The organism is Priestia sp. JSM ZJ58, from assembly GCF_044383985.1.
Lineage (GTDB): Bacteria > Bacillota > Bacilli > Bacillales > Bacillaceae_H > Priestia > Priestia zanthoxyli.
The window spans coordinates 1-49,437 of the sequence record NZ_JBISEM010000008.1 but is presented as its reverse complement, the minus strand read 5'-3'; the positions used below and the strand labels follow the sequence as shown (position 1 = coordinate 49,437).

At 37.8% G+C, this 49,437-nt stretch carries 51 protein-coding genes, 2 tRNA genes and 2 rRNA genes; 52 read left to right on the top strand and 3 right to left on the bottom strand.

The window, feature by feature from the left end; translation table 11 throughout:
* Positions 1–10: 10 nt before the first annotated feature.
* From rrf to rsmI, 11 genes are all read left to right on the top strand, one after another.
* A 5S ribosomal RNA gene (gene rrf, locus ACH6EI_RS26545) occupies positions 11–126 on the top strand.
* A gap of 138 nt (positions 127–264) precedes the next feature.
* Entirely contained in the window at positions 265–447 is a 183-nt protein-coding gene (locus ACH6EI_RS26540) for a sigma factor G inhibitor Gin (protein ID WP_013081329.1), read from the top strand.
* Between the two features lie 153 nt (positions 448–600).
* Entirely contained in the window at positions 601–2,025 is a 1,425-nt protein-coding gene (locus ACH6EI_RS26535; protein ID WP_028412631.1) for an aminotransferase class I/II-fold pyridoxal phosphate-dependent enzyme, read from the top strand.
* Positions 2,026–2,041: 16 nt separating this feature from the next.
* The gene (tmk, locus tag ACH6EI_RS26530) at positions 2,042–2,668 is read left to right on the top strand and encodes a dTMP kinase (protein WP_028412632.1); all 627 of its coding nucleotides are present in this window, start codon (positions 2,042–2,044) and stop codon (positions 2,666–2,668) included.
* Positions 2,669–2,731: 63 nt separating this feature from the next.
* A complete protein-coding gene (locus ACH6EI_RS26525; protein ID WP_013054845.1) occupies positions 2,732–3,061 on the top strand; it encodes a cyclic-di-AMP receptor in 330 nt (109 codons plus the stop codon).
* A gap of 33 nt (positions 3,062–3,094) precedes the next feature.
* Positions 3,095–4,087: a DNA polymerase III subunit delta' gene (gene holB, locus ACH6EI_RS26520; protein ID WP_013054846.1), complete on the top strand. Its 993-nt coding sequence runs from the start codon at positions 3,095–3,097 to the stop codon at positions 4,085–4,087.
* A gap of 4 nt (positions 4,088–4,091) precedes the next feature.
* A complete protein-coding gene (locus tag ACH6EI_RS26515; protein ID WP_013054847.1) occupies positions 4,092–4,919 on the top strand; it encodes a PSP1 domain-containing protein in 828 nt (275 codons plus the stop codon).
* A gap of 14 nt (positions 4,920–4,933) precedes the next feature.
* The gene (yabA, locus tag ACH6EI_RS26510; protein ID WP_013054848.1) at positions 4,934–5,299 is read left to right on the top strand and encodes a DNA replication initiation control protein YabA; all 366 of its coding nucleotides are present in this window, start codon (positions 4,934–4,936) and stop codon (positions 5,297–5,299) included.
* A 78-nt stretch (positions 5,300–5,377) separates the two neighbouring features.
* Positions 5,378–6,124 (top strand): tRNA1(Val) (adenine(37)-N6)-methyltransferase, encoded by a 747-nt coding sequence (locus ACH6EI_RS26505; protein WP_028412633.1) that lies wholly within the window; start codon positions 5,378–5,380, stop codon positions 6,122–6,124.
* Positions 6,111–6,398 (top strand): GIY-YIG nuclease family protein, encoded by a 288-nt coding sequence (locus tag ACH6EI_RS26500; RefSeq protein WP_013054850.1) that lies wholly within the window; start codon positions 6,111–6,113, stop codon positions 6,396–6,398. The genes ACH6EI_RS26505 and ACH6EI_RS26500 overlap by 14 nt, the downstream gene beginning before the upstream one ends.
* Positions 6,376–7,248, top strand: coding sequence for a 16S rRNA (cytidine(1402)-2'-O)-methyltransferase (gene rsmI / locus ACH6EI_RS26495; RefSeq protein ID WP_016762698.1), 873 nt, complete (start codon positions 6,376–6,378; stop codon positions 7,246–7,248). Before ACH6EI_RS26500 ends, rsmI begins: the two co-directional genes overlap by 23 nt.
* Positions 7,249–7,280: 32 nt before the next feature.
* Here the strand turns inward: rsmI and ACH6EI_RS26490 are convergent, their stop codons facing one another.
* The gene (locus ACH6EI_RS26490) at positions 7,281–7,571 is read right to left on the bottom strand and encodes a transition state genes transcriptional regulator AbrB (RefSeq protein WP_170836841.1); all 291 of its coding nucleotides are present in this window, start codon (positions 7,569–7,571) and stop codon (positions 7,281–7,283) included.
* 566 nt (positions 7,572–8,137) lie between these two features.
* Here ACH6EI_RS26490 and metG point away from each other — a divergent pair.
* The 25 genes from metG (at position 8,138) to ACH6EI_RS26365 (ending at position 31,515) form a co-directional block, all read left to right on the top strand.
* The gene (gene metG / locus ACH6EI_RS26485) at positions 8,138–10,120 is read left to right on the top strand and encodes a methionine--tRNA ligase (RefSeq protein WP_028412634.1); all 1,983 of its coding nucleotides are present in this window, start codon (positions 8,138–8,140) and stop codon (positions 10,118–10,120) included.
* A gap of 71 nt (positions 10,121–10,191) precedes the next feature.
* A complete protein-coding gene (locus ACH6EI_RS26480; RefSeq protein ID WP_028412635.1) occupies positions 10,192–10,962 on the top strand; it encodes a TatD family hydrolase in 771 nt (256 codons plus the stop codon).
* 223 nt (positions 10,963–11,185) lie between these two features.
* Complete coding sequence (rnmV, locus tag ACH6EI_RS26475) at positions 11,186–11,749, top strand: ribonuclease M5 (protein ID WP_028412636.1); 564 nt, start codon at positions 11,186–11,188, stop codon at positions 11,747–11,749.
* Positions 11,743–12,621: a 16S rRNA (adenine(1518)-N(6)/adenine(1519)-N(6))-dimethyltransferase RsmA gene (gene rsmA, locus ACH6EI_RS26470; RefSeq protein WP_028412637.1), complete on the top strand. Its 879-nt coding sequence runs from the start codon at positions 11,743–11,745 to the stop codon at positions 12,619–12,621. Before rnmV ends, rsmA begins: the two co-directional genes overlap by 7 nt.
* 77 nt (positions 12,622–12,698) lie before the next feature.
* Positions 12,699–13,571: a sporulation peptidase YabG gene (yabG, locus tag ACH6EI_RS26465; protein ID WP_028412638.1), complete on the top strand. Its 873-nt coding sequence runs from the start codon at positions 12,699–12,701 to the stop codon at positions 13,569–13,571.
* A gap of 273 nt (positions 13,572–13,844) precedes the next feature.
* Positions 13,845–14,078 carry a biofilm formation stimulator Veg gene (gene veg / locus ACH6EI_RS26460; protein WP_013054859.1) on the top strand — a complete coding sequence of 78 codons (234 nt, stop codon included), beginning with the start codon at positions 13,845–13,847 and terminating at the stop codon, positions 14,076–14,078.
* A gap of 194 nt (positions 14,079–14,272) precedes the next feature.
* Positions 14,273–14,443 carry a small, acid-soluble spore protein, alpha/beta type gene (locus tag ACH6EI_RS26455; RefSeq protein ID WP_016762700.1) on the top strand — a complete coding sequence of 57 codons (171 nt, stop codon included), beginning with the start codon at positions 14,273–14,275 and terminating at the stop codon, positions 14,441–14,443.
* A 193-nt stretch (positions 14,444–14,636) separates the two neighbouring features.
* Positions 14,637–15,506, top strand: a complete 870-nt coding sequence (ispE, locus tag ACH6EI_RS26450; protein WP_013054861.1) for a 4-(cytidine 5'-diphospho)-2-C-methyl-D-erythritol kinase — start codon at positions 14,637–14,639, stop codon at positions 15,504–15,506.
* Positions 15,507–15,562: 56 nt separating this feature from the next.
* Positions 15,563–16,384 (top strand): pur operon repressor, encoded by an 822-nt coding sequence (purR, locus tag ACH6EI_RS26445; RefSeq protein WP_013054862.1) that lies wholly within the window; start codon positions 15,563–15,565, stop codon positions 16,382–16,384.
* 21 nt (positions 16,385–16,405) lie between these two features.
* Positions 16,406–16,783 carry a RidA family protein gene (locus ACH6EI_RS26440; protein WP_013054863.1) on the top strand — a complete coding sequence of 126 codons (378 nt, stop codon included), beginning with the start codon at positions 16,406–16,408 and terminating at the stop codon, positions 16,781–16,783.
* Between the two features lie 155 nt (positions 16,784–16,938).
* Positions 16,939–17,229 carry a septation regulator SpoVG gene (spoVG, locus tag ACH6EI_RS26435; protein ID WP_013054864.1) on the top strand — a complete coding sequence of 97 codons (291 nt, stop codon included), beginning with the start codon at positions 16,939–16,941 and terminating at the stop codon, positions 17,227–17,229.
* Between the two features lie 194 nt (positions 17,230–17,423).
* Entirely contained in the window at positions 17,424–18,803 is a 1,380-nt protein-coding gene (gene glmU / locus ACH6EI_RS26430; RefSeq protein WP_028412639.1) for a bifunctional UDP-N-acetylglucosamine diphosphorylase/glucosamine-1-phosphate N-acetyltransferase GlmU, read from the top strand.
* Between the two features lie 18 nt (positions 18,804–18,821).
* On the top strand, positions 18,822–19,775 hold the full coding sequence (locus ACH6EI_RS26425) for a ribose-phosphate diphosphokinase (RefSeq protein ID WP_014462059.1): 954 nt from the start codon (positions 18,822–18,824) through the stop codon (positions 19,773–19,775).
* 186 nt (positions 19,776–19,961) lie between these two features.
* Complete coding sequence (locus tag ACH6EI_RS26420; RefSeq protein ID WP_099330563.1) at positions 19,962–20,591, top strand: 50S ribosomal protein L25/general stress protein Ctc; 630 nt, start codon at positions 19,962–19,964, stop codon at positions 20,589–20,591.
* A 139-nt stretch (positions 20,592–20,730) separates the two neighbouring features.
* Positions 20,731–21,288, top strand: a complete 558-nt coding sequence (gene pth / locus ACH6EI_RS26415; protein WP_028412641.1) for an aminoacyl-tRNA hydrolase — start codon at positions 20,731–20,733, stop codon at positions 21,286–21,288.
* Positions 21,289–21,347: 59 nt separating this feature from the next.
* Positions 21,348–21,578 carry an anti-sigma-F factor Fin gene (fin, locus tag ACH6EI_RS26410; protein ID WP_013054869.1) on the top strand — a complete coding sequence of 77 codons (231 nt, stop codon included), beginning with the start codon at positions 21,348–21,350 and terminating at the stop codon, positions 21,576–21,578.
* Between the two features lie 69 nt (positions 21,579–21,647).
* Positions 21,648–25,178 (top strand): transcription-repair coupling factor, encoded by a 3,531-nt coding sequence (gene mfd / locus ACH6EI_RS26405; protein ID WP_028412642.1) that lies wholly within the window; start codon positions 21,648–21,650, stop codon positions 25,176–25,178.
* Positions 25,179–25,427: 249 nt separating this feature from the next.
* On the top strand, positions 25,428–25,964 hold the full coding sequence (gene spoVT, locus ACH6EI_RS26400; protein ID WP_028412643.1) for a stage V sporulation protein T: 537 nt from the start codon (positions 25,428–25,430) through the stop codon (positions 25,962–25,964).
* A 229-nt stretch (positions 25,965–26,193) separates the two neighbouring features.
* Entirely contained in the window at positions 26,194–27,798 is a 1,605-nt protein-coding gene (locus ACH6EI_RS26395; RefSeq protein ID WP_028412644.1) for a putative polysaccharide biosynthesis protein, read from the top strand.
* A 12-nt stretch (positions 27,799–27,810) separates the two neighbouring features.
* On the top strand, positions 27,811–29,271 hold the full coding sequence (gene yabN / locus ACH6EI_RS26390; RefSeq protein ID WP_028412645.1) for a bifunctional methyltransferase/pyrophosphohydrolase YabN: 1,461 nt from the start codon (positions 27,811–27,813) through the stop codon (positions 29,269–29,271).
* A 20-nt stretch (positions 29,272–29,291) separates the two neighbouring features.
* On the top strand, positions 29,292–29,558 hold the full coding sequence (locus tag ACH6EI_RS26385; protein WP_013054875.1) for an RNA-binding S4 domain-containing protein: 267 nt from the start codon (positions 29,292–29,294) through the stop codon (positions 29,556–29,558).
* Between the two features lie 99 nt (positions 29,559–29,657).
* A complete protein-coding gene (gene yabP, locus ACH6EI_RS26380; RefSeq protein WP_013054876.1) occupies positions 29,658–29,963 on the top strand; it encodes a sporulation protein YabP in 306 nt (101 codons plus the stop codon).
* On the top strand, positions 29,960–30,583 hold the full coding sequence (gene yabQ, locus ACH6EI_RS26375) for a spore cortex biosynthesis protein YabQ (RefSeq protein WP_028412646.1): 624 nt from the start codon (positions 29,960–29,962) through the stop codon (positions 30,581–30,583). Before yabP ends, yabQ begins: the two co-directional genes overlap by 4 nt.
* Positions 30,584–30,587: 4 nt before the next feature.
* Positions 30,588–30,959: an FtsB family cell division protein gene (locus ACH6EI_RS26370; protein ID WP_013054878.1), complete on the top strand. Its 372-nt coding sequence runs from the start codon at positions 30,588–30,590 to the stop codon at positions 30,957–30,959.
* Between the two features lie 88 nt (positions 30,960–31,047).
* A complete protein-coding gene (locus ACH6EI_RS26365; RefSeq protein ID WP_013054879.1) occupies positions 31,048–31,515 on the top strand; it encodes a S1 domain-containing RNA-binding protein in 468 nt (155 codons plus the stop codon).
* A gap of 121 nt (positions 31,516–31,636) precedes the next feature.
* Here the strand turns inward: ACH6EI_RS26365 and ACH6EI_RS26360 are convergent.
* Both ACH6EI_RS26360 and ACH6EI_RS26355 read right to left on the bottom strand, forming a co-directional pair.
* Positions 31,637–31,708, bottom strand: a tRNA-Glu gene (locus ACH6EI_RS26360).
* A 10-nt stretch (positions 31,709–31,718) separates the two neighbouring features.
* Positions 31,719–31,792 (bottom strand) — tRNA-Met (locus ACH6EI_RS26355).
* Positions 31,793–32,104: 312 nt separating this feature from the next.
* Between ACH6EI_RS26355 and spoIIE the strand changes: the two genes are divergently transcribed.
* From spoIIE to ACH6EI_RS26275, 16 genes are all read left to right on the top strand, one after another.
* Positions 32,105–34,582 (top strand): stage II sporulation protein E, encoded by a 2,478-nt coding sequence (gene spoIIE / locus ACH6EI_RS26350; RefSeq protein ID WP_099330564.1) that lies wholly within the window; start codon positions 32,105–32,107, stop codon positions 34,580–34,582.
* A 71-nt stretch (positions 34,583–34,653) separates the two neighbouring features.
* Positions 34,654–35,394 carry a VWA domain-containing protein gene (locus tag ACH6EI_RS26345; protein WP_013054881.1) on the top strand — a complete coding sequence of 247 codons (741 nt, stop codon included), beginning with the start codon at positions 34,654–34,656 and terminating at the stop codon, positions 35,392–35,394.
* A complete protein-coding gene (locus tag ACH6EI_RS26340) occupies positions 35,363–36,328 on the top strand; it encodes a protein kinase domain-containing protein (RefSeq protein WP_034263697.1) in 966 nt (321 codons plus the stop codon). The genes ACH6EI_RS26345 and ACH6EI_RS26340 overlap by 32 nt, the downstream gene beginning before the upstream one ends.
* A 96-nt stretch (positions 36,329–36,424) precedes the next feature.
* Complete coding sequence (gene tilS / locus ACH6EI_RS26335; RefSeq protein ID WP_028412648.1) at positions 36,425–37,801, top strand: tRNA lysidine(34) synthetase TilS; 1,377 nt, start codon at positions 36,425–36,427, stop codon at positions 37,799–37,801.
* Positions 37,802–37,828: 27 nt separating this feature from the next.
* Entirely contained in the window at positions 37,829–38,368 is a 540-nt protein-coding gene (hpt, locus tag ACH6EI_RS26330; RefSeq protein WP_028412649.1) for a hypoxanthine phosphoribosyltransferase, read from the top strand.
* A gap of 93 nt (positions 38,369–38,461) precedes the next feature.
* Positions 38,462–40,372 (top strand): ATP-dependent zinc metalloprotease FtsH, encoded by a 1,911-nt coding sequence (gene ftsH / locus ACH6EI_RS26325; RefSeq protein ID WP_013054885.1) that lies wholly within the window; start codon positions 38,462–38,464, stop codon positions 40,370–40,372.
* 221 nt (positions 40,373–40,593) lie between these two features.
* A complete protein-coding gene (locus ACH6EI_RS26320) occupies positions 40,594–41,361 on the top strand; it encodes a type III pantothenate kinase (RefSeq protein WP_013054886.1) in 768 nt (255 codons plus the stop codon).
* 12 nt (positions 41,362–41,373) lie between these two features.
* On the top strand, positions 41,374–42,252 hold the full coding sequence (hslO, locus tag ACH6EI_RS26315; RefSeq protein ID WP_028412650.1) for an Hsp33 family molecular chaperone HslO: 879 nt from the start codon (positions 41,374–41,376) through the stop codon (positions 42,250–42,252).
* A gap of 201 nt (positions 42,253–42,453) precedes the next feature.
* A complete protein-coding gene (gene cysK, locus ACH6EI_RS26310) occupies positions 42,454–43,392 on the top strand; it encodes a cysteine synthase A (RefSeq protein ID WP_013054888.1) in 939 nt (312 codons plus the stop codon).
* Between the two features lie 97 nt (positions 43,393–43,489).
* Complete coding sequence (gene pabB, locus ACH6EI_RS26305; protein WP_028412651.1) at positions 43,490–44,905, top strand: aminodeoxychorismate synthase component I; 1,416 nt, start codon at positions 43,490–43,492, stop codon at positions 44,903–44,905.
* A gap of 2 nt (positions 44,906–44,907) precedes the next feature.
* Complete coding sequence (gene pabA / locus ACH6EI_RS26300; protein WP_028412652.1) at positions 44,908–45,489, top strand: aminodeoxychorismate/anthranilate synthase component II; 582 nt, start codon at positions 44,908–44,910, stop codon at positions 45,487–45,489.
* 4 nt (positions 45,490–45,493) lie between these two features.
* A complete protein-coding gene (pabC, locus tag ACH6EI_RS26295; protein WP_028412653.1) occupies positions 45,494–46,357 on the top strand; it encodes an aminodeoxychorismate lyase in 864 nt (287 codons plus the stop codon).
* Between the two features lie 21 nt (positions 46,358–46,378).
* Positions 46,379–46,738 (top strand): dihydroneopterin aldolase, encoded by a 360-nt coding sequence (folB, locus tag ACH6EI_RS26290; protein ID WP_028412654.1) that lies wholly within the window; start codon positions 46,379–46,381, stop codon positions 46,736–46,738.
* Positions 46,739–47,284, top strand: coding sequence for a 2-amino-4-hydroxy-6-hydroxymethyldihydropteridine diphosphokinase (gene folK / locus ACH6EI_RS26285; RefSeq protein ID WP_397378432.1), 546 nt, complete (start codon positions 46,739–46,741; stop codon positions 47,282–47,284).
* A gap of 272 nt (positions 47,285–47,556) precedes the next feature.
* A complete protein-coding gene (gene lysS, locus ACH6EI_RS26280; RefSeq protein ID WP_013054894.1) occupies positions 47,557–49,041 on the top strand; it encodes a lysine--tRNA ligase in 1,485 nt (494 codons plus the stop codon).
* Between the two features lie 285 nt (positions 49,042–49,326).
* Positions 49,327–49,437 (top strand): 16S ribosomal RNA (locus tag ACH6EI_RS26275); the annotation flags it as partial.

Genomic DNA, 49,437 nt, shown 5'->3' with positions numbered 1-49,437 from the left:
CAATCTCTTGTCTGGTGGCGATAGCGAAGAGGTCACACCCGTTCCCATACCGAACACGGAAGTTAAGCTCTTTAGCGCCAATGGTAGTTGGGACTTTGTCCCTGTGAGAGTAGGACGTTGCCAGGCACTTGAAAAAAGACTAGCTATTTTAGCTAGTCTTTTTTTATTATTCACAAAGTATAAGCTATCTACATAAAATGGGGTAAATGAACTGCATAAAGAAGTTACATCTTGTCGATACTTATTTAGTGGAGGTGGAGAGTAATGGAAAAACAAATTAAAACATGTTCCGTTTGTCATGAACAGCATACAAAGGGTATTGAGGTGTTTTCCAGCTTTATATGCCAACACTGCGAGGTAGAGATTGTAGAGGTGGATTCATCTCATTTTCGTTATCAATTGTTAGTAAATCAATTAAAGAGAATATCAGGAGCGTTTTCTTACTAAAAGCCCTTTTTTATAAGGGCTTCTTTATATGGCTCAAAAAAATCATCTAAGTTTGTTATAATGAAAGAAAAATGAATTTTGATAGGAAAAATGCTTACATATTCTTTTATCAAGTTAACAATGTTATATTTACAAAAAGTAAGGAATGGATGTATGGATACATATTTACCTTTATATAACCGTTTAGTAAGGCATAGCGAAAAGAGGTCACTCTCTTACCACGTGCCCGGCCATAAAAATGGTCAAATTCTACCTTCACATATTCAGTCTTCTTACGCAGATTTTTTGCAATACGATCTAACGGAAATTAGCGGATTAGATGATTTACATGAAGCAGAATCTGTTATTAAAGAAGCACAAGAGTTAACGGCAAAGTTGTATGGAGTAGATGAAAGCTTTTTTTTAGTTAATGGTTCTACTGTAGGCAACCTCTCAGCAATTTTATCTCTTTGTCAAGAAGGAGATAAAATTGCTGTTCAAAGAGATTCTCATAAATCTATTTTTAATGCTATTACTTTATCAAAGGCATCACCTATTTTTTTAGCTCCTGAAATAGATTCAAAAACACATCTTAGTACAGGTGTATCCATTAAAACAATTAAAGCGGCTTTAGAGCGTTCTGAGGATATAAAAGCATTTGTATTAACAAATCCTACTTACTACGGGGTGGCACGAGATTTAAAGGAGACCATTGACTTTATTCATAGCTACAATATTCCTATAGTTATTGATGAAGCTCATGGAGCCCATTTTATTTTAGGCAATCCTTTTCCGTCGTCAGCTGTTACGTATGGAGCTGACCTTGTCGTTCAGTCAGCACATAAAACGCTACCAGCTATGACAATGGGTTCTTATTTACATATGCAGGGAACATTAGTGAATAAGCAAGCGGTGCGCCATTACCTACAAGTACTTCAGTCAAGCAGTCCTTCATACCCTATTATGGCTTCTCTCGATTTGGCACGGTATTATCTGCAGCAGTTTACACAGCATGATATCGATAGAATGACTGACAATATTCATTCGTTTGTTGAAAAGATTAATAAGATTGATACACTTTCAACTATTAATGTGGAAACAGATCAAACTGCTACCGACCTTTTGAAAATGACATTGACTTGTTCGGCGGCAACAGGATATGATTTGCAAAAGGAACTGGAAAAACAAGATATTTATACAGAACTAGCTGACGTTAACTATGTATTGTTTGTTCTACCGTTAAGCAGCAGTTGGGACTTTAATGATACAATTAAGCGGGTTAGACAAGCAGTAGCAAATATACAGCGTAAGTCGTATGAAAAACCACTAATCAAACCATTTCGTTTTTCAAGGGCAACGGTTCTCCTGTCTATGGAAGAAAGAAAATTAAGGACAAAGCATATGTGTTCGTTTGAAGAAGCGATTGGGTGTGTAAGCGCACAATCTATTATTCCATATCCTCCTGGAATTCCTATTTTAATGGAGGGAGAAACGATTACGAGCAATCATATTGACTATATTTTGCATATTCAAAGGTTAAATGGTCATATTCAAGGCGGCTCTTGTATGGAAGAAGGAAAGATAGAAGTATTTAAATAGAGAAAGGAATTTATACATGTCAGGAACGTTTATTACATTCGAAGGGCCAGAGGGTGCTGGTAAGACGACCATCATCCATATGGTTCAACAAAAATTAATACAAGATGGCTATAACATTGTATTAACAAGAGAGCCTGGAGGCATACGAATTGCTGAACAAATTCGTGAAATCATCTTAAATCCATCTAACACGGAAATGGATGCCAGAACAGAAGCACTTCTTTACGCTGCGGCTAGGAGACAACATCTTGTAGAAAAAGTGATTCCTGAGCTAAATAAAGGGAATATAGTATTATGTGACCGTTTTATTGATAGCTCACTTGCTTATCAAGGAAATGCGCGGGGGATAGGTGTAGAAGATATTTTTGCTATCAATCAATTTGCTATTGAGCAAACGATGCCACAGGCCACTTTATATTTTGATATTGAGCCTGAGGTAGGATTAGAAAGAATTAATAAAGGTCGAAAAGATGAGATTAATCGATTAGATTTAGAATCCTTAGACTTTCATTACAAAGTACGAGATGGATATCTATCTCTTTTGAGTCAATTTCCAGAGCGTATTCGCCGAATTGATGCAAATCAATCCATTGAAAAGGTCTGTGAAGAAGCTTATAAACAGATACAATTGATTTTAAAATAAATACAGATGATTGTTATTCTTGCTATACTATTCTTAACAATAAAGTAAAATGAGGTGTTATTCATGAAATTAGTAATGGCCGTTATTCAAGATTCAGATAGCTCAAAGCTTTTAAATGCACTTGTAGAAAGAGGATTTCGTTCAACCAAATTATCAAGTACGGGCGGATTTTTAAAATCAGGGAATACAACAATTATGATTGGTACAGATGATCATAAAGTAGATGAAGTACTTGATATTATTAAGGGCCAATGTGAAAACCGCAGACAGATGATTTCTCCTGTGGCACCGATGGGTGGTAATGCAGATTCATACATTCCGTATCCTGTTGAAGTTGAAGTGGGCGGAGCTACAGTATTCGTACTACCAGTAGATCAATTTCATCAATTTTAAGAGAGAAGATTTTAAATAGAAAGTGATGATTGAATGGGAAATACATGGGAACAGCTTGAAGCTCTTCAGCCGAACGTATTAAAGATTTTGCAAAACAGCTTACTTAAAGAGCGAGTTGCTCATGCTTATTTATTTGAAGGAAGCAAAGGAACAGGTAAAAAACAAATTAGTTTTTTGTTTGCTAAAGCACTGTTTTGCCAAAATCCAGTTAATCATAGGCCATGCCATGAGTGCAGTAACTGCCGGCGAATTGATTCAGGTAATCATCCAGATATTCACTTGATTGAGCCAGCTGGTTTATCGATTAAAAAAGAGCAAATTCAATTCTTGCAATCAGAATTCACAAAAACCGGTGTTGAATCTAATAAAAAGTTATATATTGTGAATCATGTTGATAAAATGACAGTAAGCGCAGCAAATAGTTTACTGAAATTTTTAGAAGAGCCTGGCAACGGAACTTATGCAATTTTATTAACAGAAAATATACAGCGCTTATTAGATACGATTATCTCACGTTGCCAAGTAATATCATTTCGATCTCTTACACCAGAACAGTTAGCTGAAAAACTAGTAGAAAATGGCCTTTCCGCAGTAGATGCGTCCATCTTGTCTAATTTAACAAACAGCATTGATGAAGCAATTGAATTAAGTAAAGATGAATGGTTTGGACTTGCAATAAAGTTAGTGATACAATTATATGAAGTGTTAACAACGAGACCTCAACAAGCTCTTCTTTTTATTCATGAAAAGTGGGTAACACATTTTAAAGAAAAAGAACAAGCTCATATTGGTTTAACTTTATTGATGCTTCTTTACCGTGATTTGTTGACGCTGCAAGTTGGACAAGAGTCTAAAATCGTCTATCGTCATAAAATAGAAGAATTAAAACAGCAAGCTCTTCAGACAACGCAGGAAAAAGCGATTTATCGCTTAGAGGTTATCTTGAAGGCCAAAAATAAATTAAATTCAAATATGAATCTACAGTTATTAATGGAACAGCTGGTGTTGGATTTGCAGGAGGGATAAAAGCTTGTATGATGTAGTAGGCGTTCGCTTTAAAAAAGCGGGAAAAATATATTATTTTGACCCTGGAGAACTTACAATTCCAGATGGTGAGTTTGTTATTGTAGAAACAGTTCGTGGTGTTGAATTTGGCAGAGTGGTTATTAACAAAAAGCAAGTAAGTGAACATGATGTCGTGCTTCCTTTGAAAAAAGTAATCCGCATTGCTGAACAAAAAGACAGGCTGATTGTGGATGAAAATAAACAAGCTGCTAGAGAAGCGTATGACGTATGCGTGCAAAAAATTCAATCACACGATTTAGATATGAAGTTAGTAGATGTAGAATATACGTTTGATCGTAATAAAGTCATTTTTTATTTTACAGCAGACGGCCGTATTGATTTTAGAGAGCTAGTTAAAGATTTAGCTGCTATTTTCCGTACGCGAATTGAGCTTCGTCAAATTGGTGTACGAGACGAGGCAAAACTGTTGGGTGGGATAGGTCCTTGTGGACGTATGCTATGTTGCTCAACGTTTTTAGGTGATTTTGAGCCGGTTTCTATTAAGATGGCCAAAGACCAAAACCTATCGCTTAATCCAACGAAAATTTCTGGTTTATGCGGACGTTTGATGTGTTGTTTAAAATATGAAAATGATGAGTATGAAACGGCAAAAGAACAGCTTCCTGATATAGGCTCAACAATTAAAACTTCAGATGGTTCAGGACGTGTAGTAGGTTTGAATATTTTGGAAAGAATTATTCAAGTGGAACTGTCAGATCACGAACAAATTTTAGAGTATACTCTGGATGAGATCAATAATGAAGGTGCTGTTTCGTTTCAAGCCACAGATTAACGAGGTGGGCAAAGGTGGATAAAAAAGAGATTTTTGATTCGGTGACAAACATGGAGGAACAAATTGGTCATTTATATAAGCAGTTAGGTGAGTTGAAAGAGCATCTTGCTGAGCTAATTGAAGAAAATCATCATCTGCAAATAGAAAATGATCATTTGCGCCGTCGCCTTGACCAGACAAACTTCGAAACGAAGCTGAAAAATAGACATTCAAAAGCAAGCGCTCAAACAAAAGAGCAAAAACAAATTGATATCGGAGAAGGATATGACAATTTGGCTCGCCTTTACCAAGAGGGTTTTCATATTTGTAACATTCATTATGGAAGTGTGCGTAAAGATGGAGACTGTTTGTTTTGCTTGTCATTTTTAAATAAAAAGTAACAACACCTCTCCCTTTTGGAGAGGTTCTTTTTATGAGTAAAAGATGTAAATAATAGATGTACAAGGAGAAGAACGATTATGGTTGAGTTATATGGAGATGAACGTTTAGATTATCTATTAGCCGATGAGGAAATGCGCATTATTCAAAGTCCATCTGTCTTTTCCTTTTCATTGGATGCTGTGCTTTTATCTCACTTTGCTTATGTCCCAATTCGTAAAGGCAACTTGGTTGATTTATGTTCAGGAAACGGTGTAATCCCACTGTTTTTATCTAAACGAACAAAGGGAAAAATCATTGGTGTAGAAATTCAAGAGCGGCTACATAGTATGGCACAAAGAAGTATTGCGTATAATCAGCTGGATGGGCAGATTAAAATGATACATGGTGATTTAAAAAATGCACCTCAAGAACTGGGTTATGGAAAATATGATGTTGTAACATGTAATCCTCCTTATTTCACCACATCCAATAAAGAAGAAATAAATGAAAACGAACACTTTGCAATCGCTCGCCACGAAATTCATTGTTCGTTGGAAGATGTGATTAGAGCCAGTAGTCAACTAGTTAAGCAAGGCGGAAAAGTAGCATTGGTTCACCGTCCAGGGAGACTATTAGATATCGTTACGTTAATGAGGCAATACCGTTTAGAGCCAAAGAGACTTCAGTTTGTCTATCCTAAAGATGGGAAAGAAGCAAATACACTTTTAATTGAAGGTACGAAGGATGGAAGTCCAGATTTAAAGATTCTTCCTCCGCTGGTGGTCTACCAAGATAATGATGAATACACGGACGAATTAAAAAGGATTTTATATGGAACAGAATAATCATTATTTTTATGTAGTTGAATGCAAGGACTGTACGTATTACGCTGGTTACACGAATAATTTGCAAAAACGTATTTCTGTCCATAATGAAGGGAAAGGGGCAAAATATACGAGAGCAAGAAGGCCTGTTTCATTAATTTGGCATGAGGTGTTTACTTCTAAAACAGAAGCTATGCAAAAAGAGTATTGGTTCAAACAGTTAAGCAGAGTGCAAAAACAGGCTTACATTCGAAGGGAGCAAGAAAAGCAGAATGAAATCACAAAAAAGTTATGATGTATCGAATGAACGAGGCGTTTTATATTTAGTTCCCACTCCTATTGGAAACTTAGAGGATATGACATTTCGTGCGATTCGAATTTTAAAAGAAGTTGATTATATTGCCGCAGAAGATACGAGACAAACGAAAAAACTATGTAACCACTTTGAAATCGATACGCCTATTACAAGTTATCATGAACATAATAAACATACAAAAAGTGAACAGCTGTTAAGCGACTTGGACAGTGAAAAAAATATTGCTTTAGTAAGCGACGCGGGTATGCCCTGTATTTCAGATCCTGGTTATGAGTTAGTGGTAGCTGCCGTTAAAGAAGGATATACGGTTGTTCCGCTGCCGGGGCCTAACGCAGCATTAACAGCTTTAATTGCTTCTGGTCTACCTACAGGGCAGTTTTATTTCTATGGATTTTTAAACAGAAATAAAAAACAGCGTAAAGAACAGCTTCAAGAGCTTCAGTATATTAAAGAAAGCATGATATTTTATGAAGCCCCTCATCGATTAAAAGAAACGCTAAAGAGTATAGAAGAAATTTTAGGGAACCGATCTATTGTGTTATGTAGAGAGTTAACCAAACGCTATGAAGAATTTTTAAGAGGAAGCGTATTAGAAGCAATTGAATGGACAAATGCCACAGATATTAGAGGGGAATTCTGCTTAATTCTTGAAGGGACAAATGAAGAAGCGCCAGATGAAAGTAATCTATGGTGGGAACAGCTCACCATTATCGAGCACGTTGATCACTATGTAGAAGAAGGACTTTCAAACAAAGAAGCGATTAAGCAAGTGGCAAAAGACCGAGATGTATCAAAACGAGACATTTATAGTGAATATCACGTACATTAAAAAAAGCTGTCTATCATAGACAGCTTTTCGTTTTATTTAGAAGCTTGTAAAGAATCTTGAAGTTCTTTCATGATTTGTTCTGCACCTTCACGGCTTAGAATTAATTTGCCGCTAGCAAGTTGAATGTTATCATCAGATACTTCACCTGTTACTTGGCAAGTCATGTTTGGTTTATATTTTTTTAAGATGATGCGCTCTTCATCTACATAGATTTCTAGAGCATCTTTCTCTGCAATTCCTAATGTACGACGTAATTCAATTGGAATTACTACGCGTCCTAATTCATCAACTTTACGAACAATACCTGTAGATTTCATGTTAATCGTTCTCCTCTCAATGATCATTTTTCTATGTTATTACTTTCGTCATTATTCGACAATTTCAACGTACTTTCATAATACCAGCGTTTCCAAAACTAGTCAATCATTTTATATGTAAAAAAATGTAGCTGGGAAAAAATTTTTTCCCCGACTCGTTTAGAAGCTAATTGTGACCGTCAGTCAAGGAATGACAAGGGGTTTCATTGGAAAAAAGATTAATCGCCTAAATAGCTTGATATTAACTATTTTGAAGATAGGGTAAATATAATTCGACATAAAACGACAAAATTAGACCTATTTGTCGTTTTTATCAAAGTGACTTTTTGAATGGGGGTATATTTTTTATAAAAATAGGGCGAAGCTGATACAATTAACAGGATTATTTTTTGGGAAAATAACGATTATTTAAAAATGAAGTGAATCCGTCATATTCCCGTGTATATAGGAAGAGAATGTTTTGAAATTATCATGTAAAATAGTATGATAGATAGTAGAATAAGAAGACAGGGTTTATATGATTACATCCATATAAATCAAAATGTTGAAATGGAATGTTGGAGGTTATGAACATGGCAGATGGAAATAATACATTTTACATTACTACGCCGATTTATTATCCGAGTGGTAAATTACATATAGGGCACGCATACACGACGGTAGCGGGAGATGCAATGGCTCGTTATAAACGTTTGAGAGGGTTTGACGTACGTTATTTAACAGGTACGGATGAACATGGTCAAAAAATTCAGCGAAAAGCAGAAGAGAAAAACGTGACACCTCAGCAATACGTAGATGATATTGTCTCTGGAATCAAAGAGCTGTGGGATAAGATGGATATTTCGTATGACGATTTTATCCGTACAACAGAACCAAGACATAAAGAAATCGTGGAAAAGATTTTCGCGCGCCTTTTAGAACAGGGTGATATTTATCTTGATGAGTATGAAGGTTGGTATTCAGTTCCCGATGAGACGTACTATACAGAGCATCAACTAGTAGATCCAATCGTTGAAAATGGAAAAGTTGTAGGTGGGAAAAGCCCGGATAGCGGACACCCTGTAGAGCTCGTTCGAGAAGAGTCCTATTTCTTTAAAATGGGGAAATACGTAGATCGTTTACTAGCTTTTTATGAAGAGAACCCTTCATTTATTCAACCGGAGTCTCGTAAAAACGAAATGATCAATAATTTTATTAAGCCGGGTCTTGAAGACTTAGCTGTTTCTCGTACGACGTTTGATTGGGGGGTAAAAGTTCCAGGTAACCCAAAACACGTTATTTACGTATGGATTGATGCGCTTTCTAACTATATCACCTCTCTTGGGTATGATACTGAAAATGATGAAAACTATCGAAAATACTGGCCGGCTAACGTACATTTAGTAGGAAAAGAAATCGTACGTTTCCATACCATTTATTGGCCAATCATGTTGATGGCACTTGATTTGCCACTTCCTAAGAAAGTATTTGCTCACGGCTGGTTATTAATGAAAGATGGAAAGATGTCGAAGTCAAAAGGGAATGTAGTAGACCCAGTGACATTGATTGACCGCTATGGGTTAGATGCCCTTCGTTACTACTTGCTTCGTGAAGTTCCATTCGGTTCAGACGGTGTATTCACACCAGAAGCGTTTGTTGAACGTATTAACTTTGACTTAGCAAATGACCTTGGCAACCTAGTTAACCGTACAGTGGCGATGATTAATAAGTATTTTGATGGTGTTATTCCGACTTATGAAGGAAATGTAACCGAGTTTGATGCACTTATCGTACAAGCTCAAAAAGATACAGTGAATAAATATGAAGAAGCGATGGAGGATATGGAGTTTTCAGTGGCTCTTGCTTCTATCTGGCAATATGTAAGCCGCACGAATAAATACATTGATGAAACGCAGCCTTGGGCGTTAGCAAAAGATGAGAATAAGCGTGCAGAACTTGCTTCCGTTATGACACATCTAGCTGAATCAATTCGTCACATTGCGGTATTACTACAGCCGTTCTTAACACGTACACCTGAGAAAATTTTTGCTCAGATCGGTGTAAAAGAAGATGTGTTAAAAACGTGGGAAAGCACGACGCGCTTTAATATGCTTAAAGAAGGCACAAAAGTAGAAAAAGGTGAGCCAATGTTCCCTCGTCTAGATCGAGAAGAAGAGGTAGCGTTTATTAAAGAGCAGATGCAAGGAAGTGCTCCGAAGGAAGAAAAACCTGTTGTGAAGGAAGAGCCTTCTGAAGAGATTACGATTGATGATTTCATGAAAGTAGAGCTTCGTGTAGCGCAAGTTACGCAAGTAGAACCAGTTAAGAAGGCAGATAAACTATTAAAGCTGCAGCTTGATCTTGGCTATGAAAAACGCCAAGTTGTATCAGGTATTGCCAAGTTTTATAAGCCTGAAGAATTAGTAGGTCGCAAAGTAATTTGTGTAACCAACTTAAAACCTGTAAAATTGCGCGGCGAACTATCACAAGGAATGATTTTAGCCGGTGAAGATGAGAATGGTCTTTCACTAGCAAGCGTAGATCAAAACTTAGCAAACGGCACGAAGATAAAATAAGTATAGTTAAAAGGGGTGTTTCACGTGTAACATGCGAGGACCCCCTTTTATTCATGGAAAGGATCGATTAGATGTTATTTGATACACATGTTCATTTAAACGCAGAACAGTATGAAGACGATTTGCAAGAAGTAATTAATCGCGCGTTAGAAAAAGGTGTTCAAAACATGGTGGTTGTTGGATTTGATGAACCTACCATTAAAAAAGCTATTCAAATAGCTGAAACGTACGACTTTATCTATGCTAGTGTAGGCTGGCATCCAGTAGATGCAATTGATATGACGGATGAGCATTTAGCTTGGATTGAAGAGTTAGCTCAGCATCCGAAAGTTGTGGCTTTAGGAGAGATGGGATTAGACTATCATTGGGATAAATCACCTAAAGAGGTTCAAAAGGACGTATTTCGCCGTCAAATTCGCTTAGCGCGCAAAGTGAATTTACCTATCATTATTCATAATCGTGATGCCACCGAAGACGTGGTAACCATTTTAAAAGAAGAGCACGTAGAGGAAGTAGGCGGGATTATGCATTGCTTCACGGGCAGTATTGAAGTAGCGAAGCAGTGTATGGATATGAATATGTATATTTCTTTTGGTGGACCTGTTACTTTTAAAAATGCAAAAAAACCAAAAGAAGTTGCTGCAGAACTTCCTTTAGATAAACTATTAATTGAAACAGACTGTCCTTATCTAACTCCTCATCCATTCCGCGGCAAGCGCAATGAACCTGGTTATGTGTCATACGTAGCGGAGCAAATTGCAGAGTTAAAAGGCATAACGTATGAAGAGTTGGCTGATATTACAACAGCTAACGCTAAAAAGCTATTTGGCATTAATGATTAAAACTTTTTCTCATATAACAATCATTTTCGTGTTAAAGTAAAGATAGGCGCAGAGGAGAATGTTATCCTCTGCCTTTTTCAGTTAAAATAACAGATAGATGCTTTTTAATTTAGTTGATAATAAGATAAAACGTTGATTTCATAGAAGAAAAATGATGTGAGTAACGAGCATTTCATTTTTACTGAAAAGCAAATGAACAAAACTGAATGTTTTGGAGGAAGAAATGAAGATTAAAGAAATTATTGTAGTAGAAGGTCGGGACGATACCGTAGCGATTAAACGTGCAGTGGATGCGGATACTATCGAGACAAATGGATCAGCTGTAAATGAAGAAACCATTGAAAAAGTAAAATTAGCTCAAAAAACAAGAGGCGTAATTATTTTTACAGATCCAGATTATCCAGGACAGCGAATTCGAAATATTGTTTCAGAACGTGTTCCAGGATGTAAACATGCATTTTTAGATAAAGAAGAGGCTCGCCCTAAAAACGGCAAAGGTATTGGAGTTGAACATGCTTCTATTGCGTCTATTCAAAAAGCACTAAAAGATGTAAAGCAAGAGTGGGTAGAAGCAGATATGGAGATTTCTCAAGAGGATTTAATCGTAGCTCGTTTGGTAGGAGATAGTAAAGCCAAGTCTCGACGTGAAAGAATAGGAAAGTTATTAAAAATAGGCTATGCCAATGGAAAGCAGCTTCATAAACGATTACAGATGTTCCAAATTTCAAAAGAGGAGTTTATCAAAGCTGTTGAGCAGATAAATAAGGAGGAAAAGGAATCGTGTTAAAAGATATTGCAACGCCTAATCGAACCAAGGAAATTTTAAAGAAATACGGTTTTACATTTAAAAAGAGTTTGGGACAAAATTTTTTAATTGATACGAACATTTTACATCGCATTGTTGATCATGCAGAAATAACAGAAGAAACGGGAGCAATTGAAATTGGACCCGGTATCGGAGCGTTAACTGAACAGCTAGCAAAGCGCGCAAAAAAAGTACTGGCATTTGAAATCGACCAGCGTCTGCTTCCGATTTTAGCCGACACTCTTTCTCCTTACCCAAATGCAAAAGTTATTCATCAAGATGTGTTAAAAGCGGATTTAAAAGAGACGCTCGAACAAGAATTCGAAAACATAGAAGATTTAATGGTCGTTGCGAATTTACCGTATTACGTGACGACACCCATTTTGATGAAATTATTAGAAGAGCAAATTCCGGTACGGGGAATCGTTGTTATGCTTCAAAAAGAAGTTGCCGACCGTATAGCAGCTAAACCGGGAACAAAGGAGTACGGTTCACTTTCTATTGCGATTCAATACTATACAGAGGCTGAGACGGTTATGATTGTGCCTAAAACAGTATTTAATCCGCAGCCTAATGTAGATTCAGCTGTTATTCGGCTGCTGAGAAGACCGAAGCCAGCGGTAGAAGTACAAGATGAAGCATTCTTCTTCCAAGTTGTACGAGCAAGTTTTGGACAGCGCCGAAAAACTATTTTAAACAATCTAGTGAACAACTTGCCAAATGGGAAACAGAAAAAAGCGGACATTGAGCAAGCACTTGCAACTGCTGAAATTGATCCGAAAAGAAGAGGCGAAACGCTGTCTATTCAAGAATTCGGAGCGTTAAGTGACCAACTTTTAAAATCATTTCGCTAAATCATCACATTTTTATCATGAAGTCATAGGCTATGAAGAGAATTTATTTTTGAAGTAGCAAAGACGGAGTGAAGCATATGAACATCAAAATTGGTGATATAGTTACACGACCTTCTTATCAAAGAGATTTGCTTTTTCGTGTTATAGCTATTAATGACAGCGAAGCGGGGAAATATGCGACTTTAATAGGAGAAGACGTTCGGTTGATTGCCGACGCTCCTTGTACAGATTTAGAGGTTGTGGATGCTAAAGAACAGGATCAAAGAAAAAAACAAGAAGAAGAACTTTTAGAAAGATCCTTGGAGCTTATTCAACAGGATTATCGGCTCGTTCGAGAGAAAACTGAATATAGCATGACTAATGGATACAGCCATTCACATCGCTTGTTTCAAATTCCTGGAAAGGTCCTGCACGTAGACGGAGACCCTAATTATTTACGTAAATGTTTATTAGTTTACGAAAAAATTGGTGTTCCTGTTTATGGTGTTCATTGCGTAGAGTCAGAGATGCCGGAGAAAGTTGGAAAGTTAATTGAGGATGTAAGGCCTGATATTCTGGTGCTGACAGGGCATGATGCTTATTCCAAAGGAAAAGGAAATAAGGATGATCTTCTTGCTTATAGACATTCCAAGCACTATATTCGAACAGTCCAAGAAGCAAGAAAAAGAGTTGGTAATTTAGATCAGCTGGTGATTTTTGCAGGTGCCTGTCAATCGCATTTTGAATTATTGATTCAAGCTGGAGCAAACTTTGCTAGTTCACCTTCGCGTGTAAATATTCATGCGCTTGACCCCGTGTATGTAGTAGCAAAACTAAGTTTTACTCCTTTCACGGATCGTATTAATGTATGGGACGTCTTACGTAATACATTAACGGGTGCTAAAGGTTTAGGAGGAGTAGAAACAAAAGGGCTGCTTCGCACGGGCATGCCTTATGAAAGCGATGAGTAGAAATAAAAACAACTGGTTACAGCATGTACACGCATGATGTGCAACCAGTTGTTTTTTCGTATGAAGCCAAAGTATACGCTGAATTTCACAAAATCATTTTCAATATTTGCTAAAGATATACATATTTCGTTAAAAAACGAGCATACTAACAGCGAAATGTAGATTCATGTTGAAAATTATTTATTGACACAATTAGAGATAGATTGTTATAATTTTATGTTTTTGACTATTTTTCTAACATGTGTTACACTATACATAGTGAGGTGGACCAATATGGCGAAAACTTTGTCTGATATTAAGCAAGCGCTGGATTTGCACCTAGGCCAACGATTAACTTTAAAAGCAAACGGTGGTCGTAGAAAAACAGTAGAACGTTCAGGTGTATTAACAGAAACGTACCCATCTGTTTTTATCGTTGAATTAGATCAAGAGGAAAACTCTTTGGAGCGCGTTTCGTATAGTTACGCAGATGTGTTAACGGAAACAGTGCAACTAAAATTTTTCTAAGAATGACATAGGCAATATAGCAAGTGGTGATGAGCAGTGGACATTGGTTTACTGCTTTTTTATTGGTCTTTTTTTCAAATTATATATACATTATTTTTTATACATACTATACATATCGTCCTCGCATTTTCATGTATAAAGAGCGAGGAGATTCAGGTTGAAATTTCATTTTATACGTAAAGGAGCCATGTACAATGTCAAGGCGTAGAGGGATTATGTCATCGAAGCTGAAAGAAGAACTGGCTAAAGAACTTGGTTTTTACGATACTGTACAAGCAGAAGGTTGGGGCGCTATTCGGGCAAAAGACGCAGGCAATATGGTGAAGCGAGCAGTGGAGCTTGCACAGCAGCAGCTAAGGCAATAGTGAAAATCAATGCTTATGCGATTATTTAAAGTGAAATGAGGAAAACCGAAGTGTATAACCGCTTCGGTTTTTTTGTCCCAAAATGAAAGATAAAACAGAGGATTAAACAAAGATGTTTAAATGAACAGCTATATCTTGTTCATTTTATGATAAAATAGCGTTAAACTCGATAAGATGAAGTAGGTGAAGTAAGTTGAAATTAATGGTGAAAGCACCGGCTAAAATAAATTTGTCACTTGATGTGTTACATAAACGCCCAGATGGTTACCATGAAGTTAAGATGATTATGACAACAATTGATTTAGCGGACAGAATTGAACTTTCTGATCGTGAAGATGGACGAATTGTTATTTATTCTCATAATCGCTTTGTTCCAGATGACCAGCGAAATCTTGCTTATCAGGCAGCGCAGATTTTGAAGCGACGTTATAACATTTCAAAAGGTGTAAATATATTAATTGATAAACATATTCCAGTAGCTGCTGGATTAGCTGGAGGCAGCAGTGACGCGGCTGCTACATTACGCGGTTTAAATACGTTATGGGAATTAGGGTTATCATTAGACACACTTGCAGAAATAGGGGCTGAGATTGGCTCTGACGTATCTTTTTGCGTGTACGGAGGGACAGCTCTTGCTACAGGGCGCGGAGAGATTGTAGAGCATATTGAGGCACCTCCAAGCTGCTGGGTGATTTTGGCTAAGCCTGAAATAGGTGTTTCTACAGCAGATGTATATCGAAACTTAAAAATTGAGGAAATGGATCATCCTAAAGTAGATGAGATGGTTCACGCCATACAATCAGGAAATTATGATCAAATGTGTAGCCTTGTCGGAAATGTATTGGAAGCAGTAACGCTGAAAATGCATCCGGAAGTAGCTCTCATTAAAGAACAAATAAAGCGTTTTGGCGCCGATGCTGTACTCATGAGCGGCAGTGGGCCAACTGTATTTGGACTTGTACAGCATGATTCACGTATGCATCGCATTTATAATGGATTACGTGGCTTTTGTGATAAAGTTTATGCAGTTAGGTTACTAGGTGAACGAATAACGCTTGAATAAATCCGTATGTTAATGTTATATTTACATTACAATATTCGGATTTTCAGGAGGATGTTATGAAGTTTCGACGTAGTGGACGATTAATTGATATGACCAACTATTTCATTCAAAACCCTCAGCGCCTTATCCCTCTTACGTATTTTGCAGATAAATATGATTCCGCAAAATCATCTATTAGCGAAGATATGGCGATTATTAAACAAACTTTTGAACAGCAGGGTATCGGAACTTTGGTTACGCTACCAGGGGCTGCCGGCGGAGTTAAATTCATTCCAAAGATGACGAATGAAGAAGCCGGTCAGCTTGTTCAAGAATTATGTGGGTTGATTGAAAAACCTGAGCGTTTATTGCCAGGTGGATATTTATATTTAACTGATATTTTAGGGAACCCCCGCGTTGTGAATAAAATCGGTCGCTTGTATGCATCGCTTTTTGCTAACCGCAAAATCGATGTGGTGATGACTGTAGCAACAAAAGGTATTCCTATTGCGTATGCGGTTGCTCAGTATTTAGACGTGCCCGTTGTTATTGTGCGCAGAGACAGTAAAGTAACTGAAGGATCGACCGTTAGTATTAACTACGTGTCAGGTTCATCTAAGCGCATTCAAACGATGCTGTTAGCTAAGAGAAGTTTAGCGGTGGGGTCAAATGTACTCATCATTGATGACTTCATGAAAGCCGGCGGTACGGTAAATGGAATGGTTAGTTTGCTTGAAGAGTTTGATGCAACTGTTGCTGGTATTGGAGTTTTAGTAGAATCAGAAGATATTGAAGAACGTTTAGTGGATGAGTATGTGTCTCTTGTACAATTAACAGATGTAAATATTAAAGATAAACAAATTCGTGTACAGGAAGGCAATTACTTAAAATATATTTGATCAAGTAAGGGAGAGGAACATATGTTACAGGTTCAAACAAAAAATGCACCGCAAGCTATTGGTCCATATTCACAGGGAATTGTTGTGAATAACTTGTTTTACAGTTCAGGTCAAATTCCACTTCGTCCAGATGGTACGTTGGTCGAAGGCGATGTTCAAGTACAAGCTACTCAAGTATTTGAAAATCTAAAAGCAGTTCTTGAAGAAGCAGGAGCTTCTCTAAATACAGTTGTAAAGGCAACCGTGTTCATTAAAGATATGAACGACTTCGCAGCATTAAATGAAGTCTATGGTGACTACTTCGGCGACCATAAGCCGGCACGTTCATGTGTAGAAGTAGCGAGACTACCTAAAGATGTACTTGTTGAAATTGAAGTTATTGCGCTTGTTAAAGGGTAATTAAATTAACAAATTTCTAACAAAAAGCAAGTAACTTCCAATTGTTCACTTTTTTTGCGAAAATTTTCTAAAAATTTTTTCTGAATAGCAGGAAAACACAAAATTCTGTGGAATTAAGTATGTAAAGCTTCGCATAGAAAAAGGTGGTGAACAAGATGGAAGTAACTGACGTAAGATTACGCCGCGTGAACACTGAAGGACGTATGAGAGCGATTGCTTCAATCACATTAGATGGTGAATTTGTTGTTCATGATATTCGTGTGATTGATGGTAATAATGGCTTATTTGTAGCCATGCCAAGTAAACGTACACCGGATGGTGAGTTCCGTGATATTGCACATCCAATCAATTCAAATACTCGCGGAAAGATTCAAGATGCTGTTTTAGCAGAATATCATCGTTTAGGTGAGGTAGAAGTTGAATTCGAAGAAGCGGGTGCTTCGTAAACATATGATACATTAAGAGTCTACTGAAAAGTAGGCTCTTTTCTTTTTGATTACCGCTTATATAATTTCACACCTTTGTAAAACTTTAGCATTACCAAAAAATAAAATTCATGACTTATAAATGATTCCTTGAAATGCTGTCATTTTTGATATAATATTCTTAATGGATAAAAAGGTAAAATTGGAGGCCTGTTATGTCAAAAAGATATGCAGTCATATTGGCAGCTGGTCAGGGTACACGTATGAAGTCATCTTTATATAAAGTGTTACACCCTGTGTGTGGCAAACCGATGGTGCAACACGTAATTGATCAGTTATCACGCTTAGATTTAACAAATTTAATTACAGTTGTAGGTCACGGTGCCGAAAAAGTGAAATCACATGTTGGAGATAAAAGCTTATTTGCTTTACAAGAAGAGCAGTTAGGAACAGCTCATGCAGTAATGCAAGCAGAATCTTTACTTGCACATGAAAAAGGTACGACAATTGTTGTATGTGGAGATACTCCGCTTATTACAGCTGAAACAATTGAATCTTTATTAAAGCATCATGAAGCAACAAATGCAATGGCAACTATTTTAACGGCTCATGCAGAAGATCCAACAGGATATGGACGCATCATTCGAAATGAACAAGGCTCTGTTGAAAAGATTGTTGAGCATAAAGATGCCACAGAACAAGAGCGTCTTGTACAGGAAATTAATACTGGTACGTACTGTTTTGATAATGAGAAATTATTTGAGACACTTTCAAAAGTTTCAAATGATAATGTACAGGGAGAGTACTATTTACCTGATGTTATCGAAATTCTAAAAAATGAAGGTCAAATTATTTCTGCATATCAAACATCCGATTTTGCTGAAACATTGGGCGTTAATGATCGATTTGCTCTGTCTCAAGCAGAAGAAACAATGAAAAAGCGTATCAACAAGCAGCATATGTTAAATGGAGTGACGATTGTGGATCCTTCTAACACGTACATTTCAGCAGATGCTGTCATTGGCAGAGATACGGTTATTTATCCTGGTACGGTTATTCAAGGAACAGTTGTAATTGGAGAGAACTGTGAAGTAGGACCTAACAGTGAAATTAAAGACTGCAAAATAGGTAATAATACTTCTATTCGCCATTCTGTTGCTCACGATAGTGAAATTGGTCACGAAGTCACAATTGGCCCATTTGCACATATTCGTCCTCAATCATTAATTGGAGATGAAGTGCGCGTAGGAAACTTTGTAGAAATTAAAAAAGCATCTTTTGGCAAAGGTAGCAAAGCTTCTCATTTAAGTTATATTGGAGACGCAGAGGTCGGAAAAGGTGTAAACTTAGGGTGCGGATCTATTACAGTTAACTACGATGGGAAAAATAAATTTTTAACAAAGATTGAAGATGGGGCATTCGTAGGATGTAACTCAAACTTAATTGCACCTGTAACAATTGGTGAAGGCGCCTATGTTGCAGCTGGTTCAACCGTAACGGATAATGTGCCAGGAAAAGCATTATCAATTGCTCGTGCGAAACAAGTAAATAAAGAAAACTATGCTGAAAAGCTTGATATTAATAAAAAATCCTGACGGAGGTTTCACAATAAAATGTCAAATGTATATGCTGATGAAAATTTAAAGTTATTTACGCTAAATTCAAACAAGGCTTTAGCTGAAGAGATCGCAAAAGTAATTGGTGTGGAATTAGGTAAATGTTCGGTTGATCGTTTCAGTGACGGTGAAATTCAAATTAACATTGAAGAAAGTATCCGTGGTTGTGATGTATTTATCATTCAATCAACAAGTGCTCCAGTTAACGAACACTTAATGGAATTATTAATTATGATTGATGCATTAAAACGTGCATCAGCTAAAACAATTAACATCGTTATGCCTTACTATGGCTATGCTCGTCAGGATCGTAAAGCTCGTGCACGTGAACCAATCACTGCCAAATTAGCAGCAAATATCATTGAAAAAGCGGGAGCTACTCGTATTATCACATTAGATTTACATGCTCCTCAAATTCAAGGTTTCTTCGATATTCCAATTGACCATTTAGTAGGTGTTCCAATTTTAGGTGAATACTTCAAGAGTAAAAACCTTGATGACGTTGTTGTTGTATCTCCGGACCACGGTGGCGTAACGCGTGCTCGCCGTTTAGCGGAACGTCTAAAAGCGCCGATCGCTATCATTGACAAACGTCGCCCACGTCCAAACGTAGCAGAAGTTATGAACATTGTTGGACAAGTGGAAGGGAAAACAGCAATCTTGATTGATGACATGATTGATACAGCTGGTACAATTACAATTGGTGCAAGTGCATTAATTGAAGCAGGTGCAAAAGAAGTATATGCTTGTTGTACACACCCAGTTCTTTCAGGCCCTGCGATTGAGCGTATTCAAAATTCTACAATCAAAGAGCTAGCTGTAACAAACTCTATTGCTTTAACAGAAGATAAGAAAATTGGTAAAGTAACAGAACTTTCGGTAGCTCCGTTAATTGGTGAAGCGATTATTCGTGTTCACGAAGAGCAATCAGTTAGTACGTTATTTGATTGATAAACAGAACCTCTTTCCATTTGGAAAGAGGTTTTTTTGAAAAAAATTAAATGGGCTAATCCTTGGTTTTAAAGGGATTTGGACGGGATGAGCAAAGATATATTGCTGATTGAAACGAGTTTTATGTTTAGCAGCCTTCTAAAAAGGGTACATTTTAAGTAGAAAACATACTGGAAGGTGAATAAAATGAGTGTTTCAATTCAAGCAAATAAAAGAACGGATTTCAAAAATTCTACAAATAGAAAAATTCGCGACGAAGGAAACTTCCCAGCGGTTGTTTACGGAAATAAAACAGAATCCACGCCTATTTACTTAAACAGTGCTGATTTTATTAAGACTATTCGTGAAGCAGGACGCAATGGAGTGTTAACATTACAAGTGGACAAGCAAAAATATTCCGTAATGTTACATGATATTCAAACCGATCCATTAAAAAACGAAATTGTCCACGCCGATTTCCAAGTGGTCGACATGAAGAAAGAAATTGATACTGAAGTTTCTTTATCTCTAGTAGGAGAAGCAAAAGGAACAAAAGAAGGCGGCGTATTACAGCAGTCTCTATATGAAATTTCATTAAAAGGCTTGCCGCAAGATATCCCATCATCTATTGATGTAGATGTATCAGATTTGGGAATTAACGATACAATTACAGTAGGGGATATTAAGGTAGATAAAAAGCTAGAAATTACGCATGATGCAGAAGATACAGTTGCTTCTGTACTACCTCCTCAACAGGAAGAAGAGCCGGATAGCGGCGAAGTTCAGGATGCTGAAGGCGACGTTGAAGCAACAAAAGAAAAAGATAGCGAAGAATAATATAAAAAGACGTAACCAAAAGGTTACGTCTTTTTGTGTGAATTGATTATAATAAAAGTGATACTATATAGTAATGTAAAACATTAAAGACATTTACCTATTATGTACAACTTACATAGAGTGGAAAGGAGTATCTATTTTGAAATTAATCGTTGGTTTAGGGAATCCTGGAAAAGAATATGACCGTACTCGTCATAACATAGGATTTATGGCAATTGATAAAATTGCCGAACAGTTTATGATTTCATTAGATAAAACAAAGTTTAACGGAATATATGGAACAGGTATAATAAGAGGAGAAAAAGTCATATTATTAAAGCCTCTAACATATATGAATTTATCAGGAGAAAGTATTCGCCCGTTAATGGACTATTTTGATATAGACGTCGAAGACTTGCTTGTTATTTACGATGACTTAGATTTACCGTGCGGAAAAGTAAGATTGCGTACAAAAGGAAGTCCAGGCGGCCATAACGGAATAAAATCAATTATTCAGCATTTAAAAACCCAAGAGTTTAACCGAATTCGTATTGGGATTGATCGTCCGAAAAACGGTATGAAAGTAGTTGACTATGTACTAGGGCGCTTTACAGAAGATGAAATGGTTCATATGGAAGAAGCGATGAAAACGTCTGTGCACGCGAGTGAAGACTTTTTAGGTCAAACGTTCTTAGAAGTAATGAATCGCTATAATTAAGCAGAATAAAATTTCTCTCAATCGTCCATACTAACACTAAAAGATTTGGGAGGATTTGTATGTCTATTCATTATTTCTGTAGACATTGTGGCGCAAAAGTCGGTATGATAGAAAAGACAGCTCACAATACAGAAGCACTCGGTTTTAATCACCTGACCGCAGATGAACGAAAAGACTTTATTCACTACCATAATAGTGGAGACATCGTGGTTAAAATTATTTGTGAAGACTGTCAAGAAGCGCTAGAACGAAATCCAGACTATCATCAGTACGAAACATTTATACAATAAAAAGCTTTGGTCTCAAACCAAAGCGTTTTTCTGTTTAGTTTAGACATATCATGGGAGGAGGGAATTCCTTTGCGAGGGATTAGACAGCAATTTGAAGAAAATAAAGAAATTGGAGCTGTTGTCAGCAGTTTAGAAGAAGGTTTGAAAGAACAGTTAGTAACGGGAATTTCCGGTTCAGCTCGATCTGTATTAATGGCACTCTTAAATGAGGATAAAAAATACCCCTTATTAGTAGTGACTCATAATTTATATCAAGCCCAAAAAGTGTATGAAGACCTTTTGCACCTTTTACCGGAAAAAGACGTTTTCTTATACCCTGTTAACGATTTAGTTGCTACAGAAGTGGGGATTGCAAGTCCAGAATTAAAGGCTCAGCGAATTGAAGTACTCAATTATTGGAGTCAACATACAGGTGGAGTAGTTGTAACGCCGCTTGCAGGGATTCGAAAGCTGCTACCTCCTAAAGCAAGATGGGAGCAAACGCAGCTGCCGTTTCAAATGGGAATTGACATCGACGTTGATCATTATTTGAAAAGGTTAGTTGAGTTGGGCTATGAGCGGGCATCGATGGTTTCAGCTCCGGGTGAGTTTAGTGTGCGCGGAGGAATAATTGACATCTATCCGTTAACAGAAGAGTTACCTGTCCGAATTGAACTATTTGATACAGAGATTGATTCCATTCGTACTTTTACAATTGAGGATCAACGCTCTCAAGAGCAGTTAAAAGAAATTTCAATCGGCCCTGCTACGGAAATCATTGTGAGCCAAAATGAAGTGGCCCAAGGAATTGAAGAACTAGAAGCACAGCTGGCTTCGACGCTGCAGCAAGTGAAAAACGCAGCGCTAAAAGCTACCTTAACAGAAAATATTAAAGGTGAAATCGAACAGCTGCGTCAAGGTCAACTTCTTGAAAATATGTTCAAGTATTTATCATTCTTTTACGAATCGCCTGCTAGTTTACTAGATTATTTACCAGAAGGTGGCCTTGTCATCTTTGATGAAACAACTCGAATTCAAGAGACGTCTGATCAGCTTGAAACAGAGGAAGCTGAATGGATAACAGAATTATTAGGACAGGGGCAAATTGTTCGAGATGTTCAATTATCTCATAAGCTCCCATCTCTTATTCAGCGAGCAAAACATCAGTTTTTATACTTATCGTTATTTTTGAAGCACGTATCGTATACGAGTCCGCAAAATATTATTAATATTTCATGTAAGCAGATGCAGCAGTTTTACGGCCAAATGAACTTATTAAAAAGTGAAATTGAACGTTGGAAAAATGCTAATTATACGGTAGTCCTCTTAGGAGCAGATAAAGAGCGCGTGAAAAAACTCGAAGGGGTGCTAGCAGATTATGATATTGATTCATCTATTTTAGATGGAAATGGTCAGCTTGTGCCAGGTCTTGTTCAAATTATTGAAGGCGATTTACAAATGGGCTTTGAACTGCCGATGCAAAAATTAGCAGTTTTAACCGAGGAAGAATTGTTTAAAAAACGGATCAAGAAATCAAAGCGTCGTCAAAAGCTTTCCAATGCAGAGCGTATTAAAAGCTATTCAGAGTTAAACGTAGGTGACTATGTCGTTCACGTGAACCACGGTATTGGCCGTTATTTAGGAATGGAAACGTTAGAGATTAACGGTAATCATAAAGATTATATCCATATCAAATATGAAGGCTCTGACAAGCTGTACGTTCCTGTTGAACAGATTGATCAAGTACAAAAATATGTAGGCTCTGAAGGGAAAGAGCCGAAAGTATATAAACTTGGCGGAAATGACTGGAAGAAAGTGAAACGAAAAGTTGAGTCTTCTGTTCAAGACATCGCTGATGACTTAATTAAACTGTATGCAGAGCGCGAAGCAAGTAAAGGTTATGCATTTTCCCCGGATGGCGATTTACAGAGAGAATTTGAAACAGCTTTCCCTTATCAAGAAACCGAAGATCAGCTTCGTTCTGTACAAGAAATTAAAAAGGATATGGAACATGAAAGACCAATGGATCGTCTGCTTTGTGGAGACGTTGGATACGGAAAAACAGAAGTAGCCATTCGTGCTGCGTTTAAAGCTGTGACAGATGGAAAACAAGTGGCTATTTTAGTACCAACCACTATTTTAGCTCAGCAGCATTATGAAACCATCCGTGAGCGTTTTCAAGACTACCCAATTAATATTGGGCTATTGAGTCGCTTTCGCAGCCGTAAACAGCAGCAGGAAACAATTAAAGGGCTAAAAAACGGGACCGTAGATGTAGTGATTGGTACACATCGTTTACTATCTAAAGATGTGATTTATAAGGATTTAGGGTTGTTAGTTATCGATGAAGAGCAACGTTTTGGTGTAACGCACAAGGAAAAAATCAAGCAAATGAAAGCAAACGTTGATGTCCTTACACTTACAGCAACACCTATTCCACGAACATTACATATGTCTATGTTGGGTGTAAGGGATTTGTCTGTTATTGAAACGCCGCCTGAAAATCGTTTTCCGGTTCAAACATATGTAGTGGAGTATAATCCAGTTCTAGTTCGTGAAGCGATTGAGCGTGAGTTAGCGCGTGATGGCCAAGTTTACTTTTTATATAATCGCGTAGAAGATATTGAACGAAAAGCAGAAGAAATTTCGATGCTCGTGCCTGATGCTAGGGTAACGTATGCCCACGGAAAAATGAATGAAACAGAACTCGAAGCGGTTATTTTAAGCTTTTTAGAAGGCGAATATGACGTGATTGTGAGTACAACTATTATCGAAACAGGAGTAGATATTCCAAATGTAAATACGCTCATTGTTAACAATGCTGATAAGATGGGATTATCACAACTGTATCAATTAAGAGGACGCGTAGGTCGTTCAAATCGCGTGGCATATGCGTACTTTACGTATCATAAAGACAAAGTACTGACAGAAGTAGCTGAAAAGCGTCTGCAAGCTATTAAGGAATTTACTGAATTAGGTTCTGGTTTTAAAATTGCTATGCGTGATCTTTCAATACGTGGCGCCGGAAACCTACTGGGTGCTCAGCAGCATGGATTTATCGATTCTGTCGGTTTCGATCTCTATTCACAAATGCTTAAAGAAGCGATAGAGGAAAGACGCGGGTCTGACGGAGAAAGTGTGAAATTTAATGTGGAAATGAATCTGGACTTAGACGCGTATATCCCTGATCAGTACATTACAGACGGCCGCTTGAAAATTGAGATGTATAAGCGCTTTAGAGGAATTGAAGCACTAGAGGATATTCAAGAATTGCAAGATGAAATGATTGATCGTTTTGGGGAGTATCCGGCTGAGGTTGAGTATTTGTTTAAAGTAGCTGAAACAAAAGTATATGCAACGCAGAACCTAGTAGAATCTATTCTTCAGTCAAAACAAGAAATTTCTATTCTGCTTTCTGAAGAAGCGAGCTCAACGATAGACGGCCAAAAATTATTCATGCTAGGTGATCAATTTGGCAGAATGGTCAGCTTAGGTATGGAAGGCAAGAAAGTAAAATTAGTGGTTAACGTAAAAGGACTTGCTCAAAAAGAATGGCTCAATATTGTGTATCAGTTAGTAAAAGGAGTAGCCACTGTTAAAAAAGAACAAGTTACGAATTAAAAAGAAGGCTCATTTTTGAGCCTTCTTTTTATATAGCCGAAATAAAAATGTCCAAATCCCCATGTTTTGGCGGTTTTTTGGACATTTTTTTAATAAAAGCACACTTTTTAACAAAAAAAGAGATGGTTGGTGAATAGAAGTTGTAGAGTGAAGAATACTAACCTCAACAAAGGTGAACCTTTTATCATATAGCCATCAGTGATATTCACCAACTATTTTAATCATCATATGAAAGAGAGGCTTCAATGAATGAAAGCAACAGGTATTGTTCGTCGTATTGATGATTTGGGTCGCGTTGTGATTCCAAAAGAAATTAGAAGAACACTTCGCATCCGAGAGGGAGACCCGCTAGAGATTTTCGTCGATCGCGATGGAGAAGTTATTTTAAAGAAATATTCGCCAATTAGTGAATTAGGAGATTTTGCAAAAGAGTATGGCGAAGCGCTATACGATAGCTTAGGTCATCCTGTACTTATTTGTGACCGCGATGTATTTATTGCGGTAGCAGGAAGCTCTAAAAAAGAATACTTAAATAAAAACATTAGTTCTTTAGTAGAATCTGTTATGGAAAGCCGCAGTTCTTCTTTAGTAACTGATGGGAAAAACCTTGAATTTGTCGATGGATACGAAGAAAATATTTCTTCTTACACAATCGGTCCGATTATTGCAAATGGAGATCCGATTGGAGCTGTTGTCATCTTCTCAAAAGAGAAGTCTCTTGGTGAAGTAGAGCATAAAGCAGCCGAAACGGCAGCTAGCTTCTTATCTCGTCAAATGGAGCAGTAAGCGTAATTATCTTTATTTTACATTATTTACTGAAAAGGTAGCAGTTTCTGCTACCTTTTTTCATGCTGTCTTACCTTAGAAATAAAGAGAACATGATATAATGGTACGGTATTTTATTTATTGGAAAGTGCAGGATGTTTTATAAGAACAAAGCGCTATTCTTCTACAGTTAGCGGCTCATAAAAAGCGTTGTTCACATAATTACAAGCTGCAGGTGAAAGGTGTAGGAATGCAGAAACAATCAAAGCTCTATTCTATTTTTAACGGCGCGATTATTTTAACGCTCGCAGGTTTATTTACGAAAATCTTAAGTGCTACTTACCGTATTCCATATCACCATATTGCGGGAGATATAGGGTTTTATATCTATCAGCAAGTTTATCCGCTATATGGAATTGCGCTACAGCTAGGTACATACGGTTTCCCTGTAATTATTTCAAAGTTAGTAGCCGATTATGTGGCAACAAATCGGAGAAAGGAAATCCGAGGAATACTTCAAGTTTCATTTGCTTTTTTGTTTGTAGTAGGCTGCATAATGTTTTCCCTCCAATATATCTTTGCAGAAACGATTGCCGAGTGGATGGGAGATCGTCAGTTAACGCTTCTCATTCAAATTATTTCATTTTCGTTTTTACTTATTCCGTTTATTGCTGTCATTCGTGGTTATTATCAAGGATTATATAATATGTTTCCTACTGCGTTGTCTCAAATCGCAGAACAAATTGTTCGAGTAGGGACTATTTTGTGCCTATCTATTTTCTTTATCCACCATGGGTATGGTCCTTATACTGCAGGAGCAGGAGCTATTTTTGGTTCCATAACAGGCGGTATAACATCTCTTATTATTTTATGTTTATTTGTTTTTAGAACAAAGACAAATTCTAAGGGAGTATTTCAACGCATAAAAAAAGCAGACATCAAAAAAGTAGTGAAAATCCTTATTATTCAAGGTTTATTAATTTGTATCAGCGCTATGGGTCTGCTGTTTATTCAGCTTATTGATTCCTTTACATTATATTCCGGTCTGACGGCGCATGGCATGGCTGAACAGGCAGCAAAAGTTTCAAAAGGTATTTATGACCGTGGACTTCCGTTGATTCAATTAGGTACAGTAGTAGGTACAGCTTTTTCACTTTCACTTGTACCCGTTATTTCTTCAGCCATTGCGAAAAAGAACTTGTCATTTGTGCTTGAAAAAGTTCAGCTGTCTCTCCGACTATCGCTTGTAGTCGGAGTTGGAGCAGCCTTTGGCTTGATTGCGCTGATGAAACCCATTAATATGCTTTTATATAGTAACTCCGACGGAACGGACGTTTTACAAATTTTGAGCTTGTTAGTTATATTTACAACCGTAGCAGCAACTGCTGGAGCTGTGCTTCAGGGGATGGGAGCTGTTTTCGCACCTGTAATAGCCGTCATCGCTGGCATGACGGTTAAACTGATATTGAATCTTTGGCTAATACCAGATTTTCAAACCATAGGAGCAGCCATTGCTTCCTCAGCTGGATTCGCTATTGTTGCAGCAATCAATCTATTTTGTCTGTATAAAAAGCTAGCTGTATCGCTCGTTCCGAAAAAGGCGAGTGGAGGTATTTTTATAACGGGCATAGCAATGGTCATTCTTTTACAAAGCTATTTATTTTGTTTACATCACTTTGTATGGTCTAATGGTTTAGATACAAGCAAACAAGTGGTTGAAACAGGATCTGGTGTTTTAATAGGCGGTTTGTTTTATTTGTTTATCATTATGAAACAACATATTTTTACCGAAGAGGAATTACGTTTACTTCCAATGGGAAGTGTTTTAGCTAAATACGTATTAAAAAATAAATAAGAAGGTGAAGCAATGACAGGTAAAGTAACAGTTATTGGTTTAGGAGCAGGCGATTTAGAGCAGCTACCCGTAGGCATCTATCGCTTGCTGCAGCAGGAAAAGCATATTTATATGCGCACAAAAGAACATCCTGTAATCAAAGAATTAGAAAGTGAAGGCTTGACGTACGTATCCTATGATGACGTATACGAATCTTATGATGGATTTGAAGAGGTATATGAACATATATCAAATGATTTAATCGATAAAGCTTCAGTAGAAGAAGTGGTGTATGCCGTTCCCGGGCATCCTTTAGTGGCAGAACGTACGGTTCAATTACTTTTACAAAAAGGAAAAGAACGCAGCATTCCTGTTGAAATTAAAGGGGGACAAAGCTTCTTAGATCCAATTTTTGGCGCACTAAAGATCGATCCTATTGAAGGATTTCAGCTGCTAGACGGAACAGACTTAAAGCGAAGCGAAATAGAGTTAACGGGTCATGTTCTAATTGCTCAAGTGTACGATCAGTTCGTTGCTTCAGAGGTAAAACTAACGCTGATGGAACACGTTCCTGATGATTACCTCGTTTACATTGTAACGGCAGCGGGAAGCAGTGAAGAAAAAATCCAGCCGGTCAAGCTGTATGAATTAGATAGAGAAATGTCGCTCAATAACTTAACGACTATTTATGTCCCTCCAGTAGCGGACGAAACGGTTTTATACCATCAATTTGACTCATTCAGAAGGATTATTGCCACGCTCAGAGGGCCAAACGGATGTCCTTGGGATCAAAAACAAACGCATGAATCGCTCAAGCGCTATTTGCTAGAAGAGTCTTATGAGTTATTAGATGCAATTGACCGTCAAGATGACGATAATATGATTGAAGAGCTCGGTGATGTATTGCTGCAGGTATTGCTTCATGCACAAATCGGTGAAGATGAAGGAATGTTTTCAATTGATGACGTCATTCGCAGTGTTTCAGAGAAAATGGTAAGACGCCATCCGCATGTATTTGGGGAAGTGAGCGTGAATGATGCAGATGAGGTCTTAAAAAATTGGGATGAAATCAAAAAAGAAGAAAAAGGAGAGGAGCCTTCTTCTCTGTTAGCTTCTGTACCTGGGGCTATGCCTTCTTTAATGAAAGCGCACGGATACCAAAAACAAGCTGCAAAAGTTGGTTTCGATTGGTCAGAAGTTGAACCTATGTGGGAAAAAGTACAGGAAGAACTTGCTGAATTCCAAGATGAAGTACAGCATGCTGATAAAGAAAAAATGAGCGATGAATTTGGAGATATTTTATTTGCTTTAGTGAATATTGCAAGATTTTATAAAATCGACTCTGAAGCTGCATTAGCTAAAACGAATACAAAATTTTTAAATCGATTTCAATATATTGAAGAAAAAGTGAGAGCTTCTGAAAAACCATTTGAATCTTTTTCGTTAAAAGAGTTAGATGAATTTTGGGAAGAAGCCAAAAAAACAGGTTTGTAAAACAGAAAGGTGAGGGAATTATGAGGTTAGATAAATTTTTAAAAGTATCACGTTTAATTAAGCGCCGTACATTGGCAAAAGAAGTATCAGACAAGGGCCGTATTACGATTAATGGTATCGTTGCAAAAGCAAGCACAAATGTGAAAGTAGGAGATGAATTAGCCATCACATTTGGCACGAAGAAAATTACCGTTAAAATAGAGGCTCTTCAAGAAGCAGCTAAAAAAGAAGAAGCAGCTAATTTGTACTCAATTGTCAAAGAAGAGCGTATTTCATCTGAAGTATAACTGATGAAGGCTTGTTCTAAATCACCTTTCTCATTCATATGTTTTAAACAACAGATAACAAGAGCGAATGCTCTTAATGAATGAGGTGGGGATGAAGATATGAGCCAATTTTATGAAACAAGCAATTCAAACAAAGACCATACTCCAAATCATGATTTAGTGATGAAGGGTCGGCGTCTCTTAGATATCACGGGTGTGAAGCAGGTAGAGAGCTTTGACAATGAGGAATTTTTACTTGAAACAGTGATGGGTTTCTTGTCAGTTAGAGGGCAAAATCTGCAAATGAAAAATTTAGACGTTGATCAAGGAATTGTATCGATAAAAGGAAAAATCTTTGATATAGTTTACTTAGATGAGAACCAATCGGAGAAGGCTAAAGGATTCTTTAGTAAGTTGTTTCGATGAGTTTAAACATTCAGCTCTATACAATGCTTGCGATGGTATCGATGGGAAGCGGTTTAGGTGCTTCTCTCGATACTTATCGTTACTTTGTTAATCGCTCTAAATCACGCCCATGGTTCGTATTTGTAAATGACGTATTGTTTTGGATGGTGCAAGCTCTTCTCATTTTTTATGTGTTGTTTTTAGTGAATGAAGGAGAACTGCGTTTGTATGCGTTTCTTGCTTTGTTTTGCGGCTTTGCCGCGTATCAAAGCTTATTTCAATCACTGTATTTAAAAGTATTAACATTTACTGTCTCGAGCGTATTAAGTTTATATCGAGGTGTTTTAACGCTTAGTAATATTTTTTTGGTCAAGCCTATCCGCTTCTTTATTCATATTCTACTTGTAGTCGCTTTAGGGATCTACCGAGCTGTTCATAAACTGCTCGTATTCTGTCTAAAGCTTATTTACTTACCGACTAGGTGGGTTCTTTTCGTATTTTGGAGAATGATGCCTAAACCTGTAAAACGATTTTTACATATGGGTTTTCGGTATATAGAAGGAATTTACAATCGTGCAAAGAATATGATAATGAGAGTCGTTGCATGGGTGAACACTTTAAAAAACAAGGGGGACGACTAATTCAATGAGTGCGGTACGAAAAAAAAAGGTCGCGAAGTTAAATACTGATTATAGCCATAAACAAGAACAAATTAAACAAAATACAGATCGAAAGCGTATCGGTTTAATTAGGCGTTTGACTGTTTTCGGAGTGTTGGCCTTAATCATTGGTGGATTGATGGTATCAGCTTTAATTACGCAAACCTCAGCTATTGAGAACAAAAAAGCTGAGAAGGTGAAATTAGAACAGCAGCTGACAAAATTACAAAGCAAGCAAAAACAGTTAAAAGGTGAAATCGTCAAGTTAAATGACGATGATTATATTAAAAAGATTGCCCGCAGAGATTATTTTTTATCAGAAGACGGGGAAATTATCTTTAATGTAAAAAAAGACTAAACGTATGGTTCGTTGACAGTGTATTTTTGCTTTTTGTATAATATAATAAATTGATTTCTTTTATCATTTAAGGAGGAGCATTTTTTTTATGTCAATCGAAGTAGGCAGCAAGTTACAGGGAAAGGTAACAGGTATTACGAACTTTGGAGCTTTTGTTGAGTTACCAGGAGGTTCAACAGGCTTGGTTCATATCAGTGAAGTAGCTGATAATTACGTAAAGGACATTAACGACCATTTAAAAGTGGGCGACGAAGTTGAAGTCAAAGTAATTAACGTTGAGAAAGATGGTAAAATTGGTCTTTCAATTAAGAAAGCGGTAGACAAACCAGAACGTCCAGAAAGACCAGAGCGTCCTGCAAGAGCGCCACGCTCAGACCGTCCACGTGATTCACGCCCACAACGTAATAACAATCGTGGTGGCGGTAATGATTTCCGTACAAAAGAAACATTCGAACAAAAAATGAATCGTTTCTTAAAAGACAGTGAAGAACGTTTATCTTCCCTAAAACGCCATACCGAATCAAAACGCGGTGGACGCGGTGCAAAACGCGGTTAACTTGCTGCTTATATCAAATAGATAGCGAGTTTTTGGAAAGTACCTTTTATCTAAAAGGTGCTTTTTTTATATGTAAAAAAGAGTAGAAAAAAAGCATGTACTTGTTGTACATGCTTTTTGATGACCCGTACGGGATTCGAACCCGTGTTACCGCCGTGAAAGGGCGGTGTCTTAACCGCTTGACCAACGGGCCGTTATTCGAGTAGCGGCGGAGGGGATCGAACCCCCGACCTCACGGGTATGAACCGTACGCTCTAGCCAGCTGAGCTACACCGCCATTATACGTTCTCTAAAAGACATTTATAATAATATAAAAAAGCAGGGTTATTGTCAATAACTTTTTTGTTATTTTTATAGACTTTTATTTGCTTTTAAAAAAGAATGATGAGCATAGGCTTTCTCTGGGGCGAACAGTATCTCTCATATTTTTTAAATCTCCATGTAAGATTGTACATCTTTTTGTATAGTTTTCAATATAATACTAGAAAATAGTCGAACGATTATAGGTATTTTGCTAGTCCGTTTGACAAAATTTCACCTTTCGCCGCGATATAATAACGAATAAGTATAATTAGCGGGTGGTGGGAGAATGCAAAAGACGGAAAGAGATTTTGCAAGTCCAACAACAGAGGCGGTATTTAACCGAACTAGATTAGAAATGTCCCGTGTATTTACAAAGGCGGGTATGAAAACGGAAAAGGTGTTATTTCAATGGGGATTATTGCTGCTAGTCGTAGGTTTCTTATTAGGACGAGCGTTAATTTTAATGAAAATCATGCCATTTGCTTTGCCATTCTTTGCAGCCGTAATGGCTATAAAGAAAGAAAAAGCACCGTTAGCAAGTTTAGCCGTATTGGCAGGGGCATTTAGTGTTTCCATTCAAAATGGAGGTACCGTATTTGCTACACTATTTGTTTTCTTACTAATTCATCGATTTAGCGGCATACTGACAATGGATCCGTTAAAGAAACTGCCGTTCACTGTATTTAGCGCGATGTTACTTACAAAACTAACTATTTTTTATGTGTTTACCAAGGAATTCACCATGTATGATTTTACATTTGTGGCAGTAGAAGCAGGGTTGAGCTTTATCTTAACAATGATTTTCCTACAAAGCGTGCCTTTAATTTCATATCGAAAGCGAAAACAATCATTAAAAACAGAAGAAGTGATTTCTCTTATTATTTTGTTGGCATCTGTTATGACAGGGACAATAGGGTGGATGATTTACGGCCTTTCGGCTGAACATATATTATCTCGTTACTTAGTACTAGTTTTTGCGTTTGTATCTGGCCCTACGATAGGAGCTACGGTCGGGGTCGTAACCGGTTTAATTTTAAGTTTCGCGAATGTTTCTAGTTTGTACGAAATGAGTTTACTCGCTTTTTCTGGCTTGCTTGGAGGACTTTTAAAAGACGGTAAAAAGCTAGGGGCAGCTCTAGGGCTGGTTGTTGGTTCATTGCTAATTGGCCTATATGCTCAGGCAGATCAAGGATTGACGACTAATTTGTATGAATCACTGACGGCCGTTGTCCTATTTTTATTAACCCCATCTTTTGTTTTGAAAAACTTAAGTAAACTAGTACCAGGGACATCTGAAAATATGCTTGAACAACAGCAGTACGTGCGTAAGATCCGAGATGTAACAGCAAATCGCGTAGAACAGTTTTCAAATGTTTTTCAAGCACTTTCCAAAAGCTTTACGCAAAATGGATTTTACGATGAAAAGCCAAGCGCTGATAAAGAAGTTGATTATTTCTTAAGCAGCGTTACCGAAAGGACGTGCCAATTTTGTTTTAAAAAAGAACAATGCTGGGCACAGCAGTTTGATACAACCTATGAATATATGAAGGAAATTATGCTTGAAGTTGATAATGGCACTCTTGAACAAAATCCAAGGCTAATTCGAGAAATGGACAAACATTGCGTGAAATCGAAAAAAGTCATCGATGTGATTGAGCATGAACTTACGTATTTTAAAGCCAATCAGCACTTAAAAGCACAAATTCAAGAAAGTAGAAGGATTGTAGCAGAACAGCTTCACGGTGTCTCTGAAGTCATGGGGGATTTTGCAAAAGAAATTAAGCGAGAGCGCGAAAATTTAAATGTACAAGAAGAACAGATTTTAGAAGCTCTTCGTAACTTTGGGATGGAAATCAATCAAATTGAAATTTATAGCTTAGAACCTGGAAATGTAGATATTGAAATGTGGGTGCCATATTGTCACGGAAGAGGAGAATGCGAGAAAATTATTGCGCCAATGCTTACGGATATTTTAGGTGAAAGTATTGTAGTAAAGAACGAAGAATGTGCTAAATATCCTCAAGGCTATTGCCACGTTTCGTTTGGCTGTACAAAAGCATACGTTGTTGATACAGGCGTAGCACATGCTGCTAAAGGCGGAGGGTTTGTATCCGGTGACAGCTATTCCATGATTGAGCTAAACGCCGGTAAGTATGCACTAGCTATTAGTGATGGCATGGGAAATGGAGAGCGTGCCCACTATGAAAGCAGCGAAACGCTTCAGCTGTTAAAACAAATTTTACAAACAGGAATAGAAGAGACAATTGCAATCAAATCGATTAACTCTATTTTATCCCTGCGTACAAACGATGAGATCTTTTCGACCTTAGATTTAGCGATGATTGATTTACAAGATGCCAATGTAAACTTCTTGAAAATCGGTTCTACGCCAAGCTTCATCAAACGCGGAGATAAGGTTATTAAAATACAGGCAAGCAATTTGCCAATGGGCATTATTGAAGAATTTGAAGTGGATGTTGTGAATGAACAAATGAAGGCGGAAGACTTGTTAATTATGATGAGTGACGGTGTATTTGAAGGACCGAAACACGTTGAGAACTACGAAATGTGGATGAAGCGAAAAATTGGCGAGCTTCAAACAAACGATCCACAAGAAATTGCAGACTTAATTATGGAAGAAGTTATTCGAACAAAATCAGGTTTAATTGAAGATGATATGACGGTAGTTGTGGCAAAACTTCAGCACAATACCCCGAAATGGTCATCGATTCCTTCTTACGCTTATCGTAAAAAAGCACAATAGTTAGATAGAAGTATATTTTATCTCCTCCTCGTCTATCATGTTAATACTGATAATGAGGAGGGGATTTTTTTATGAAAAAAGGTACATTGAAACAGATGTTGGTCATTACGGACGGTGGTTCGAATACAGGTGAAGATCCGGTAGCAATGGCTGCACTAGCTAAAGAACAAGGAATTAGTGTAAACGTTATTGGTGTGATGGAAGAGGATACAATTGATGAGCAAAGCACGAATGAAATAGAAGGCATTGCCATGTCAGGCGGTGGCGTGAGTCAAATTGTTTACGTAAAACAGCTGTCTCAAACTGTTCAAATGGTTACAAGGCAGGCAATGACGCAAACACTTCAAGGCGTTGTAAATAAAGAACTTCAGCAAATTCTAGGTTCCTCTAATTCAAGATTAGAAGAGTTATCTCCTGAGAAGCGAGGAGAAATCATGGAAGTGGTTGATGAACTTGGGGAAACGGTTGACTTAGAGATTCTTATTTTAGTTGACATGAGCGGAAGTATGAAAAATAAGCTCCCTACTGTAAAGGAGTCGCTGTTAGATTTATCGTTAAGCTTGAATGCTCGCATGGGGCACAATCAATTTTCAATCTTTTTATTTCCTGGGAAAAAGAAAGATGTAGAGAAGCTAATGGACTGGAATCCAAGATTAGAGTCGCTTTCAACGATTTTCCCAAAACTAACAGCAGGAGGTATTACGCCTACTGGACCGGCTATCAAAGAGGCTACTCATTATTTCACCAAAAAGCGCTCATTGAGAGGGTTGTTAAAAAATAATGAACAATACATTGAAGAATCAGGTATGTAACCTATCTCCGGGAACAGAAATTCAAGGGAAATGGCATCACGTCCATTATAAAATTCTTGAGAAATTAGGCGTGGGAGCAACTGGAGTTGTCTACTTAGTCCAATTAGTAAACGGAACGCTAGCGGCGTTAAAAATAAGCTTTTCCAACATGTCCGTTACAGCAGAAGTGAATGTATTAAAAAAGTTGTCTCAAGTCAAAGACAAAGTGCTAGGACCGCGTTTACTTGATGTAGATGATTGGAGCTATGGTTCTCACGCTCTTTCTTTCTATGTAATGGAGTATGTGAAAGGGCAGCCTCTCCTTTCTTTTATCTCAACAAGAGGGACAGAATGGTTGCAAGTGTTTGCAAGTCAGCTCTTAACAGACTTAGAAAACCTTCATGAAGAAGGGTGGGTATTTGGCGATTTAAAACCCGAAAACCTGGTCGTAACATCTAACCCCGTAAAAGTTCGATGGATCGACGTGGGAGGAACAACTCTGCAAGGGCGGTCAATAAAAGAATTTACCGACTTTTATGATCGAGCGCACTGGGGGCTTGGCTCCCGAAAAGCAGAACCGACCTATGATTTGTTTGCCGTATCTATGGTTTTGATTCACGCGGCTTATGGCAAGCGAATTAATAAAACAGACAAACCGGCTGAACAATTAAAACAATTTATATTAACAACAAAGCAGTTGGAACCTTTCGGAGACGTTTTGTATCAAGCGGTTACGGGAAAGTATAAGTCAGCTAAAGAAATGAAAACAGAGGTGTTATCGGTCGAAAAAAGAAGAGGGGCAAAAAGTAGAGGAACAAAGCCTCAAAACGTTCGTCAACCGTCTGCCCCTCGTGTTAAAGTAAAGAAGAAGCGTTCTCACGTGTTAGAGACGCTACTACTTTGTACGTCTGTAATGTTGATTTATATTTTGTATCTATTTATTCAAGTGCTATAAAGTTTGGAGAAATTGTGAAACTTTCCTTATAGTCATTCGTATAAAGTAAATTAATGATACATTATTGCGTGTACATTATAAGGATGAGTCATTCCTATGGAAAAGCAAGTGAACAATTTTATGACAAAACATCAGTTATTATCCGCAGGCTCTACGGTGGTTGTAGGTATTTCTGGTGGTCCTGATTCTTTAGCGCTGCTGCATTTCTTATGGAGTCTGAAAGAGCAAAAATCTCTTACGATTATTGCTGCTCATGTTGATCATATGTTCCGGGGCCAAGAGTCACAGCAAGACATGGAATATGTGCAGAACTACTGCAAACAATTGAATATTAAATGTGAGGCGAAGCAGATTGATGTTACTGCCTATCAGAAGGAAAGAAAGCTATCTTCTCAAGTAGCTGCCAGAGAATGCCGCTATGCATTTTTTACTCATGTTATGAAGAAGCACAAAGCAAACCTTCTTGCATTAGGACATCACGGAGATGATCAGATTGAAACGATGTTAATGCGAATGGTTCGAGGTAGTACGATGAATGGATACGCAGGGATGCAGCCCAAGCGGCCATATGGGCATGGATTTATTATTAGGCCTTTCCTAGCCGTAACGAAAGAAGAAATCAATCGCTACTGTAAGCTACATGGGCTTACACCTCGAATTGATCCGAGTAATGAGAAAGACTCGTACACGAGAAATCGGTTTCGTCATTACGTTTTGCCATTTTTAAAGCAAGAAAACGTCGCTGTACATGAAAAATTTCAACAATTTAGCGAGAACTTGCACGAAGATCAAGCATACTTAGAGGAATTAACGACCGATGTGATGAATAAAGTAATGAGAAAGAAATTGCAAAATGAAATTCTCATTGATAGAGATTGTTTTCTAAGGATACGCAAGCCTTTACAAAGGCGTGGTATTCAACTAATATTAAACTATCTCTATAAAGAAATTCCTCCAACCCTTTCCTCAGCGCATGTTGACACGTTAGTAGGATTTTGTGAAAGTGAAAAACCGTCTGGGACGCTTGACTTTCCAAATGGTTTACGCATTATCCGATCTTACAACGACTGTCTTTTCACCTTTAATGAGGGGAACATCGAGCCATATGAATTTATTGTTCCGATTCCAGGGGTCGTTGAGCTTCCAAATGGTCACCAGCTTATTTGTGAAATACATAATAAAGTCGAAGATATAAAAGGAAACGATGTTTTTCTTTTAGATGAAGCTCACGATTTACAATCATTAAAGGTAAGGACACGAAAAAATGGCGATAAAATGCGAGTAAAGGGCATGAAGGGACATAAAAAAGTAAAGGATATTTTTATCGATGAAAAAATCCCTTTACACTTCAGAGATCATTGGCCGGTAGTGGAAGATAGCCAAGGAACTATTTTGTGGCTACCTGGTTTGAAAAAATCTGCTTATGAACTGCATACACATAAGTCCAGATATGTTATTTTATACTATAAGTAGCGAAAACTTCTAGGAGGCAAGTAAGGAATGAAGCAGGATATTCAAGAAATTTTGATTTCAGAAGAAGAAATACAACAGAAAGTAAAAGAATTGGGTAAGCTATTATCTGAGGAATACGCTGACCGTTTTCCTTTGGTAATCGGTGTACTAAAAGGCGCTATGCCTTTTATGTCTGATCTAATTAAGCGTGTTGATACATATTTAGAAATGGATTTTATGGATGTATCAAGTTATGGCAATGCGATGGTTTCTTCTGGTGAAGTAAAAATCCTAAAAGATTTAGATACATCAGTTGAAGGTCGAGACATTCTTATCTTAGAGGATATTATCGACAGCGGCTTAACACTTAGCTATCTTGTAGAGTTATTCAAGTACCGTAAAGCTAAGTCAATTAAGATTGTCACACTCTTAGACAAACCAACAGGTCGTAAAGCAGCTATTAAAGCAGATTACGTTGGATTTGAAGTACCTGATGCGTTCGTAGTAGGGTATGGATTGGATTATCAAGAAAAATATCGTAACCTGCCGTATATTGGGGTTCTTAAACCGCAAGTATACAGCAATTAAGAAGCACATATCCAAGTGCAATTTATTGGATAGGATAAATGTTCTATGTTAGTATTGAATACAGTATTTGTTTATCGTGGGAGGAGGTAAGAAATGAATCGGATCTTCCGTAATACCATCTTTTATTTACTTATATTTTTAGTCATTATTGGCGTGGTAAGCTTCTTTAGTGGCTCTAATCAAAAAGCAGAACCAATGAGATACGATACATTTGTTCAACACTTAGACAAAGGTGATGTGAAATCACTCTCTATGAAGCCTGAAAGAGGCGTGTATGTTGTGCAAGGAAAGTTAGATTCTTATAAAAAGGATCAAACGTTCCAAACTTACATCGTAGATGGTGACAAAGCACTTGATCGTATTGACGCTGCTTCAGAAAATAATCAAGTAGAAGTTGATTTTAAACCTGCTGATGAAACAAGCGGCTGGGTAACGTTCTTTACGTCAATCATTCCGTTTGTTATTATTTTCATCCTATTCTTCTTCTTACTGAACCAAGCTCAGGGCGGCGGAAGTCGTGTTATGAACTTCGGTAAGAGTAAGGCTAAGCTTTACAGCGAAGAAAAGAAAAAGGTTAAATTTAAAGACGTAGCTGGTGCAGACGAAGAAAAGCAAGAACTTGTGGAAGTTGTTGAGTTCTTAAAAGATCCTCGTAAATTCGCAGAGCTAGGTGCAAGAATTCCGAAGGGTGTCTTACTTGTGGGACCTCCTGGTACTGGTAAAACATTATTAGCAAGAGCTGTTGCTGGTGAAGCAGGCGTTCCTTTCTTCTCTATCAGTGGTTCGGACTTTGTTGAAATGTTTGTTGGGGTCGGTGCTTCTCGTGTTCGTGATTTATTCGAAAATGCGAAGAAGAATGCTCCATGTATTATCTTTATTGATGAAATCGATGCTGTAGGTCGTCAACGTGGCGCAGGTCTTGGTGGTGGACACGATGAGCGTGAACAAACATTGAACCAGTTGCTTGTTGAGATGGATGGTTTTGGTGCTAACGAAGGTATCATTATTATTGCAGCAACAAACCGCCCGGATATTTTAGATCCAGCGTTATTACGTCCAGGCCGCTTCGACCGTCAAATTACGGTAGATCGTCCAGATGTAAATGGCCGTGAAGCAGTGCTTAAAGTACATGCTCGCAATAAGCCTTTAGATGAATCAGTAAACTTAAAAGCAATTGCTATGCGTACGCCAGGTTTCTCAGGTGCAGATTTAGAAAACTTGTTAAACGAAGCTGCCTTAGTAGCTGCTAGACAGGACAAAAAGAAAATTGAAATGGTCGATATTGACGAAGCAACAGACCGCGTAATTGCAGGTCCAGCTAAGAAAAGTCGAGTTATTTCTAAAAAAGAACGCAATATTGTTGCTTATCATGAAGCAGGACATACAATTATCGGTGTCGTATTAGACGAAGCTGATATGGTACATAAAGTAACCATTGTTCCACGTGGGCAAGCTGGTGGATATGCTGTTATGTTACCAAAAGAAGATCGCTACTTTATGACGAAGCCAGAGCTGCTGGATAAAATTGTTGGATTGCTTGGTGGTCGCGTAGCTGAGGAAATTATTTTCGGCGAAGTGAGTACAGGTGCTCACAATGACTTCCAGCGTGCAACAAGCATCGCTCGTAAAATGGTAACAGAATACGGTATGAGTGAAAAGTTAGGACCAATGCAATTCGGTCAATCACAACAAGGCCAAGTATTCTTAGGTCGTGATTTACACAGTGAACAAAACTACAGTGATGCGATTGCTCATGAAATTGATAATGAAATCCAACGTTTCATTAAAGAAAGCTATGAGCGTGCGAAGCAGATCTTAACGGAAAACCGTGACAAGTTAGAGCTTGTAGCTCAAACATTGTTAGAAGTAGAAACGTTAGACGCTGAGCAGATCAACCACTTAGTAGATCATGGAACTCTTCCAGACCGTTCTAGTCACGTAACAGATGAAGATGTTAAAGTAAACATCCAAACAAAGACAGACGATGAAGAGCCAAAAGCATAAGATCAAAAAAGATCAGTGGAGACAATCTCCACTGATCTTTTTTATTTGGTAGAAGTTAGGTTTGGCAAAAAGTTTTTCATATATATAGTGGATAAGTAGGATATCCACTAGAGAATTGTGTCATTATATTCCTATTTTATCTAGAATATACACGTCTATTTACCAGTTATGGTATGATGGTTTCAGTGTGAATACTGAATTTAAATAAAGTGGTGATTGAAATGATTTTTGTATTAGATGTTGGAAATACCAATACGGTATTAGGTGTATACGATGGAGATGAATTAAAGTACCATTGGCGTGTAGAAACAAGCCGTAATAAAACAGAAGACGAGTATGGCATGACAATCAAAGCCTTGCTTGAGCACGTTAGTTTATCTTTTAAAGATATTCATGGTATTATTATTTCCTCTGTTGTTCCTCCTATTATGTTTGCATTGGAGAGAATGTGTCAAAAGTATTTTCATTTAAAGCCGCTTGTTGTTGGTCCTGGAATTAAGACGGGTTTAAATATTAAATATGAAAATCCACGTGAAGTGGGAGCAGACCGTATTGTCAATGCTGTTGCTGGAATTCAGCTGTACGGAAGCCCTTTAATTATCGTTGATTTTGGTACCGCAACCACATATTGCTACATTGATGAAAATAAGCAATATATGGGTGGTGCAATTGCCCCTGGTATTAATATTTCGACAGAAGCTCTTTATTCAAGAGCATCTAAGCTTCCGCGTATTGAAATTGCGCGACCAAATAGCATTGTTGGGAAAAATACAGTATCTGCGATGCAAGCAGGTATTTTATATGGATACGTTGGACAAGTAGAAGGAATTGTAGCAAGAATGAAAGAGCAAGCAACAGTAAATCCTAAAGTTATTGCTACTGGAGGACTCGCAACATTGATTGCTAAAGAGTCGGATATTATTGATATTGTGGATCCATTTTTGACTTTAAAAGGATTACAAATAATCTATACAAAAAATATGGAGTAAGAGGTGTATATTATGGGCGACTATTTAGTAAAAGCACTAGCTTACAATAGTCAAGTTCGCGCTTATGCGGTAAAAACAACGGATACAGTTGGAGAAGCGCAGCGCCGTCACTATACATGGCCTACAGCCTCTGCAGCATTGGGACGTTCAATGACTGCGGGAGTTATGATGGGGGCTATGCTAAAAGGTGAGCAAAAGCTAACAATTAAAATTGAAGGCCGCGGCCCAATTGGTGTTATCTTAGTAGACAGCAATGCCAAGGGTGAAGTGCGTGGATATGTAACGAACCCGCAAACGCACTTCGATTTAAATCAGCATGGAAAATTAGATGTAGCACGTGCTGTAGGTACAGATGGTACGCTGAGTGTTGTAAAAGATATCGGGATGCGTGATCAATTTAATGGACAAGTACCTATCGTATCGGGAGAATTAGGAGAGGATTTCACGTATTATTTCGTGACATCTGAGCAAGTTCCATCTTCAGTAGGTGTAGGTGTACTTGTTAACCCTGATAACACAATCTTAGCTGCGGGTGGATTTATCATTCAGCTTATGCCAGGAACAGATGATCAAACGATTACAGCTATTGAACAACGTTTACAAACGATTGAACCCATTTCAAAACTGATCCAAAAAGGTCTTTCTCCTGAGGAAATCTTAGAAGAAGTTCTTGGAAAAGAAAACGTAAAGTTTCTAGAGACAATGCCTGTAGAGTTCAAATGTCAGTGCTCAGAAGAAAGAATTGCTAATGCCATTATCAGCTTAGGAAAAGAAGAGATTCAATCGATGATTGAGGAAGACGGCCAAGCTGAAGCACAGTGTCATTTTTGTAATGAAACCTATCGTTTTGATAAAAAGCAGCTAGAAGAAATGAAAGAACAAGCAATTTAAATGAAATAAAAGATTCTTTAAAGGCGTCATTTTATAAATGAACGCCTTTTTTTATAAGTGTTAAGTCCTATTTATGTATATATTGATCTAAAAATATAACAAAAATAGGTAAATGGAAAGACAAAATGATTGACAATTTAGAAAACATCTGATAAATTGTATACAAAATCAATAAAATTAGTTGGTATTAGGAGTGGTCATATGGCACGTATTGCAAATTCAATTACAGAGTTAATTGGTCAAACACCAATCGTAAAACTAAACCGTCTAGTTGAAGAAGATATGGCGGATGTATATTTAAAATTAGAATTTATGAACCCAGGAAGCAGCGTAAAAGATCGTATCGCATTAGCAATGATCGAAGATGCTGAAGCAAAAGGTGTATTAAAGCCTGGAGACACCATCATTGAACCAACAAGCGGTAACACAGGAATTGGCTTAGCAATGGTAGCTGCAGCAAAAGGATACCGTGCTATTTTAACAATGCCTGAAACGATGAGTATTGAGCGTCGTAATCTGCTTCGTGCGTACGGTGCAGAGTTAGTGTTAACACCAGGTCCAGAAGGAATGAAAGGTGCGGTTAATAAAGCAACTGAGCTTGCAAAAGAGCACGGCTACTTTATTCCTCAGCAGTTCCAAAATGAAGCTAACCCAGAAGTGCACCGTCAAACAACGGCTAAAGAGATCATCGAGCAGTTTGGCGATCAGCTAGATGGATTTGTGGCAGGTATTGGTACTGGCGGTACTATTACAGGTGCTGGCGAAGTATTAAAAGAAAAGTATCCAAACATCAAAATTTATGCGGTAGAGCCAGCTGATTCTCCGATCTTAAGTGGTGGTCAACCAGGACCTCATAAAATTCAAGGAATCGGTGCAAACTTTGTTCCGGATACGCTTAACACGGAAGTATATGACGAAGTTGTCGCTGTTCAAAACGACCAAGCTTTTGAATATGCACGTAAAGTAGCAAAAACAGAAGGCGTACTAGTAGGTATCTCTTCTGGGGCTGCGATTTATGCTGCGTTAAAAGCTGCAAAACAGCTAGGAAAAGGTAAAAAAGTGTTAGCGATTATTCCAAGTAACGGTGAGCGTTACTTAAGTACTCCATTGTTCCAATTCGAGGAACAAACACAAGCATAAAAACCATAAAAGAACAGCTTCTATATGAAGCTGTTTTTTTTCATCTGAGAATCATGTAAAATGAAAGCAGGTGATTTATTTTTAGGAGAGTGAACAAATGCAGCAAAGAATGACTTGGGGCGAATCTATTTCTATCTCTAAAAACCAATGGTTCAAAAAATATCAAGAGTTGTCAAAAGAGGAACCGAATCATATCCTGCTTGAAAGCGGTCGAGGCGGAAAGTTTCAAATGATGGGATTAAAACCTGTAGCCATTTTGCGAGGCGAACAAAACGAGCTTCATATCAAAACGGATGGCCAAGCTACTGTTCAAAAAGGTAATCCGCTTCATCTTATGCGAGACTGGATGAAGAAGTTTGAAGCAGAGGTGAATCCAGATCTTCCTCCTTTTCAAGGTGGAGCAATTGGCTTTATTAGCTATGATTATATCCGCTATGTAGAAACCATACCTGATCTTGCTGAAGATTCATTGAAAACGCCGGACGTTTATTTCCTTATTTTCGATGACGTATTTGTATATGATCAAGAAAAGGAAAAGCTCTGGATTATCGTTAACGATGAAGCAGATTGTAAAGAGCAGGCACATAAGCGTATTGATCAATACAAAAAGGACTGGATGGAGGCAAGTGCTGAAGGGCTCTCATATGAGCGTATTCATCGTGTTGCCGAAAAGAGTGAGGTTTCAATGTCTGAAGCTGCTTTTTCAGATGCCACAACTCGCGTACATGAGTACATCGGGCAAGGCGATGTGTTTCAAGTGAACTTATCTGTTCGACAGTCTCAACAGCTTCAAACTCATCCTATGCATATCTACGAACAGGTACGAAAAATCAACCCGTCTCCTTATATGTCTTATATGCAGACAGAAGAATTTCACATTGTGAGCTGTTCACCAGAACTATTAGTGAAAAAAGCCGGTGACGAAATCAGTACGAGACCAATTGCGGGAACGCGCTCTCGCGGTAAGGATGATCAAGAAGACCAACAGTTAGCGGATGAGCTTATTCATAACGAAAAAGAGCGTGCAGAGCATGTGATGCTTGTTGATTTGGAGCGTAATGACCTTGGTAGAGTAAGCGACTATGGTACCGTTCATGTTGACGAGTTTATGGTTATTGAAAAGTATTCACATGTGATGCATATTGTGTCTAATGTAAAAGGCAAGCTCGCGCGCAATAAAGATTTTGTAGATATTGTAGATGCGGTTTTTCCTGGAGGAACGATTACTGGAGCGCCTAAAGTTCGTACAATGGAAATCATTGAAGAACTTGAACCTGTAAGGCGAGGAATTTATACAGGATCGATTGGTTGGATTGGGTTTAATGGAGATATGGAATTAAATATTGCGATTCGCACTATGATTATTCAAGACGGCCAAGCTTATGTGCAGGCTGGTGCGGGTGTTGTAATTGATTCAAATCCGAAACACGAATACAAAGAATCACTGAAAAAAGCAATTGCACTATGGAAAGCAAAAGAGCAGAGCGAAAATGAGCTGAGTGAGGGTGAGTAAAGATGATATTAATGATTGATAATTATGATTCTTTTACGTTTAATTTAGTACAGTATTTAGGTGAGCTAGGGCATGAGCTTCTTGTAAAAAGAAATGATGAAATTACACTTTCTGAAATTGAAGTGCTAAATCCAGATTTCTTGATGATCTCCCCGGGACCTTGTAGTCCTAACGAAGCGGGAATCAGTTTAGAAGCCATCGAGTATTTTGCAGGTAAGATTCCAATATTCGGCGTATGCTTAGGGCATCAGTCGATTGGGCAAGCTTTTGGAGGGAATGTGATTCGTGCGGATAAATTAATGCACGGTAAAACATCTGAAATGCATCATGATGGCCGTACTATCTTTAAAGATCTTGATAATCCGTTCACGGCAACTCGATATCATTCTTTGATTGTAGAAAAAAGTTCACTGCCGGATTGCTTTGAGATTTCAGCGTGGACAGCAGAAGATGAAATTATGGCGATTCGCCATAAATCATTACCTATTGAAGGGGTACAGTTCCACCCTGAATCTATCATGACTTCTTACGGTAAAGAAATGCTGAAGAATTTTATTGAAACTTACGAAAAAAAGCGAGTGTAATGATATGTATATATACGTAAATGGTGAAGTAAAGCCTGCGTCTGAAGCCACTATTTCTCCGTTTGATCACGGATATATGTATGGTCTAGGGCTATTTGAAACGCTACGAGTTTATGATGGTCATCCATTTTTAGTGGAAGACCATCTGGATCGACTGCGTAGCAGCTTACGTGAATTAAATATTGTATGGGACTACTCCACACAGGACGTGTTGGCAATTATTAATAGTCTGTTAATGAAAAACAATGAGAGAAATGCGTATGTTCGATTAAATGTTTCAGCAGGAAATGGCGGAATTGGACTGCAAGTGGAAGAATATGACAATCCATCTACAATTGTATACATGAAATCAATGCCTCATCCATCGAGCCCCCTTGTAAAAGAGGGGCTTATTCTTGAGACAAAGCGAAATACGCCCGAAGGAACCGTGAGGTTGAAGTCTCATCATTATTTAAACAATGTACTGGCTAAGCGAGAAGTTGGTTCAGACTTAAATAAAGAGGGTATTTTTTTAACAAAAGAAGGGTTCTTAGCCGAAGGTATTGTGTCCAATTTATTTTTTGTAAAAGATGATTGTGTATATACACCGTCTCTTGAAACAGGTATCTTAAATGGAATTACGAGACAGTTTATCTTTACGCTTTTAAAAAAGAAAAACATAGAAGTTGTAGAAGGTTTATTTACGGCGGAACAGCTTTTGGAGAGTGATGAAGCTTTCGTTACAAATTCCATTCAAGAAATCGTACCTCTTCGAAGTATAAAGGATAAGAAGTTTTCAGTAGGAGACCATACGTTAACAGCTCAGTTGCAAAAAGAGTATCGCTCTTACACGATGTCGCTAATGAGTCGACGCGAGCTACATGTATAAAAGCGAAAGGAGAGGCTAAAGATGGATAAAATTTATGTGAATGATATGCGTTTCTATGGATATCATGGTGTATTTCCAGAAGAAAATAAATTAGGGCAGCGTTTTCACGTGGATTTAACTGTAGAACTAGATTTAAAACAAGCTGGTACTACGGACAATTTAGAATACTCGGTGAGCTATGCAGATTTATACCAAACATGCCAGGAAGTTGTAGAGAAGCGCACGTTCAAGTTAGTTGAAACGGTGGCCGAAACGATTGCATCTGAATTGCTTGCTAATTACGAACTCGTGCAGGCTTGTACAGTAAAGGTATATAAGCCTGATCCGCCAATTCCCGGTTATTATCAATCGGTAGCTATTGAAATTAAAAGGAGCCGTTGAATGACAACAGAAGCATATATTGCATTAGGATCAAATATTGAAAATCGAATGGAACATTTGAAGTCGGGAGTTACTGGCTTGATGAAACATTCTGAGGTTAAGGTAGTGGCTGTTTCATCTGTTTATGAAACGGCCCCGGTCGGGTATATGAATCAAGCAAGCTTTTTAAACATGGTAGTAAAAATACAAACAACGTATTCGTCAGAGCAACTTTTAGATTGTTTGCAAGCTATTGAACAAGCGGCAGGTCGAAAAAGAGAGATTGTATGGGGACCTAGAACCCTTGATTTGGATATCTTACTTTATAGTAATGAAATCATTCATACGGATAGGCTGAACGTCCCTCATCCCCGAATGTTTGAACGGGCGTTTGTGATGGTTCCTCTGAACGAACTAGCTTCATCTCTTATTCTCCCTGTAGCAGAAGAAAAAGTTGAAACCATCACAAAACGGTTATCGGATTTAAAAGATGTAAAATTATTTCGAGAGCAAACAACTGATATACTAGATATGTTCGAAAATAATAGGAATGATTTACATAAGTAAAAATGAATCTTATTAGTTGATTCATTTTTATATTGGCGTAAAGTAGAGTTCACAGTGAAAACTTTAAGGTTTGGGTTCGCAGGTTGTTGGTTTATTCGGTAGCTTGTTAGAGAAATCGAAGAAAAAGAGAAGCGAAGCAAGAATAAAGCGATTTGACATAGAGAAACGACTGAACCTATAATAATTTTAAAGAAACGTAGTAGTTGCCAGTAAACATGCTGGCCTTTTTTCTGTTTCGGAAAACTTAATTATACGATGGAGATGAGTAAACGATGAGTCATGAAGAATTAAATGATCAATTTCTCGTTCGTCGCGAAAAAATGAGCAACCTACGAGATCAGGGTATTGATCCGTTTGGTCAACGTTTTGAACGTACACATACATCACAGCAATTAATTAGTGAGTATGACGAGTTAACAAAAGAACAGTTAGAAGAAAATGAAGTGCCTGTGTCACTAGCTGGTCGTATTATGACAAAGCGTGGAAAAGGAAAAGCAGGTTTCGCTCACGTTCAAGATTTAACAGGACAAATTCAGCTTTATGTACGTAAAGATGCAATTGGCGAAGAACAGTACGAAATCTTCAGCAGCGTAGATATCGGTGACTTGGTAGGGGTTGAAGGTGTTTTATTCAAAACAAAAGTTGGCGAACTTTCTATTAAAGTAAAAGATTTCACGTTACTAACAAAAGCGCTTCGTCCACTTCCAGATAAATATCATGGTTTAAAAGATATTGAACAGCGCTACCGTCAACGTTACTTAGATTTAATTACAAACCCAGAAAGTAAACAAACATTTATCTCAAGAAGCCGCATTATTCAATCGATGCGCCGTTACTTAGATAATCACGGATACTTAGAAGTTGAAACACCGATGATGCATTCAATCGCAGGTGGAGCAGCAGCTCGTCCGTTTGTGACACACCACAATGCGCTTGATATGGAACTTTATATGCGTATTGCGATTGAACTTCATTTAAAACGTTTAATCGTAGGTGGATTAGAAAAAGTATATGAAATTGGCCGTGTATTCCGTAATGAAGGTGTATCTACACGTCACAATCCTGAATTTACAATGATCGAATTGTACGAAGCGTATGCGGACTACAAAGATATCATGGCTTTAACAGAGAACTTAATTGCACACATTGCGCAAGAAGTACTTGGCACAACAAAGATTCAGTATGGTGATCAAGAGGTAGACCTAACGCCAGAATGGACAAGACTTCATATGGTCGATGCTATTAAACAATATACGGGCGTAGACTTCTGGGGAGAAACATCTGTTGAAGAAGCTCGTGCTTTAGCAAAAGAACACGGGGTAGAAATCACTGAACATATGCAATATGGACATATTGTAAATGAATTCTTTGAACAAAAAGTAGAAGAGCAGTTAATTCAACCGACGTTCATTTACGGACATCCTGTAGAAATCTCTCCACTTGCTAAGAAAAATGCGGAAGATCCGCGTTTTACTGACCGTTTTGAGCTGTTTATCGTTGCGCGTGAACACGCGAACGCATTTACAGAGCTAAATGATCCAATTGACCAACGTGAGCGCTTTGAAGCTCAGTTGAAAGAGAAAGAACAAGGAAACGATGAAGCACATGAGATGGATGATGACTTCATTGAGGCATTAGAATACGGTATGCCACCTACAGGTGGTCTAGGAATCGGTATTGACCGCCTTGTTATGTTACTAACAAATGCACCGTCAATCCGTGATGTACTATTATTCCCACATATGCGTCAACGCTAAAAAAAGAGATGGCTACGGCCATCTTTTTTTTAGGTATTAATATTAGAAAATTTAAACTTTTAATTTACCTCTTGTTTTTATGAAAACGATTTGGTATATTTATATCTGTTGCTAACGCAGATAAGCGAAAACAACAAAAAGAAATAAAAAAAGTTGTTGACATTACGTTGATAACTTGATAAGATAGTAAAGTCGCTTAAGAGCGGCGGTTGAACTTTGAAAACTGAACAAAGCGACAAACGTCAACGTTAATTTTTATTTTTTAAATTGAGCAAGTCAAACATTTCTTCGGAGAGTTTGATCCTGGCTCAGGATGAACGCTGGCGGCGTGCCTAATACATGCAAGTCGAGCGAACTGATTAGAAGCTTGCTTCTAAGACGTTAGCGGCGGACGGG

Excerpts from the sequence above, each read along its gene's own strand:
- ACH6EI_RS26320 (WP_013054886.1), top strand. The coding sequence starts at position 40,594 with ATGATTTTTGTATTAGATGTTGGAAATACCAATACGGTATTAGGTGTA.
- ACH6EI_RS26540 (WP_013081329.1), top strand. The coding sequence starts at position 265 with ATGGAAAAACAAATTAAAACATGTTCCGTTTGTCATGAACAGCATACA.
- ACH6EI_RS26480 (WP_028412635.1), top strand. The coding sequence starts at position 10,192 with ATGTTATTTGATACACATGTTCATTTAAACGCAGAACAGTATGAAGAC.
- yabG (WP_028412638.1), top strand. The coding sequence starts at position 12,699 with ATGAACATCAAAATTGGTGATATAGTTACACGACCTTCTTATCAAAGA.
- lysS (WP_013054894.1), top strand. The coding sequence starts at position 47,557 with ATGAGTCATGAAGAATTAAATGATCAATTTCTCGTTCGTCGCGAAAAA.
- ACH6EI_RS26535 (WP_028412631.1), top strand. The coding sequence starts at position 601 with ATGGATACATATTTACCTTTATATAACCGTTTAGTAAGGCATAGCGAA.
- yabP (WP_013054876.1), top strand. The coding sequence starts at position 29,658 with ATGAGCCAATTTTATGAAACAAGCAATTCAAACAAAGACCATACTCCA.
- ACH6EI_RS26455 (WP_016762700.1), top strand. The coding sequence starts at position 14,273 with ATGTCAAGGCGTAGAGGGATTATGTCATCGAAGCTGAAAGAAGAACTG.
- fin (WP_013054869.1), top strand. The coding sequence starts at position 21,348 with ATGTCTATTCATTATTTCTGTAGACATTGTGGCGCAAAAGTCGGTATG.
- rsmI (WP_016762698.1), top strand. The coding sequence starts at position 6,376 with ATGAAATCACAAAAAAGTTATGATGTATCGAATGAACGAGGCGTTTTA.
- ACH6EI_RS26500 (WP_013054850.1), top strand. The coding sequence starts at position 6,111 with ATGGAACAGAATAATCATTATTTTTATGTAGTTGAATGCAAGGACTGT.
- ACH6EI_RS26425 (WP_014462059.1), top strand. The coding sequence starts at position 18,822 with ATGTCAAATGTATATGCTGATGAAAATTTAAAGTTATTTACGCTAAAT.
- ACH6EI_RS26365 (WP_013054879.1), top strand. The coding sequence starts at position 31,048 with ATGTCAATCGAAGTAGGCAGCAAGTTACAGGGAAAGGTAACAGGTATT.
- ACH6EI_RS26525 (WP_013054845.1), top strand. The coding sequence starts at position 2,732 with ATGAAATTAGTAATGGCCGTTATTCAAGATTCAGATAGCTCAAAGCTT.
- hpt (WP_028412649.1), top strand. The coding sequence starts at position 37,829 with ATGAAGCAGGATATTCAAGAAATTTTGATTTCAGAAGAAGAAATACAA.
- holB (WP_013054846.1), top strand. The coding sequence starts at position 3,095 with ATGGGAAATACATGGGAACAGCTTGAAGCTCTTCAGCCGAACGTATTA.
- folB (WP_028412654.1), top strand. The coding sequence starts at position 46,379 with ATGGATAAAATTTATGTGAATGATATGCGTTTCTATGGATATCATGGT.
- veg (WP_013054859.1), top strand. The coding sequence starts at position 13,845 with ATGGCGAAAACTTTGTCTGATATTAAGCAAGCGCTGGATTTGCACCTA.
- folK (WP_397378432.1), top strand. The coding sequence starts at position 46,739 with ATGACAACAGAAGCATATATTGCATTAGGATCAAATATTGAAAATCGA.
- glmU (WP_028412639.1), top strand. The coding sequence starts at position 17,424 with ATGTCAAAAAGATATGCAGTCATATTGGCAGCTGGTCAGGGTACACGT.
- ACH6EI_RS26505 (WP_028412633.1), top strand. The coding sequence starts at position 5,378 with ATGGTTGAGTTATATGGAGATGAACGTTTAGATTATCTATTAGCCGAT.
- pabA (WP_028412652.1), top strand. The coding sequence starts at position 44,908 with ATGATATTAATGATTGATAATTATGATTCTTTTACGTTTAATTTAGTA.
- cysK (WP_013054888.1), top strand. The coding sequence starts at position 42,454 with ATGGCACGTATTGCAAATTCAATTACAGAGTTAATTGGTCAAACACCA.
- metG (WP_028412634.1), top strand. The coding sequence starts at position 8,138 with ATGGCAGATGGAAATAATACATTTTACATTACTACGCCGATTTATTAT.
- ACH6EI_RS26340 (WP_034263697.1), top strand. The coding sequence starts at position 35,363 with ATGAACAATACATTGAAGAATCAGGTATGTAACCTATCTCCGGGAACA.
- rnmV (WP_028412636.1), top strand. The coding sequence starts at position 11,186 with ATGAAGATTAAAGAAATTATTGTAGTAGAAGGTCGGGACGATACCGTA.
- ACH6EI_RS26385 (WP_013054875.1), top strand. The coding sequence starts at position 29,292 with ATGAGGTTAGATAAATTTTTAAAAGTATCACGTTTAATTAAGCGCCGT.
- hslO (WP_028412650.1), top strand. The coding sequence starts at position 41,374 with ATGGGCGACTATTTAGTAAAAGCACTAGCTTACAATAGTCAAGTTCGC.
- ACH6EI_RS26395 (WP_028412644.1), top strand. The coding sequence starts at position 26,194 with ATGCAGAAACAATCAAAGCTCTATTCTATTTTTAACGGCGCGATTATT.
- yabN (WP_028412645.1), top strand. The coding sequence starts at position 27,811 with ATGACAGGTAAAGTAACAGTTATTGGTTTAGGAGCAGGCGATTTAGAG.
- tilS (WP_028412648.1), top strand. The coding sequence starts at position 36,425 with ATGGAAAAGCAAGTGAACAATTTTATGACAAAACATCAGTTATTATCC.
- pabB (WP_028412651.1), top strand. The coding sequence starts at position 43,490 with ATGCAGCAAAGAATGACTTGGGGCGAATCTATTTCTATCTCTAAAAAC.
- spoIIE (WP_099330564.1), top strand. The coding sequence starts at position 32,105 with ATGCAAAAGACGGAAAGAGATTTTGCAAGTCCAACAACAGAGGCGGTA.
- tmk (WP_028412632.1), top strand. The coding sequence starts at position 2,042 with ATGTCAGGAACGTTTATTACATTCGAAGGGCCAGAGGGTGCTGGTAAG.
- ftsH (WP_013054885.1), top strand. The coding sequence starts at position 38,462 with ATGAATCGGATCTTCCGTAATACCATCTTTTATTTACTTATATTTTTA.
- yabQ (WP_028412646.1), top strand. The coding sequence starts at position 29,960 with ATGAGTTTAAACATTCAGCTCTATACAATGCTTGCGATGGTATCGATG.
- spoVT (WP_028412643.1), top strand. The coding sequence starts at position 25,428 with ATGAAAGCAACAGGTATTGTTCGTCGTATTGATGATTTGGGTCGCGTT.
- ACH6EI_RS26345 (WP_013054881.1), top strand. The coding sequence starts at position 34,654 with ATGAAAAAAGGTACATTGAAACAGATGTTGGTCATTACGGACGGTGGT.
- ACH6EI_RS26440 (WP_013054863.1), top strand. The coding sequence starts at position 16,406 with ATGTTACAGGTTCAAACAAAAAATGCACCGCAAGCTATTGGTCCATAT.
- pabC (WP_028412653.1), top strand. The coding sequence starts at position 45,494 with ATGTATATATACGTAAATGGTGAAGTAAAGCCTGCGTCTGAAGCCACT.
- purR (WP_013054862.1), top strand. The coding sequence starts at position 15,563 with ATGAAGTTTCGACGTAGTGGACGATTAATTGATATGACCAACTATTTC.
- ACH6EI_RS26370 (WP_013054878.1), top strand. The coding sequence starts at position 30,588 with ATGAGTGCGGTACGAAAAAAAAAGGTCGCGAAGTTAAATACTGATTAT.
- ACH6EI_RS26420 (WP_099330563.1), top strand. The coding sequence starts at position 19,962 with ATGAGTGTTTCAATTCAAGCAAATAAAAGAACGGATTTCAAAAATTCT.
- spoVG (WP_013054864.1), top strand. The coding sequence starts at position 16,939 with ATGGAAGTAACTGACGTAAGATTACGCCGCGTGAACACTGAAGGACGT.